This is a genomic window from Spirochaetae bacterium HGW-Spirochaetae-1 (assembly GCA_002839375.1).
Lineage (GTDB): Bacteria > Spirochaetota > UBA4802 > UBA4802 > UBA5550 > PGXY01.
In genome coordinates this window covers 149,206-206,876 of sequence record PGXY01000003.1, presented here as the reverse complement: position 1 = coordinate 206,876, position 57,671 = coordinate 149,206, and the positions used below count along the sequence as shown (strand labels likewise).

Here is a 57,671-nt window from a genome sequence, read left to right as displayed (position 1 = left end):
ATGGCCTGTATCCAGCCTTCCATCCTGTTTTTATAGATAACGACTTTTTCTGAATTTCCTCTTATAGTAGTTGCATCATAATTAACTAAAATATTTGGACCAAAAGTATTGTTTGCAATAAAATAACGGCTGCCGCCCTGTAAACGGAAGACATGTTCTTCGTCATCTCCTGTTTTGTCATACACCCAATTCCCGATAATTGCATTGCCATCATTGACATCACCGTCCGAAGTGGTTGTATACCCGGTTCCATTGACATTATAAAACTCACATTCGGCGATTGTATTATAATTGCCTGAAGGAGACATGGGTAAGTTGCCAAGAGAATACTCTTCTGTTCTATATTTGAGATTGTGGCTTGAATTAATTCCAAAGTTAATTCCGGTTGGATAACGGGTGCCACTATTATAAGTTGATCCCCCGGATTGTACGGCTAGATTCATTACACGCCAGTCATCGGTATATAGAGAGAAAGTAGCGTAAGCACCGTTTGCCTCAGTTGAGTAGATAAGAGGTTTATCGTCAGCAGGATTGCCATAGCAATCAATAATAACAGGTCCGTTATAATCCCAGACCCAGAAATGGGGCGTATAGAATGTATCACCTCTTCTGAATAGTATCATTGTATTGGGTTGCATGTGAGGGCCGGTGAGTGCATGTTCAGGTGTTAAAAATGGTTCAGCTATGGTCCCGGGATTTGAATCAGACCCACCATTCGCTGCGCTAGCTACATAATACGTAGTACCGATGAAAGCAGAAACAGTAATAGTAATATCTTCCGATGCTGTTTCTCCCGTGGAATCATAGACATCCAGGTGTACCCGGTAAGTGCCGGGTTGCTCAAAGATATGAGCGGCCACAAATCCGCTGGCTTTTTCATAATTTCCAGACGGATCATTATTATCTGCATCAAAATCCCAGGCAAAGGTGGCATCCATGTAATTTGCCCCGCCAGAGAAAAATCCTTCATTAGTATATCCAAGCCCCTCAGTGCCCGTAGCATCAAAAAAAACGGACAGGGGGGCAACGCCACTTATCCTTGAAGTGCTTACCGATATGTCAATCGGACCATTTTCCCCTATCCTTGAAACCTGCCAATCCCGCAAGTAGTAACAGCTATTATTGGCAAATACTATTATGGGTAGGTAGATTATAATAAAAAGAAGCATTCTATTTATTCTATTTTTGGCTCGTTTCATAATATTTCTTCCTTAAATTGCAGCAAACCATATTAATGTTTTTAAGATTTATCCTTTTTGGAAAACCTCAATCTTTGAATGAAAGCTAAAACTGGTTGCTTCTAATTTTATTATACATTTCAATTAAAATAGTAATTAGCTGATAAAATCAGCTAACCATTAAAAAATTAAATCAGATGAATATACGTAATATTTTGCTCTTCGTCAAGTGACGAACAAATTTTTTCTATAAAAGAAAAATAATTAGAAAATACTCAATTTCAAATCTATCATCTATAACAGAAGACTAATTGAATATACTTTTTTTCGAAGAGAAAATTGCAAAATATAGTACATTTAAACATTGGCCAATTGTTTTTAACTTGCAAAAATTGCTGGATTTTTAAAGATACTTTATGACTGTCACATGAGTAATTTAGGAAATATGAGAATATAATGAATAACCACTCCAGCCATAAGAAAAATATTGCCTACCTGGGGCCGGAGATACCGGCTATTTCCATGACCTTTGTATACAATGAAATATTAGGGCTTGAAGAAAAAGATTTAAATGTCTTTATTTATTCAGTTCATTATCCTGTCGTTATGGCTGAAGAACCCAATGCTAGAAGTATTTTGAGCAGGACGCAATATCTATATAATCTGCCAAAATATAAATTTATTCTTTTTCCTGTAATACACCTGATAACTAATTTTAGGAATTTTATAATAACAGCTGCCAAGCTTTTACATGACATATTTTCATTAAAAAAATTTTCATTGGATTGGATAAAGCTTGTCTATCATTTTTTTATTGGTAGCTATCTGGCTTATCAATTAAAAAAAAATAAAATCTTTCACCTTCAGATTCACTTTGCTAACGTTCCTGCCCAGATTGGCATGTATGCTGCCGGATTGGCGGGAATTCCCTTTACCTTCACGGCACATGCCAATGATATTTTTGAAAGGGGCTTGCTTCTAAAAGAAAAGGCCGACAGGGCCAAAAGATTGATAACTATATCCGAGTACAACAAGCGCTTCCTCATATCAAAGGGGATCAATCCGGGAAAAATCAGTATTGTGCGTTGCGGGGTTAAACCGGTTCATGGAATTGATAATAAACAGCGAAATGTTGTTCCTGTCATCGGCAGTCTTGGACGATTGGTCGAGAAAAAGGGTATGGATATTCTGATCAGCGCATGTGCCCTTCTGAAAAAGGAAGGCATAAAATTCAGGTTGGAAATTGCCGGAGACGGTCCGCTGCTGAACAATCTTAAACTTCTTGCTGAAAGCATGAAAATTAGTAATATGGTCGAGTTCAAAGGCGCATTGCGCCATGATCTTGTTTTTGAATGGTTAGAAAGCATTGATGTATTTGCGCTGGCATGTAAACAGGATAAAAACGGGGATGCCGACGGCATACCCGTTGTATTGATGGAAGCTATGGCGCATCATGTGCCCGTTGTTTCTACGTTCATAACAGGAGTTCCTGAACTGATACAGCATGAAAAGACAGGACTGCTCTCTCCACCGGAAAATGTTGAATCACTGTATATGAATCTTAAAAAAATCCTGACAGAAAATGACCTTAGAAAAAGGTTAGTCAATGAGGCAGGAAAGTGGATCGAGAAAGAATTCGGCCAAGATGTTAATATTGAAAGAATTTATAAAATTATTATGGGGAAAGGGAACCTTGAAAAATAGAATTTCATGCACAGGATCGAGTCTTTGCATTGAGAATACAGGCGGAATAGTTGAATGGTTTTACAACAATGAGAATAAATATAAGTAGAATTAATTGCAAATTTGTATTTAGCGTTATACGCCATAAGTTTTTCTTTTTTGTTGCCTTCTATTCAATATTAATAGTTGCTATCTTTAATGGGTTTCAATTGGGAAACCTGTATTTAAAGGCAGCTACTGAATATAATTCAACTTCCACAACTGAGCATGAAAATGGCTTCACACCATTAATTCCTGGCAGGGACAGCATTATCGTCTATGTTAGTTCATCATCGGGTAATGATGCCAGCGATGGCAGTTCACCTCAAAATGCGGTTAAAACGCTAAATTGTGCATCAAGGCTGGTCCGTGACGGACACAATGATTTCATGCTGTTGCAGCGGGGCGATACCTGGCGCGGAGAAAGTCTGGGTCAGTTTAAATCAGGTCTGGATGCAGTGCACCCCCTGGTAATTGGGTCTTATGGAGAATCTTCCAGACGGCCCCGTATCGAAGTCAAAGGACATTTCATTGACCATGATGGCCAGTCCCGCAGCTTTGTTGCTGTTACTGGTCTGCAAATCGTATCGTTTACAAAAATACCCGGCGATCCCGCCTTTGACGGGGCTACCGGGGGGGGATTCCGCTATGTAGGCGGCGGAACAGGGCTTTTAATAGAAGACTGTCATATCCTGTATGGTGAACTGATTATACAATCCTATGGTCAATACCATTATGAAAATGTGAAGATACGACGCAACATTATTGAATACAACTATCATGTAAATACCTGTGGCCAGAACGCAGCCTATCGTCCTTCAGGCATGTATGCATCGCACGTTACAGACCTCACCATAGAAGGCAATATCTTTGATCACAACGGCTGGAATAATAAAATAGTTACTGCATGTGCCACCATGTATAACCACAATATGTATCTCAATGCTAACAGGCTGATTGTGCGTGAGAATATCATTACACGAGCCTCGAGCATGGGCATTAAAATTCGGTCAGACGAGATCGGTGATACGAATCACCTGGTGTTTGAAAATAACCTGCTGGCTGGCGGCGAAATTGGTTTAAGTATTGGAGGCAACACTAAAGAAAAACATCGGTTTTCAAGCGTGACAATCAGGGATAATGTTTTTACTCAGATTGGAAAATGTAATTCGACAAAACGAAATTTTTCCTGGATGCTGGATGTACAGGATAACAATAACACTATTATCGAAAAGAATTACTTTCTTCACCAACCCTGGTACACCAACGCCTATGGTATTCGGCTTGGAGGTAATTCAGAATCATATATCGCCATAAGAGGGAATGTATTTTACAATCTAAAACAACGTTCACTTTACGTCATTCCCAAAGATGAATGGAAGCACATCGTAATATCAAATAACACCATTGTTGATCCTTCCCATGATTCATGTCTTATCGATCATCAGGGTAATTTTATTAATGTTGTGTATCAAAATAATCGTTATTTCAGTGGCAAGGGGGATAAATGGTTCTGCGTTAGCGGGGTGCGGCAAACACTTGCTCAATGGGCAACCATTTCAGGTGAAGCCAGTGCTGTTTTCTGGAAACGAAAATTCATCGATCCGGAACGAACCATTGGCAGTTATGCAACAACACTTGGATTGCATAATACAATTGAAGGTTTTATTACTGCTGTAAAAAAACAAAACCGATTGAACTGGCGGGAGGAACTTACTGCGGGAGTCATCAATGATTATATTCGAGTTGGATTTAAGATGCATTAACGTTTCAGTTTTTTATTTTACTGTTTATTAGTTTTTCAATACTGCTTTCATTTTAAAATACAAATCGCGCACTGCCGGTTCAAGGACAAAACCATCATGGTCTCCCGGTTCCGCGGCTATTTCCTGAATGTCAAAATGCCTTATATGAGGTGACCATCCGCCATCGGGTCTCACGAATTCCCTCTTCCTGTTTATCACTCGACCGCCGTCAAGGTGGATGTATTGATCCAGTTTCGGTCTGAAAAGGGTCACTTTACCGTCATATGGTTTCGGTTTATACCGGTCCTCTGCTCTAAGTGTGGCATCAAAAATTGCCCTCCCCTGGAAAACAGCCGGACCTGTTTTCTCTTTATTCAAGCCAAGCTTTTCCTCAACTTTCTTCCACTCCCATTTAACACGACTGATAAACCAGGTAAATGGGTATTTAATTCCGATACATCTGAGATTCATTAAATGAAAGGTAATCTTGTCCTTTCTTGTAAGAGTCTCCCTCCAGTCCGGGGAGATAGTATCCAGCATGATGACATGAGAAACGGTTTCACCATCACCTGTGAGCTGTTGCGCCATCTCATATGCGATTGTTCCGCCTGAGCAGAATCCGGCCAGTAAATACGAGCCCTTTGGCTGAACCTGCCGCACTTCTTTAAGGTAATCGGCTGCTGTTGTCTCGTAGGTTTCATGAGGGAGCTCGCAGCCCAGTAATCCTTTCGCCTGTATTCCGTAAACAGGTCGATCATTACCAATTAGTTGCGCAAGATGCCTGAGGTTCAGTACATTGCCAAAGGCACCGGCTGCAATGTATATGGGAACTTCATTGTTTCCCGGGCCATCGTGCATCTTTACAAGGAACTTAAATTCCTGGCCTGCTTCTCCTTCGCTTTTCCCCTGGATTTCATCACGAATCAGTTTTGCACAGGCCTCTATGGTTGGAGCCTTGAATAATACGGCCAAGGGGAATTGAACAGAATATTTCTGTTTTATTTTTGCAAAAAGACGGACAGCTGTCAATGAGTGCCCGCCAACGTCAAAGAAATTCTGCCGTATGCCTAAGTGCCTGATGCCAATGATTTCTTTCCAGTATTCAACCAGGGTTCGTTCAATATCATCCCGAGGTTCGACCAATTCATCTCTATCGATACCCGAGTACCTTTGCTCAATTTCCGATATGTAGTCAGGCAGGCTGACCGGAGAAACGACCAGCACACCGGATTGTTTTCCCAGGGCCTTTTCGAAAACCAGTTGGCCTTCATGGGGTTCTATCCCCTGCCTGCGTATGTAATCCTGGAATTTTTTATTATCAGTCATCATGGTTCCTGATGGAGTCAGTTGAGTTTCAAAATACCGCCATTCTCCCCAATCCAGACAGATCGTTTTCCTTTTTTTGTTCACGGAACAATTTTCTGTATATGCATTCATGAAAGCGCCTGCTCCCACAGCAGCAACCTTTCCTGATATTGCTGTTACGGTATCATTTGTTGAGAATAAAACGAATATATCCAGGGGAGATTCCCGGAAAAGCTGATCCAGCACCAGCGTTCCCGTTATCCGGGCAGAAAGGGAATGTTCCAGCTTGTTGCTGTTCTGTGTAAATATCGGTCCTGTCGTATTTATGGATGCTGCATGGATAACGCCATGGACAGCGCCAAGTCTCATTTTAATAGCATCAAGCAGGTTTTGCATCTGGCCGGCGTCTGCAACATCGGCAGAATAAAATAAAACCTCCTGACCATAAGATTCAAGTTCACGAAGCGTATTTATATTATCGACAATAGACTGATCTTTCCCATCCCCGGTTAGGAAATTATTCCATGCTTCTTTGTTGGGAAGCTTCTTTTTATCGACAATGACGAGATGTGCATGAATATGTTCGGCGAGATATCGCGCTATTGCTTTTCCCTTTTTTCCCAGACCTCCGGCAATTAGGTATACTCTCTTTTCACGAAGCACGGCCGGTGAAGAAGACGGCAGGGCGACTCTCTCGTATTGCTTTATGAATCGCCGTCCTTTACGATATGCGATAACCTCGTTTTCCGCTGGAAACAGCAACTCATTTTCAAGTCTCTTGACGCAACGTTTTTTGAGCAGCCTGTTGGCATGAGTTTTAGGATTCAGAAAAATTTTAGATCTTTTAACAGGATAATCAAAATCGACCATACTTGTTTTAATTTGAGGAAACTCCCGGGTTATAACCATACACGGTCCCAGTACGCATGCTTTTTCCGGGTAAGGTGTATTTTCATTATATACTTTTTGAGAACCATTCAGGGCGACAAGCAATTGACTCCTACCAGTCAATCCCTGCCTGTTGAATGCCTGCAGCATGTACAATATACTGTAAAATCCATGCTCCAGGTTTCTGTGGAAGAAACTCGATCCGGGTCTGTATATTTCCTCTCCTGTCAACATCCATAGATGGGCAATTCGATTGGGGAACCGCCCGCTTGCCGCAATATCAGCTGCCAGGGATGCATAATCGGTAAGCCCCTGTTCGGGGTTGATACAATATTCCTCTTCATTGAACTTGTAGTAGGTATCGGAAGAACGAACGGTAATGACATCATATTCTTTTTCCCTTAGGCTGGATGCCAGTTTTTCTCCGATTCCGTCCTCATCGAGAAAAATCAGGCATGTGGCGGCCTGCGGCATCTCGGCATGGGAATGCAAAGGGGTTGGCTTCCATACAGGTTTATAAAACCAATCTTCCAGCGGCAGTTTAATCAAATCGGCCGGGTCCTTGTAGGGCGCCTTGTCGTCTGTCGCGGTCTGCTGGGGAACCGGCAGCGCCTTGCGGTCTACCTTACCGTTGGGGGTTCTGGGCAGTTCATCAAGCTGGACAAGATTATGAGGGACCATATATGAAGCCAGTGTTTTTTTTAAATGTTCACGGAGTTCTTTCTCACTAATTTTTTTACTATCACCGGAGACAAAATAGCCGACTAAGCGTTTGTCATCTTTATTGTCTTCCCTTACAACAACAACACCCTGCTTTACATTGGGAAACTTGAGAAGCACCGATTCTATTTCCCCCAGTTCGATTCGCAGTCCGCGGATTTTTACCTGGTTGTCGAGCCGGTTCAGGTATTCAAGGTTTCCATCATGTCTGCAGCGGACGGAATCACCTGTTTTATAAATTCTTGGATGGCCTTCGATGTTGAAGGGATTTGTGATAAAACTGGCTTCATTGAGATCAGGACGGCCAAGGTAGCCCAACGAAACGCCGTGGCCGCCGATATAAAGTTCTCCGGGAACTCCTATGGGAACCAGCTGCTTGTTTTGATCAAGAATATACACAGATGTGTTATCCATGGGGCTACCGATCAGGACTGGTGTATCGGGAGTTGCGATATGATGACAGGTTGACCAGACCGTCGTTTCAGTCGGTCCGTACATGTTCCACAGAGCCTTGACTTTGGGAACCAGGCTTTTTGCAAGCTTGCCCGGCCATGCTTCTCCGCCGCACAGAGCCGTCAGCTCTTTTGAACCCTCCCATCCGGAATCCAGAAGAAGTGACCACGTGGAAGGGGTTGCCTGCATGAAGGTTGCCCTTGTTTCTTTCAGTATTTTCGAGAGCTGTTCACCATCTGCGGCGATTTCCCGTTTAACGAATATTGTGTGGGCACCAGTATAAAGCGGCAGGTACAGGTCCGGGACGGACAGGTCAAAGGAATAGGTGGTAACACAGACGAGAATGTCATCGGCGCTCATTCCCGGTTTCCGTGCCATGCTGGCCATCAAGTTCGCGACAGCACCATGGGGTATCTGGACCCCCTTGGGCCTGCCTGTCGAGCCCGAGGTGTAGATAACGTAAGCAACATCTTCGGGTCCTGTATTGTCGGGGAACTTGTCTGTTGGACATGCTTCAATCTCACCCCAGTCCCTGTCCAGGCAGATAATAGATGCCTTTGTTTCAGGTAGAAGTGATAACAGGGATTTCTGGGTTATCACTACCGGCGCATTAGAATTTTCGGCAATATACGCGATGCGGTCCCTCGGATACTCTGGGTCCATGGGAATATAGCCGCTGCCCGCTTTCAGAACACCCAGCAATGCGACCATCATTTCACATGACCGCTCCAGGTATATGCCTACCAGTATGCCGGGACCGACGTTGAATTTCTGTAAAAAGTGCGCCAGCTGGTTCGCCCGCTTGTTCAATTCACTGTAGGTAAGGGTATTTTTTTCAAAAGCTACGGCGAGACTGTCGGGATTCAGTGATACCTGGTATTCAAAAAACTCATGTATTTTTCTATGTTTCGGATAAGGCTTCCCGGTATTGTTCCATTCGATCAATTGTTTATTTTTTTCAGTTTCAGGAAGCAGGTTGATCAGTGATATGGAAATATCTTTCGATGCCGAAGCCCCGCGAAGCAGAGTCTCATATTGTTCAGCAAAGGCATTAATTGCTGCAAGATCAAACAGCGTGGGATTAAAGATGATCTGTAATGTAAATTTTCCTCCATCTTCAATAACGTTAAAGACCAGATCTATGCCGGGAGCCTGATTAACACAGTCATATATAATTGTTTCCAGTCCATCCAGCTTCAGGCGGGGGGAGGTAAAGAATCGGAATCCAACCTGGAATATGGGATTATAGCTGGGGTCAGGCTGTGGCTTGATGTTCTCTACAACCGAATCGAAGGTAACGTCCTGATGCTTTGATGCTTCGTGCAACGCTTCTTGAGTTCTGATCAGCGCCTCTCTTACTGCCGGTGAATCGGATATGTCGCAGGTGAAAGGCAGGATATTTTCGAGGGGGCCAACAAAATCTTTAAATCTTTCCATGTCCCTGTTCAAGAAAGGAAAGCCGATGGAAAAACTTCCATTCCCTGTATAACGGAACAGAAGGATTTTAAATATTCCAAGAAAAACAGATTGAGATGAAATATTCATTTCTAATGACAGCTTGCTGATATCAGTTGCCAGATGACCGGGAAGGTTGTAGTCAAATTTTTCTAAATCCCAGGACTGAGTCGAGGGACGTGTATGTGCAACAGGTATATCAATAAAACCGTCAGGACTCAATACGGCATTTTTCCAGTATCCGAGTTTTTCGGTACAAGAAGTATCTTCAATCTGCTGCAGTTGATATTTGACATAATCGGAATACTGAACCGGTTCTGACAGTTCTACGGAAGAAGATCCCTTGTAAAAATGGGAGTATTGCTTTGACATATACCGGAGCAGTGAATCGATGCTGGCATGGTCCATCACTGCCTGATGGGCAACAAGTAAAAACAGGTGATCATTGTGCGTTATGTGCAACAAAAAGGCCTTGACAAGTGGTGCCTTCCCGGGATCAAAAGGTACCGATATCCTTTCCTGGATATATCGTTTAACAGATTCATTTACATCCGGATCATTCCCGGTCTCAAGTGTCTCTTGTATCATTGAGATGTTTCCGCCTGGTGCGATGACCTGCTGGAGTTCTCCCTGGTGCATGTGGATATATGTGCGGAGGATATCATGAGAGCATACTGATTTGATATACACCTGATTCAGGGCATCAACATTCAGTTTCCCTGTTATCCTGAAAGCGGTTGAGATATTATAGGCTGGACTGTCTGGATACAACTGCTGCAGCATCCAGATCTGCTGCTGTTGTCGGGATGCCTGTATCCGGGTAACGCTGTTCTCTTCTGCCGAACCTGCAATGGTAGCTGATGTTGTAGTCATATCATTATTATTGCTTGTTGTATTAACTGATTTTAACTATCCAGTCTCACTGGACATCTTCCGGGAGCTTATAAAGGGTTCCCGATAGACGTTCTCTTAATTTATACTTAAATGAACGATTTGTCAACCTGCCAGCAAGAGAATATATGAATAATAAAATCAGCTCCACAGTTTCCGTCAGCCATGCGTGCAGCTTTCCATAGTGTTTTTGAAGATAGTAGTAACGACTCCGGAAAAAATGCTCGGAAATACAGCCAGCGAACATGGGTTTATTATGTGTTTTTGCACTGACTGCATTGGTGTGTCGCGCAACCGCCTCGCCAATGGTCCATATTTCCCAGCCGTTTTGAGTTGCTCTCAGGCAGAGGTCCGTCTCTTCCCAGTATAAAAAAAATTTTGGATCAAAACCGCTCAATTCTTCAAATACATCTCTCCGAACCGTAAAAACAGCGCCTCCAACACATTCTACCAGTTGGGGTAGAGAACCGGGATTTATATAAAACATCTGTTTGAACAATCGGTCAAGACCGATCGCTCTGATGAATATTCTCAGCGGTGTTGGAAATAAAAACCAGGGTTGAAGCGTTCCTTCCGGTTCAATAATCGCCGGGGCTGTAATACCTGCTTTGGGATTTTCTTTCATGAAAGTGAGCATACATTCAATAGTAGGCATATCAATAACAGCATCGGGATTTAAAAACAGAATATATGGTGCCTGAGAATGTCGGACTCCAAGATTGTTCCCCCGCCCGAATCCCAGGTTCTCTTCACTTTTTATTACTTCAATCCAGGGGAATTCCTTGCTGATAAAGTCTGCAGTGTCATCCTGGCTGGCATTATCAACAACAATCCATTCCACAATTCCATCTTTACAGGGTGCTTCCAGGGCGCGAAATGCCTCCCCGATATAATCTTTGGAATTGTATGTTACCGTGATGATGCTGATTTCTTTCATTGGCTTCTGGTTATTGTTATTTATATTCTATGATTTCAGCTTTTTTGTTTGTCATTCTTTTAAATAAATTCTGAAGCATTCCTTGGAGTTCGGCAAATTTTGCTACAGTATAAAAAGCTGCATATCGCGATGCATGGGCAGGGCTGTTTTTCATTTTCAGCCGCCATTTCCTCAGGCGATACCAGAGCAAAAGATAACTGAATAATAAAAGTAAACTCAATCCTTTTGAAACCGGGATCAGCCCAATTGATATCAGGGGGATGACCAGAGCCCAGAAAAGGACTGAAACCACCTCATGAGTTCTATAGCGATCTTTGGATTTTCCATACATCAGGAAGCCGTCAAAATAGGCATGTCCGCAGCGTACACTTCGTTTCCACATTTGTTCGAACCGGGTGATATTCGCATCATGGATGGTCATTTCATGCCCGATGTTTACAATTTTCCATCCTTTTCTCCGCATGCGAAGACACATCTCCGGCTCTTCACCTGCAATAAGAGAATTATTATAGCCATCTACTTCTTCCAGGGCTTTCATCCGCATGAGTGCATCGCCGCCGCAGGAATCGGATTCCCCAACAAGCCTTTGCCACTCCATGTCTACAATCCTGTTGTAGGGTGTTTTATCAGGAAATTCTTCTCGTCTTCTGCCGAATACTGCTGCAACATCCTGATGATTATTGATGCCTGCCAGGGCTGCTTCGAACCATCCATCGGCTATTTTACAGTCCCCATCGATAAACTGGACAAATTCCGGAACGGGTTTTGATTCTTTCAGTTTTGCAAGTCCCGCATTCCGTCCCCTGGCTGCAGTGAAAGGTATTGCCATATCCAGTTCAACTACTTCAATGCCTATCTGGCGTGCATTCTCTACACTGCCGTCCGTGGAACCGGAATCCACATATATGATACGATTGACTTGCCCGATAATTGAATTGAAGCAGGCAATGAGTCGTTTTCCTTCATTGCGTCCTATAATGACAACATCGATATTATCTGCAGACATAGACGGTAGTTATTTCCTGAGTATTTTTCTTATTTGAATTAATTATGATCTGGAATAAAACATTCATTGATTTACGGAAAGAAAGCCTCATGTCAATTAGTATTTACACGGTCCATCATTTTTTCTTTTAGCCAACTCCTTCAAAAGGGCCTTCTCCAGGATTTCTGCCGACAAATCCCAGTCAAATTCAAGTGATTTCTTATAGCTTGCTTCACTCATTTTTTGCCAATTTTTATCGTCAAGTTCTAAAATCTTTTTAATATATTCTGCCATTCTATCTGAATCGCCAATATCTACAAGATAGCCGGATTTTCCATGTTCAATATAATCCTCGGGACCACCACAGCGGGTGGAAACGAGAGGACAACGGCATGCAGCGGCTTCGATCCCGGGCATGTAAAAGCCTTCTGACTTTGAAGAAATGATCCAGCAATCAGCAGAACGATATAATTCCGGTATCAGTGTTTGTGGTGGAGATAAATGAAATTCGAAATTTGATGGGAAATACTGATTGCTGTCAAGGTCTTTTCCGCCGAAAGAAACTACTTTGAGTTGAGGGAAATATTTTTGAACCTTTACTATAGCAGCTAAAGTAGTTTCGATGTCTTTAAGTACATGGCGGCTATACATAAAACCAACTGTTAGTATCTTTGTCTTTGAACGAGGTGTTGAATGAAACTGATCGCGGTCTACGCCATTGGGCGCCAGCAGGGTATTTTTATACCCATACTCATCTTCCATTATATTTTGAAGCCATTTGGAGATAACAATTTTAAATAAAGGTAGTCGATAAACCGCTTTGATCTCTTCAAGGTTTCCAGCAAATATTTCATAGCCTCGTATAAAATGAGCTTTCAATCCCTTTGTTTCAGGCCACGTGCTTAACCATTTTGCGGTCTCCCACCAGGTTGCGATGGTTACATCAGCATCGGGTACATCGTGATGTTTTATTATATTGGAATTTACAGGAATAAGCCTGGTGATTGATTCTTCAAGATGATGACCGATCTTGTTTCTATATTTAATATCATTCCATATTCGTTTTATATAAGTGCGTATACGCCATATCTTGGGTCTCTGTGCAGGAGCTGAAATGTAGATGATCCGCACATCGTGTCCCCGACGGACAAGGGCTTCGGCTATCAATTTATTGGATTTAATACCCCCGGCAAGAGATGATCGCGGTAATATGAAATTAATTTTTAAGGATTCTCTGCCCGGGGAATTATTGTCATTACCAGGATTGCACATTATTAATCCTCTCTAAAAAAATGAAGAAATATATTGATTATAAAATGACAGGAAAAACTATGGAAGAATATACTAGAAAAAAAGCAAGGATTTTTCTATCAAAGAACGGTTTCAGGGAATAATCAAATCATGCTATCAATTAAGCCACTTATAAAATTATCCATTCTGTATTTTTCAACAGCAATTAATGGTGAGATTTCAAAAATTTATTCCTTATATAGTCTCGGAACTCTCTTGGATATACTGCAGGTTACTTCGTATGAGATGGTACCTGTCCAGTCCGCAATAGTATTGATCGTGACAATCTCCCTTCCAAAAAGAGTTACTTCTTCACCCAAAGGATAATCATCATTTCCCAGGTTTATCAGAAGCTGGTCCATGGTGACTCTGCCCACCACGGGATAGGTCTTGCCCCTGATGATTACTTTTGCTCTGTTTGATAGAGACCTGCTGTAACCATCTCCATATCCTATTGCGATAGTGGCTATGTTAGAATCTGCGGGTGTGGTATAAGTCAATCCATAGGAAAGGGCTACGCCTTTGGAGACTCTTTTGGAAAAAATGATACAGCTTTTTAATGACATGGCAGGTTCAAGCTTGACGCCATTCAAATCAATGCCTGGTGCAGGAAAGTATCCATAGGACATTATTCCAGGCCTTATCATGTTTACTGTTTCATCTTGAAAGTATACAATTCCGGCGCTGTTTGAGCTATGCCTGAGGGGAATATGGATTCCCTGCTTTTCAACCTGAATCAGGATATTTGCAAATGTCTTGATCTGTCTGGTGGTAAATGCTGTATCTTCTTCGTCTGCCACTGGAAAGTGTGTACATATACCTTCAAGTTGAATTGATTCAAGAGAGGCTACATCCACAGCTATTTCTGCTGCATCCTCGGGCCTGCATCCAATCCTGCCCATACCGGTATCAACCTTTAAATGAACCCTGGCTTTTTTACCTTTCAGTCTAGCCAAGTGTGATATTTTAGTTGGTAATAGTATGTTAGCAACAACCTGTGTAAGGTCATAATCAAGTATAGCTTGTATTGATTCCTCGTTAGGTATAATCAGGCCAAGTACAAGAATGGGCAGGCGGATGCCGGCATTTCTCAGTTCAATACCCTCATCAAGAGTAGCAACACCGAGCATGTCAATGAGACTGTTTTTTTCGACATATCTTGATACTTCAACAATGCCATGCCCATAGGCATCGGCTTTTACGGGCAGAAGAATTTTTTTATCATTGCCCGCTTTTTGTTTTAGTACCTTGATATTATTCCCGATTGCTCTCAGGTCTATTTCAGCGAAGGTTTTTCTAAACATGGATTCTATAATATTTTTAACTATCGTTATTTTAGTGTGTCATTTGGGATCAGAATTATATTAATAACTTTACTGACGTCTGACGAGAAAAATTTTGAAAGTGCGAGACGTATAATCAGTAGTATATCCATAAGATAAATCAAATTTATTGGATGGTTTAATTATCACCAAAAAAATATTCGATTCGTCTCTTTTTTAATTCTGGCTCTAAAGCTGGGTCATAAGCCCCGATACGTTTTTGAATCAAGTCATTCCAGGGTAATTGTTCTGTTTCTTTTTTAAGTTTTACAACAAGGTCGTCAACTTTCCCAATAGGGCGAGCAGGTACACCGCCTACTATAGTTCCTTCTGTTACATCAGATGCTACAACGCTGCCTGCGGCTACAATGGCGTTTGGACCAATGGTTACTCCAGGCTGGACAATGGCTCCATGCCCAATAAATACATTGTCTTTTATATCGATTTTACCTACCTTGTCCAGCTTAACGTTATAGGCTCGATTCAGTATTGCAATCGAGCCATCGTGTGCGAACAGGGAACAACCACTTAGCAGAACATTATTTCCTATTCGAACCAACTCTGGGTCTGGTATGTTAGTAAAAGTATAGATTATACAATTATCTCCAATTGACCTGAATCGACCATGCTTTTTCAAATATTTTGCATATTCATCTCCAGAGGGCTGGCAAAATTTTATATAAAGACCGGACAATCGACCATATTTAAAAGCAATCCAGCGTATCATCTTTTTTAATAAATTCATTTGAAATAACTCTGCTATTCAATGTAATTTAATATTATTTAAAAAATTCCTTCGGAAACAACAATAATGTCTCCAGCCTCTATGACTATATCAGCCCTGGCATCACCGTCCATGACGGCCTTGATATCAACCTTTATTTGCCTATACCCGGGCCTGTCCTGACGAGGCCGCAGAATTTTTACGCGGCTTGATGAACCGAAGCGGGTGAACCCGCCTGCTATAGAAATGGCCTTCAGTACGGTCGTATTTTCTCCCAGGGGGTAATTCCCGGGAGTTACCACTTCACCCGAAATGGTATAATTTTTACTTCGGGATTCTATCAGCGAAACAGTGACAACGGGATATTTGAAGTATCCATTGGCCAGACGCCACTGGATTGTTTGTTGCAGTTGCGTTATGGTCTGGCCTTTCGCTCTTACACTGCCGATGTAGGGGATTGAAATGTCGCCTCCAGGGGAGACTGTTGTGCGCGTTTGTAATTGTTCCGGCTGGATGATGTTTACTTCAAGAATATCACCCACACCTACTATGTATTGTTCGTTCTGGGCCGATTTTATTTCACCAGGACATAGTATGCATAAGGAAGAGAGAGTTAAAATAACAAATTTTTTCAGAATCCTAAATGTCATGAATCTACCTGCTATATGTCGTAATCAATCAAAAATATTCTATATTGTGGCACCCAAGGATATGGTGATTCTGTTCCTAAAATAAGCTGTTTCTTCGGCGTTTTCAAGCCTTGTTCCATTTCTACTCAGGTTATATGAAACTGACCCAAATATATTTTCTTTAATCTCATAGGATAAATTTGTTGTCAACCCTAAAAGGCTGTTTCTTGTTCCCGATTCCCTGTACTCACCCTGTCCATAAAAGGCCGAAAGGGCAAAGTGGAGCCTTTCCAGGACCTGCCGGGTAAAATTGAGAGAAATATTCCAGTTTTCAAATACCTCATCGTCGTAAGGATTCAAGGACTGTCCATAAGCGAAAGTTAGGTTCAACTGGTTGTTTTCATCAATATCATCAATGAGAGAAAGAAGGATGTTGGGGCCATAAGTTGCACCTGCATCTGTAACCGAATAATCAGCCCCGGCATGTACATTGGCGTAGAGCTGCCTGGTAAAATACATGGTATGTCCCAGGAATGCGGAATGCAAAGGTATTTTTTCGTTAGTATCATACAAGGTGTATGTATAACTATAAGACGCATAAGTAAAATGGGCTGAACTCCAGTGGTATCCTAACGTGCCGCTGGCAGTATGATTGCGTGAATCAATGAGCTCGTCGTTCTGGTATTTTGTGAAACCGTATATATACGAGGCTTCCAGGTGAAATACACGGAGAGGCTGGGTCTGGAAAGAACAGGTTGTGGTATTGTTAAAATAGGTATTTCTTCCTCCTGTGAGGCCGAAAGCGTAATTATAGGTACGCGGCTCCGGGTAGTGGTGAAATACGTTATTGATGCTGAATCCTGTCAGTTCGGTGAATTGCTTGTTGATTGTTACTGTTATATCCTGTGAATTGTTTGTCAAAGAGGTGTCACGGGCATATATATCCTGGTAAACATGCGCCAGGAGTGAAAAGGTGTATGTTTTCCCTTCATGCTCAACTCCTATACCTGCCGTGAGGTTTGTGAGAAAATCGTATTCCTGGTCGTCAGCTGAGGCGTTGACATTGTCATCGAAGGTTTCACTCAGAGTGCCCTGAAGGACAAAATCCCATGTGTAGGCAGCTATAGTGCTAATCAACAGTATCGCTGCTGTAAGCATCAATTTATTTCTAATTTTTTTCAGGGTCGATGTCATTCGTTTTTAGTCATGGATTATTGTAAATCGCTGGCATAATTAGTAAGTTTTTTTCTTCTTTTTCTTCTTTTTTGTTTTACTCGGTCTAGCTTTGGGGATTGGTACAGAGTCATTTCCTGAATCTGATAGTGAAAAAACTTTATTAATTGCCAGGTAAATTTTCCATTTCCGGTCAGATGTATTTATTAGATCCCCGTCTTGTTTTGTCCACATTGGAAAAATGATCATCATGGTTCCTTTGATGTTGTTGCTGAAGGAGTATGTTGATGCAGCAATAATATCAGAGGTCACGAGCAGGTCATTGACGTCATTTTTGGAAGAAACGGTGCCGGTTATTTCATTTTTTTCCTTATAAGTTCTTTCAGGAATATAAACAACGTTGCCCTTAAGAGATAATGAGAGATTTTTAAACCGGGTAAATTCAAAACCCAGCATGGAAGATACGGCATAGCTCAGGTCCACCATGTATATATTCGCAATCGAATATGAATACTCGGTCGGAAGATACAGAATGCCGCCGGCGTTGATGAAAAACCTGGTATGTATTTCCGGAGCATTGACTGAAAGTGACTGCAGCAGGGAAAATGTAAAATTGCCGTATCCCAAGGGTGTTAAGAATGAACTATTTACCGCTGCATTGCTGTCTCCTGTGGGAATTGTTGTATTGAGATGAGTTGATAATATGACTGTATCGTATGCAAAGGGGAAGCTGGCTGCCAGGCCTATCTTTATATCACCGAAGGCAAGTTTTGATATGTCATTACTGTTATCGATGAGCATTTTATGCATCAAGGGCAAGGTAATATCCACGGCAAGGTTGTTCGTGATGGACCAGGATACAGGTATGAAAAAGAACTTGAGATTGGGCGAATGGAACTGGTTTAAACCGGTGGTGATGCTGTTGGCAGGCGCAATGCCGCTCCCATCATCGAGTATGGTATTTTCCAGGATTACCGTATCTGTCTTATAGAGGTGGCAGTCGGGACCTCCATCGGCAGCCAGGGGTGAGGGCATGGTCTGGGAGCCAGCTTGCCGTGTGGATAGAAGAGATATCATTATTAAAAGCATAATCGTAAAGAAAGTGCTGGATTTTTGTAAAATATTTTTATTCATTACTAAAATGCACCTGAAAGAATTTATAATGATTTAGTTTGTTCATGATTGCTTTTTTATACTCCAAGCATAAGATATAAAGTGTGTATAATACAATGCGTCAATATGCTGTCAAGTTTAAATATTAGATGCAGTCTCCATAGCTGCATACCCGATGTACAGCATTAATGATTTTCTTTATAAAAATAAATAATTTAAATAATACTAAAATTTGTATATTATTTGGCTGTGGCATATAGTTTTTATATAAAATGCTCGATTTCATGATATAAAAAAGAGGCATAAAATGGCCGTTAAATCAGATAACGCCAGCGAGCTGGCTCTTCTTGCCAGGATTCACTGGGAGATATCGCCTGACATGATCCTCGTTTTCATAGGCGATGATATTCTTTACTGCAATGATGCCGGGGCAGGTATACTGGAGGCTGAATCCACTCATGATGTCCTTCAGCGGAAACTACTTAGAATTATCGATCCTGAATATCGGAATGACTACTCTGATTTGATCAGGGATGGCTATAAACTGGGAGACAATGATTTATTAAAAGAGGAGCTATTTGTTACTCTGAAATTTCACCGGGTCTGGCTTGAGACGAAAAAAGTGTTTCTTGAATTCAATGGTAAAAAGGCTTGGCTTGTATATGGCAGAAAGATCCAGAAGTGGAAAGAGCTGGAAGAGGTCTGCAGGGAACAGAGAGAAGAAATAAATGCCATGTTGCTGGATAAACTGACAAAAAAAGAAAAACAGATATTGGAGCTCTACGGTCTGGGAAAAAACAGGGTGGCCATAGCCCGCGAATTGGAAATAGAAGAAGGTACCGTGGATCGGCATACTACCAACATAAAACGGAAGCTAAAGAAGAAAAGGGGCAGGGATTTGCTCAATTTTGCCATGGATTTGCAAAAACCGGAATAAAAATATTCCGAATAGTAGGCAAAATACTATCTACAATTATGCTGTGCTATTTGTCTTGTATTTTTTCCGCCTGTTTAGCTTATTAATGTTGACATCATTATATCCGGTATATTACATATTAATCGAAGGATTAATATGTCCGATGTAAGAAATATTGAGATAAAAAAAATGTGAGATTGCTAAGTGTGAGGTTTTTATGAAAAGGTATCTATTTTTAATGCTGTTTTGTTTGTTTTTGAGTTCATCACTATTTGCTATGGGACGTATTGGTGATAATAAGCATCATAGAAATAACAATCAGCGTCATGGTGAAACCAATAATCATCCTGGTGGAAGTGGTGTTCCTGAACCTGTTTCAATGTTATTAATACTTGGCGGTGGCGCAGCTGCCTATGGAATAAAAAAGGCAATAAAAAAATAATCAGAAATTAGAATTGATTATTATTCATGAATGCATTTACTCGGGAGAATAGCGCGTATCTCAAATTTGGCGCTTTCATTCTTCTGTGTGGAGTCTTATTTTTTCATGGTTTTCTAATACTCTACGATAAATGGTTTTGGTATGGGTCCTATTACAGTCACGGCCCTCTTGTTGTATTAGCCTTTATATGGCTCTTTTTAAGGAGATTAAAAAAATATAATCCTGCCTCGGAAAATCCTGCTAAAAAACTATATGGTTTTCTTGTCATTACGGTTTCAATAATCATTTACCTTTTTGCAGTATGGAAAAATGTTGATATATTTGCTCCATGGGCTATCTATATCTTTATCGTTGGTAATTCAATATTATTTTTGGGCAGACATTTTGTTATTAAGAATATAGGGATTTATCTATACCTTTTACTGGCAATCCCGGTTCCTCAAATTATAATTGACCGCTTCACCTTTGAACTTAATTTATTTGCATCATATACTTCAGAAATTTTTATTTCCTTCATATACCCTTCCATTCTGCGCAATGGCAACATACTAAATGTAAATGGGCATCATATTGCAATCACCCATGAGTGCAGCGGGCTCAGCAACCTCGTCAGTATGTTCTCTATAGTATGGTTAATGGCGCTGTTTCAATCTAAAAAGATTATATCCGTGATTGATTATTTAATATCAATTCCTGCTGCAATTGTTTCAAATATTCTCAGGATTGTTATCATAACAATCCTGGTTGTAAATGGCTATGGGAAAATTGCTTTAGATGACTTGCATTCCGAGATTGGCATGGCTGTCTTTATTATCATTGTTATACTCATAGCAGTTTTCAATGAGTTGCCTGAAAAAAACCAGGGCCATGATTCCAAGAGTCTTTCCATCCGCCTGAAAGATTATTTGAATAGAAATGAAAAATTATTAAATGCGTATATACTGTTCATGCTGATACTGGTTTTCGCTGGTTTTATCATTTTCGATAAACATAATATCACTGAACCAGTTAATGAAATACTTCTGAAAGATAAGATTCCTGCTTCCATCGGAGGATGGAAATCACAGGATGAGGTACTTGGTGAAAACTACTACAGCGTACTCGGGACAAATGATTTGCTCATGAGAGCATACCGGGAAAAAGGCGGGAATGCAAAAAGTGATACTGTCTATTTGTATATTATTCGATCGAACGATACTCTATCAGCTTTTCATCGGCCGGAAGTGTGTTTGCGTGGGGAAGGCTATGAATTATTGACTCAAGAAGAATTAGATTTATATATAAATAAAAAAAACATGATCCCTGTTAAAAGACTGTTATTCTTAGATAAGAAACAAGGCTTACTGGTTTATTACTGGTACTATCTAAATGGGAAAAACCTAAAAGATGGCATAAGATATCGGCTTTCATTCCTTTTAAACATAAACACAGGTATTAGTGGTAGTTTTATCAGAATATCCAAGCCTGTAGATTTGAATGAGATTTCCAAGGAAGAAGAAAAAATGAAGCAATTTGCCAATGAGGTAATTCCTGAAATATTGAAATATTTATAAATACTATTTCGTATTTTAATTTTTCCTTTCGATGAATCTTGTTACGGCATCTTCCCATGTTGGAATTGATGTGTTAAGAGCTTGAGAAATATTTTCATTAGACATGGCCGTAAAGGGAGCCCGTTTTGCCTTGGTATTAAAGGTGCTCATGGCGACTGGTATTACGAGATTTTTCAGTCCTGCTGTCTTTAAGTAGAACCTGGCCAGTTCATATCTTGATGCATAACCAGTGTTGGTCAGGTGATATAGATCGGATAAGTCTTTTTCAAGACTCATGAGTGTGGCCAAAACCACGTCTTCGGTGTATGTGGGCACTGATACTTCATCAGCGCTGATTTTTAATATAGGATTTGCCTTTGCCCACTGCGAGAGCTTGTAAAGAAAATTCTGTGTCCCAAGACCGAAGACCCAGCTGAGCCGGAAAATCAGGCAGTTGCACCCTGTTTCTAATGCAGCCTTCTCTCCCTCCAGCTTGCTTCGTCCGTAAACACCGAGAGGATTAGGCTCATCTTTCTCTGTATAGAGATTTTCCTTTTTTCCATCGAAAACATAGTCACTGCTGTAGTGGATGAAGAAAATATTTAGATTTTTGCAGATTTCGGCTAGGTAGCCTGGTGCTGAACTGTTTACCTTATAAGCCATGTCGGCATCATCCTCGGCATTGTCCACGGCATTGTAGGCGGCGCAGTTGATGAGTAAGTCAGGTTTGGTAGATTTAATGAGGGCTGACATACGGTCCCTGTCGGTTATATTGCATTCCTTTTCGTCGGGTGCAGTAAAATCGATGCTTTTCTCGGTTAGGATTCGGACAAACTCGCGGCCTAACTGTCCGCCCGAACCGGTTATTAGGAATTTTTTCTTTTTCATGACATCTCTCTTAATAATAATCAAGAATGCCACAGGGGCGCGGAGAAACAGAGGTTGAGAGAGGGAGTTATTTTTAGCGTATCAAAAATTGATTCTATAAAAAAATGAACTCATCAAACTAATTTTCTTGACCAACTTTATCGACTGCTTTAGCCCTCTGTGACTCAGTGTCTCTGTGGCATGTTTTATTTATTTTCTTCATACATAAAATTATTTTCAGCATCCTTGAGCAAAGGCAGTGATGCATCCTTTGCTGACAGAATCGGATTCTCCACAGGCCATTGTATGCCAATCGCCGGATCGTTCCAGAGAATGCCCCGGTCATGCTGTGGGGAATACTCGCCGCCGAAGACAAGGTATTCAATTTCGGCAGTTTCGGAAATAACGCAGAATCCATGGGCGAAACCGGCAGGTATATAAAGCATATTTTTGATGTCGGAATTTATCAGCTCACCTGCCCATTTTCCGTAAGAAGGGGAATCCTTGCGGATATCCACTGCCACATCGAATATTTCCCCCGAGAGAACGCGCACCAACTTTGCCTGGGCCATTGGGCTCAGTTGATAGTGCAGTCCACGAAGCACATTTTTTGAGGACCGCGAATGGTTTATCTGAACGGGTAAACCATCTATATTGTTTTTAATGAAATCTGAGGCCTTGAAGGTTTCGAAAAAAAATCCCCGGTCGTCGGGAAAAATCCGTGGCTCGATGAGACATACGCCCGGAATGGATAATTCTTTGAACGAGAAGGGCATAGTGTCACCTTTCGTTAGCAATGTTTATGAGATATTTCCCATAATCAGTATTATATTCTTCAGCTATTGCAAGAAGCTGTTCCTTTGAGATAAAATGCATGCGAAAAGCCACCTCCTCGATGGCCCCTACTTTCAGACCCTGCCGCGCCTCAATGGTCTTTATAAACATCCCCGCGTCCATGAGTGAATCATAGGTGCCGGTGTCGAGCCATGCGTACCCTCGTCCCAGTTTAAATACCGACAGTTCGCCCAATTCCAGATATGTGTTGTTCACATCGGTTATTTCAATTTCACCACGCGCAGAGGGTTTTATACTTTTAGCAATGTCGATGACGCGATTATCGTAAAAATAGAGACCGGTCACGGCCCAGTTAGAGCGAGGTTTTAGTGGTTTTTCTTCAAGGGAGATTGCTTTGCTCTGCTCATCAAATTCAACAACACCATAGCGTTCCGGGTCTTGTACATAATAGCCAAATACTGATGCCCCTTTCTGCTTTATTGCCGCTTTTTGTAAAATAGAACTGAGGTTCTGGCCATAGAAGAGATTGTCACCCAATATAAGACACACACTGTCGTTGCCGATAAATTTTTCACCAACGATAAAGGCGTCGGCCAATCCCCGGGGTACGGGCTGCTCAGCATAGTTGATGGATAGACCAAGTTTATCTCCATCTTCAAAGAGATTTTTAAATAAAGGAAGGACGTCGGGTGTTGATATTATAAGTATTTCCCGAATGCCCGCCAGCATGAGTATGGACAGGGGATAATAGATCATAGGTTTGTCGTAGACTGGTAATAGCTGTTTGCTCACTGCTTTTGTTATAGGGTAAAGACGGGTAGCTTTGCCGCCAGCCAGGATGATTCCTTTCATGATGATTAACCTCATAATCTGTTAATAATACTGCTTGCAGATTATGAATTACTTATCTTTTATGTAAAGAAATTAATGGATTATGTAATGTAATTAATATTTATGTGACTAATTGCTGTCCCATCCAGCCAGTCGTGCCCAGAGATGCCAGGCAGCCTCGCCTTTAAGGACACAGTTTAAAGTAGCCTCCCTATAAACTTCTGAGTGAGCACATGATGTACATCCATTAAAAGATCCCCCATCACCCATTGTGAGTGTATTTACTAATTCTCCGGGGTGACGATTCAAATATTCTACAGCCCAGTTGTTGGATCCTCCGTTATAGTTCAAATTATCATCAACATAATTATCATCATAGTAATTGCCATCAGGATCATAACATTCCATGGAGTAAAAGTCATAATACCAGCGATTATTTGTTTCACAATGCTCTCGTATCTGGGCAGCAGCCCTCCCAGGGGCACCTGTTGGACCCCAGTTTCGGGTACATCCATTCATAAAAACAAATTGTACGGGATGTTCTATTGCACGTGGGTTGATTCCACCAGGACCATACTCGGAAATAAGACGTTCCATGTTTTCTATATATGTCGTAATATTATCGTCATCTGATATTCTACACCATCCCCACATTACTACGTTGATATGGAAGTTGTTTGGATTGTTAAGATAGTTTCGAGTGGCAGTCGACCAAATGGTGTTTCCTGTTTCATCTATATCCCTGTCGGTAATGAGGTCATGGTATCCTGGTATAATTGGATCATAGCTGTCTAAATGAAGACCGACACTACCATCTTCACTAAACGCATAAAAATTGTTAAATGATGGGAAAGCTTCAAGCGTTCTCATGCCCGATATTAGCTGGCTTCCATGCGAGGTGTGCTGATAGGCAATGTGAAGAGTGTTCTTGGCGGCAGTTATCCATTCTTCGGGTATCTGTGAGATGTCTCTGCAGGTGTGATCTATGATAGTCGTTCCAGTATATCCCGCAGTGTTGATGGAAAATGAAGATGCTGTAACGGAACTTGTATTGCAGTTGGGCTTCATCGCCATGGCCCTCACAGTCATCGTGCTTCCATCGCCGCTAAACGTAATGGCATTTTGATATACTGGTGAACCTGTTGTGGGAGTTGTTCCATCAATAGTATAATATATGGTTGCGCCTTCTTCGGCTGTTATGGTGATCGTAATATCGTAATCATAGGTTCCTGGTGCGGGAGAGATGATAGGCGCTGCCGTACTGAAGGAATAATTTGCTTGGGTTGTATTGGACGCAAGCCAATTATTTCGGTATGCCAGGGCTCTGATGACCGTGTTTTGGGAAACAGGGACCGGCGAGGAGTATAAAAGCGAAGTCGGTCCCGGCTGTGACCCATTCGTGGTAAAACGGATGGAGGTCTCGTTGACAGATGTGGAAAGAACTACATTTCGTTGAGACGAATAAGTACCTCCTGCCGGGCTGAACGTGACATTGGGGACCTGGAAGCTGTATGATGCTTCAGTTATATCGGAATCGTTCATGCTCTCTTTGAAGGCACGGGCTCTAACGATGATTTCTTCAATGATTGCGAGAGAACCTGTGTAGCGCAATCCATTGTCCCGAGAGGGTTCCGTTCCATCCAGGGTGTAGAAAATATCAGCGTCCACCGTGGAGCATGTTATTGTCACCTCAATTTCCGTGTTATATACATCCTCTTCCGGTGTTATTACAGGCGCGGCAACCTTAAGGGGATCATTATCAACCGGATCATTTCCTGTTGACTGGTAGTGTCTGCCTTTAGGGTCCTGGGGATTGAGCCGTTCACCTAAACAGCCCTGAAGAATGCCGAGGAAAAGTAAGAATATCACGCCCATCTTTGCTGTTTTTATCATGACATTGCCTCTAAATAAACCGGATTATTTGTAAGAAAAACAGGTCTGCTTTTTTATCATTGGACATGCTGACAGAGAAATGGATATCTTTATCATTTTGAAAAAACATGTTTGTTGTGTTTCGGTCTGTTGAAGTTTCCAGAGAGTCGTTATAAAGCAGGATATCGACCCAGTTGGCTATATAGATCAGCGATGTAAGGGCTGAAAATCCCCATAAAAAATAGGTGCTGCTCTTATAATCGTTCCATTTTTCATCAAAGCCCGATGTGGCCGTATTATATGTCTTTTTTTTATTGGAACGGTTTACTGCTGACCAGACAAGAGCAGAACTCGAAGCAGTAAAAAGACCCGAGTAGAGGAATCCCCGGAAGATATCATGACGGTAAAACTGTCCCCAGCCGGGGACGATGCCGCGCATGACCATGTCATCCCTGGTTCGCGTGTATTTGCCGGAAACCATGGGACTGGCATCACCCGGACCTGTTGCGGCCCAGGCGGTCACCTTGTAGAGGCAAACCGTGTTCCGATCAATTGACCTGTCGCTGTATAAGCTTTCTTTCGTTGTGGCAATAAGCGCGTATTCGTCCTTTTCATGCGAGTATCGATGAACCTGGTAATTATCAGCACCAGATACAGGGTCCCATGTGAGAACCAGTTTGTCGAGATATTCCTCGCTGGCAACAGGTTTCGGTGCGGATAATTTTCGGTAACCCCGCTTTATTGAGCTGTTATCTACAGGAAGGTCTGCGTTTTCAGTTGAAGGTATTGAATAGAAATATTCCCGGCCCGGGATTGCCGTAGTATCCATAAAGGAATTACTATTTGTTGAGCCAATGCGCTCAAAGGGACCTCTCTCGTTTTCTGCACGGAAGATGTTGTATGTATCTCTGCCGGGAATATGGTGCCATGTCAGTCCAATATTTTCTGTTGACATGCCGCCTTCAGCGGAAAGGCCCTGAACGGGCATGAGGCTGAATTTTTCATTGAGTATGCGAGTAATATCTTTAATGGATTCTCCTGCTAAAGGACCCTTGAAGAGATTGAATGTTTCAACAGATTCATTATTGACAGTGAGAACGTTGATTTCTGCTGTTGCTTTATTGTTTGTCTCATATAGGGAAACATGATATACTTGGTCAATCGATTTCTGCAGGAGTGTATCCCTGTTTTTCTCAAAGAAGGAGGAATAGTTTGAGGATAATATGATTTTATTATTCTGATCGGAAATAGAAAATCTGTCATCTCGTTGAATGATGTCGGTTAGTATTTTAACAGTGTTGTCTATTAGAGAATTAATTTTGCTGCTTGCTGGATCAGAGACAATTACAACGATGGTTTTTGTATCAACGGGCGATGAAGTATCCTTCTGTGCGCCTGCCATTCCAGGAATGAAACACAATATTAAAACTGTAATGATAGTGAGGGATGGAAGGGATGCTTTGGGCATATCAATTGCCGTCCCATCCTGCCAGTCCTGCAAAAAGCCACCATGCGGCTTGACCTTTAAGTACACAATTCAGGGTTGCGGCACGGGGGCTGTCTGAATGAGCACAGGAAGTACAGCCGCTGAAAGAACCGCCATCACCCATGGTTAGAATGTCCATCAGCCCACCGTCGTGACGATTAAGATATTCAACCGCCCAGTTGTTAGCTCCTGAATTGTAATTTAAATTGTCAGCTATATTTAAATTACCAAAATAATTTCCATCGGGATCATAGCATTCCATGTCATAATAGTCGATGAGCCAGCGGTTGTTGGCAATACAATGGGAGCGAATCTGCTCAGCTGCAAGGGCAGCAGCACCTGTCTCTCCAGTGCCCTCGCTGTGACCGGTCATAAAGACAAATTCTACGGGATGCTCTACGGCACGGCTATTCGACCCGCCAGGTCCATACTCTTCAAGAAGCCTCTCCATATTTGTTATATACCGGTTAATATTGTGGCCGCTGATTTTGCACCATGACCATATCACCACATTGATATCATAGTTGCTGGGATTATCCAGATATGTCCGGGTAGCATTCGCCCAGGGAGTGTTTCCTGATGCATCCTCTGAATCTTCGGTGCTGAGATCGTGGTATCCGGACATGATGGGATCGTAAGAATCAAGATCCAGGCCCGCACTGCCGTCCTCACTCCACTGGTAGAGATTTCCATAAGAGGGATAATTTTCCAGGGCATCCATTCCCGATGTAATCTGACTCCCGTGCGAGGTATGCTGGTAAGCGATATGAAGTGTATTCTTGGCAGCAATGACCCATTCTTCCGGTACCAGAGAAAAATTAGTACAGGCATGATCTATGATAAAGCCATTTTCCGGATATAGATTCCGATTACCATCTCTTGCTATTGAGTAAAAACATGATGTGGAGAACATTAATAAAAATAAAAAAAGAAGGAACAATGTTGTTTTTATACAATTATTGATTGCTGGCATAGTCTTACTCCCTGTGTGAAAAAAATAGATATTCAATTGAGACTGGAAACCCCTTGCTGGGAAGAAAAATCCTTAGAATATACTAAAGATTTACAGAGAGTCAAATCAAAATGCGCTTTTAATGACATTTTTTTAATTCAGATATATTAATTACTCCGATATCCTCCACTTTTTATCCTGCCAATCCATTCCTGATTGTTTACGTACCACTGAATGGTTTTTTTAATCCCCTCAGGAAACTGAATCGCCGGTTCCCATCCAAACTCATTTTTCATCTTCGTGGCATCAATGGCATAACGACGGTCGTGGCCGGGGCGGTCCTTCACGTAGGTGATGAGGGACTCGGGCTTGCCCAGCTCTTTCAGGATCAGCTTGACGATATCGATATTATACCATTCATTATTGCCGCCGATATTGTAAACTTCACCGGGCTCACCTTTATGAAGGACTGTGTCGATGGCCGAACAATGGTCCTCTACATAGAGCCAGTCTCGAATATTTTTGCCGTCGCCATATACCGGCAGGGGTTTGTTTTCCAGGGCATTGCTGATGATAAGAGGAATGAGTTTTTCCGGGAACTGGTATGGCCCGTAGTTATTGGAGCAGCGTGTGATGATGCCGGGAAACCCGAAGGTATGAAAATAGGCCCGCACAAGGAGATCACTGCCGGTCTTACTGGCCGAGTAGGGGCTGTTAGGGGCCAGGGGCGTTTCCTCGGTAAAGAAACCCGTTTCGCCCAGGCTGCCGTATACCTCGTCGGTGGAGACGTGGAGAAAACGCTTGATATTGTGTTTCCGTGCCTGCTCAAGGAGTATCTGGGTACCCAGAACATTTGTTTTGATGAATACCTCGGGCCCTTCAATGCTTCTGTCTACATGTGATTCGGCTGCAAAATGGACCACATGATCGGCTTTTTGCATAGCTGCTTCCACATCGGAGTTGGAGGTAATATCACCCTGTATGAATGAGTATCTTTTATCTTTTTCAATAGATTTCAGGTTGTCAAGATTGCCCGCATAGGTGAGGGTGTCGAAATTGATGATTTCATAATCGGGATATTTTTTCAACATATAATGGATGAAATTGGATCCAATGAATCCCGCGCCGCCCGTAACCAGTATTTTTTTCATAGTGTTATTCCTCGAATGTGTGATTTGTTTAGTGACTCGATTCTGATAAAAAATGAATTAACAATTCGCGCAGAGACGCTGGCTGATGCGGTTAATCTTTAACCTCGGACCCCGGCGAATCGACTTTCTTGCTACAAGTATTCACGGCCGCCACCCCTGGAAGGGGTTTTAAAATCCACCTTTTTAAGTCCCCCTCTATCTAGACATTAAGGAGGCCGTTTTAACCCCCTATGGGGGTGGCGACATCGATTTTAAAAAAATGCATCGCCTCTATCCGCCGGGGGCACTTCAGACTGTGGCTATATTGTCCTGTTTAATTCATTCTCGATATGCCCATAAAGGTGTCAACGAAAAAAGAGCCTGACCGGGATGAAATTTTCTAAAATAGAGATTGATTTGTTCCGTTGATTATCGATAAATTGTCACAAATTTGTATAATTTCCAAAGAGGAGTGTTTTCCATGTCATTCAATCTCGATATCCTTAAAATTGATCCTGTAAAAGAAGTAAAAAAAATATCCGATTTCCTGATAGATCAGGTCCAAAATGTATATAAAAGAACCGGAATCGTTGTAGGTCTTTCCGGCGGCATCGATTCGGCCGTCATGGCAGCCCTTTCCGTGGAAGCCCTAGGAAAGGATAAGGTCGTGGGGCTTATACTTCCGGAAAAGGAATCGAATCCTATAAGCAGCCAGTTTGCAGAAAAACATGCGAAGCAGCTGGGTATAGAATACCGGATTGTGGACATATCGAAGACCGTGGACAGCGTGGTAGGATACACCTGGCGCGATGAATATATCAAAAAACTGGTGCCGGAATTCCAGCCCGGGTACAAATTCAATATTACCCTTCCTACGGATCTCCTGGAGCGTGACGCCTTTAATTTCTATAAGCTGCAAGTGCAGCTTCCCGATGGGACCCTGAAGACGAAACGGCTCAATGCTGAGGCCTTTCACACCGTAACGGCCTTCGCCAGCATTAAAATCAGGGCCAGGATGATTAATCTATACTGGGAGGCGGAGCGGCGCAGTATGGTGGTAGCCGGGACTACCAATCGTACCGAGATGATCCTGGGTGACTTCTGTAAGTTCGGTGACGGCGGCAATGACATGGAAGCCCTGTCATACCTGTATAAAAACCAGATATATCAAATTTCCCGGTATCTCAATGTGATATCCGAAATCATAGACCGGGCACCCAGTCCCGACACCTTCAGTCTTCCTGTCACCGACCAGGAGTTCTTCTTTAGAATCGATTTTGACAAGCTGGACCATCTTCTCTACGCCTGGGAACACGGCATCGATGCTCACGAGGCGGCGAAGGTGCTGGATCTCTCAAGCGATGCTGTTGAACGGGCCTACCGGGACTTCCGGGCAAAGAACCGCGCTACAGCCCATCTGCGGGAAATGCCTCATGAATTGAAGGTTTGATATCTGAATGAGAATGTTTGTTTTTTAAGTTGATTTTACACAAAGAGCGCGAAGGCCGCGAACAAGGGAAAGGATGAGGTTTTTCTAAGCTATGGAACAACCCCTCGGTTTTTTTTAAATTCAAATGCATATTTCTGAATATATTCTGATTTATCAAACTGTTTAGCCAGCAACTTCGTGTCCTTCCTGTTTTCTTCTTTATAACCGTCATCGCTCACCCCAACATTCTGTGCCCCTGTGTCTCTGTGGCATATTTATTTTATCTAAGTTTAGTCCTACTAAATATTTAACCACCGCCAATTTAACATTCCCGTAATCCTGCCGGTACAAATTTGTATTGAACCGTTTGTTTTTTTACTATTTTATCAGCAACAGCTATGAAAATTCATTTCATGGTTAATCCTGTTTATGAGAGAAAAAGAGAATATGTGCGGTATAGTCGGCATTTACAACAGACGATCCAATACGTCAGCCTCACAAAAAGTGATTGCGGACATGATAAAGACCCTGCATCACCGGGGACCCGATGAAACGGGCTTTTATTGCAACGGTCCCGTGGCTCTGGGACACAGCAGGCTCAGTATTATTGACCTTTCGGGAGGCTCTCAGCCCATCTATAACGAAGACCGGTCAATCGTGGTAGTATTCAATGGTGAAATATTTAATTATATTGAGCTTCGCGAAACACTGGTGAAGCAAGGACACTCCTTTTATACCCACAGTGATACCGAGGTAATAGTTCACCTTTACGAGCAGTATGGCCTGGACTTTGTGCATCACATGAATGGTCAGTTCGCTATCGCCCTGCGGGATGAGAAGAAGAAGAGTCTTGTCCTGGTGCGGGACCGGCTAGGAATTCGTCCCGTCTTCTATACCGTTACAGGTGATGGAAGCCTGATCTTCGGCTCTGAGATGAAGGCCATTTTTCAGCATCCTATGGTGAACCCTGAATTCGATCCGGCCGGTCTGAATGAGGTCTTTTCTCTCTGGGGAAATATCCCACCCCGCACCGTGTTTAAAAATATCAGTGAGCTGGCGCCTGGCTGCATGCTCATGGTATCGGGTGACCGCATGGAAACACGGCAGTATTGGGACCTGGATTATCCGGAAGAAAACGAATACGATGATAAGCCAATTCAGTATTACGTGGATGGCCTGCGGGAACTTATCTATGACGCCACGACTATACGGCTTCGCGCCGATGTTCCGGTGGCGGCCTATCTCAGTGGCGGTCTTGACTCATCGGTGATTGCCGGAATGGTGAAGAAACATCATAATAACGACCTCATAACTTTTTCTGTGGCCTTTGATGAAAAGGACTATGATGAATCGGATTACCAGATGCAGATGGTAGAACACATCGGCACAGACCACCACATAATCAGGGCATGTAACGAGGATATTGGTGAAGTCTTCTCCGATGTAGTGCGTTATTCGGAAAAGCCTCTTATACGTACAGCGCCCGGGCCCCTTTTCCTTCTATCTCGATTGGTGAGAAGCCAGAATATTAAAGTGGTACTCACCGGTGAAGGGGCTGATGAGGTCTTCGGCGGCTACAATATCTTCAAGGAAGACAAAATCCGACGGTTTTGGGCCCGTAATCCTTTGTCGGTTAAGCGGCCAAAACTTTTGCAGTCTCTCTATCCCTATATCAAGAGGGACCCCAGGACCTTCCGTTTCTGGCAGGCTTTTTTCAAAAAGGGACTAACTGATACCGGCAATCCCTGGTATTCCCACATGATTCGCTGGGACAACACTGCCCAGGTTAAGTCATATTTCTCCGATGCCTATCGTGAATACTTTAACGGTGAGGCGGTGCTGCGTGGAGTTGAGCAGTATCTCAATCCAGCCATGATGAAGTGGCATCCGTTGTGCAGGGCACAGTATATTGAGTCCAAACTTTTCCTGCCGGGGTATCTCCTTTCTTCCCAGGGTGATCGCATGATGATGGGTAACAGCGTTGAGGGGCGGTTCCCCTTCCTGGATTACCGTGTTGTGGAGTTTGCTGCCAAAATTCCGCCGAAGTATAAGATATATGGTCTCAATGAGAAATATGTATTGAAAAAAGCATACCAGGATATGCTTCCACCGTCGATTGTGAACCGTCCAAAACAGCCCTACCGTGCACCCATAAGTCATTGTTTCAAAAAAGGGAGTTCTCTTTCAGCACAGATGCTTGAAGATGATTCCATAGATTCATACGGCATATTTGATGCTGCATCGGTGCGTTCTTTGAAGAAAAAGGTTTTTAATGATAATGGCTCCGCAGTCAGCGCCCGGGATGATATGGCCGTGGCCGGGATAATCTCCACGCAATTGCTGCATCATCATTTTGTTGCAAGCCCCCGGCACAAGGGCTGATACAATTTAAGAATCTTCTGGTGCCACCCCCGAAGGGGGTTAATGACTTGTTCTTTTTTTAAATATTGAATTTTTCTCAGCCCCTTAGGAGGCGGTGAAAGTGGATTTGTATGTGCAATTAATATATTCATGGGGGCTGGATTTCAAGGGGTTCCAAATATCCGCCTGATCATATTAATCTTGACATTTTTTTTGACAAACTCTTTATTGTCCTTGCATTAAGGTTATTACTGCTTATTAATAGTGTTTTTTTAATACTATACTCATTGAAAGTAATTCCACATTAGGCTCACTATATTGCCAAATAATTTAAGGAAGGTACATATCATGGTTGCAGTACAGGATCAGATTATAAATTTTATTAAGGAGAACTTTGTCGCTGGCCGGAAGGATGTTTCCCTGGGTCCCGAGGAGTCTCTTATCGAGAGCGGCGTAATCGATTCCACAGGGGTTCTTGAACTGGTCATGTTTCTTGAGGAGACATTCGGCATCGAGATCGATGATGAGGAACTGGTTCCTGAAAACCTCGATAGCATTAATAATCTGGTTAATTTTTTGAAGAAAAAAGGCGTGGCCTAGAGGAGTTGTCATGAAACATTGTTCCAAGTGTGTACTTCCCGATACCTTCCCCGGTATAGAATTTGATAAGGACGGTGTATGCAATTACTGTCATAATGCCCAGGTTACCGACGATGAGAAAAAAGATATATATGTAAAAAAGTTTGAAGAGCTCATTGAAACGGTGCGCGGCAGACATGCCTATGACGTGATAATGGGATTCAGCGGCGGCAAGGACTCGACTTATACTATGCATTATCTTGCCAAAACATATAAAATGAATGTCCTCGCCCTTACCTTCGACAATGGCTTCATCTCGGAAAAGGCCATGGACAACATAACGCGCATGACGGATTACTGCGGTGCAACAAGCATGATAGTTCGTCCGCCGTTTAAAAAGCTGAAGGCGGCCTTTACCATGGCGGCTACTCAGGACCTGTATAATACCAAGACCCTGGACCGTGCCAGTTCAATATGTACCACCTGCATTGGCTTTGTTAAATCACTTGTACTGAAGACAGCTCTGCGCATGGACATACCCCTCGTGGCCTACGGCTGGTCACCGGGACAGGCTCCCATAAACTCGGCTATCATGCAGACCAGTCCGCGGCTCCAAGTTTTTTCGAATAAAACAGTCCGCGATCCTATAATAAAGAATTGTAAAGAAGATGTATCCTCATATTTTCTCACTGATGAGGAAATGCATATTCCGGCTGAAAAGTGGCCAGTTAATATTCACCCCTTGGCCTACATTGAATATCATGAAGCAACCATCCTGAAGGAGATCACTTCCTGGGGGTGGGAAAAGCCTTTGGACACGGACCCCAACTCCAGCAACTGTACGCTGAATGCTCTGGCCAATCACCTGCACAGGGAACGATTCCATTTTCATCCCTACGCCTGGGAGATGGCGGGAATTGTTCGTGCCGGAGGTGTCACGAGGGAAGAGGGAGTCAAAAAAACCACAGAGCCGGAAGAAATAAAAATGGTGAAATACGCTGCCGACCTGCTGGGGATTGATGTGAAGTAGTGTGATTCTGGATCACCACGGCCCTCGGCGGAAGAATCGGTTGTTTTAATAGAGACTGGCCTTCGCCGCCCCCAGTTGGGGCTGGTACGTATTTAATCGTTAAATTGAATGAAAAATTGATATACCCCCTCCGGGGGTGACGACTGGTGGTGCATGGAGGGAATATATTCATCCGTCGGGGGAGGGGCAATATGATCACTGAGAATCCAGACTCCGTTATTCTCGTCGATGAAGATGACAATCCCGCGGGCAGTTGCGAAAAGCTTCGGGCCCATGAGGAAGGGCTGCTCCACCGTGCCTTCTCCATATTTATATTCAACAATAAACAGGAATTGCTGCTTCAAAAACGTCACGCCGACAAGTATCATTCGCCGGGGCTCTGGTCCAACACCTGCTGCTCCCATCCCCGGCCGGGGGAATCAACGGAGACCGCATCGCTGCGCCGTCTGCGTGAAGAGGTGGGAATTGATTGCCCTGTCACTGAAGCCTTTGTCTTTCACTACCGGGCCAGGCTGGAAGGAAGCGATCTTGTCGAGAATGAGATCGATCATGTCTTCACGGGATTTTACGACGGCCCCATATCCTATGATAATGAAGAAATTGAAGAGGTCAAATGGATCGGTAGAGATGACCTCATGGGCGATCTCCGGGAGAATCCCGGGAACTATACGATATGGTTTAAGATTATTATCGATAAGGTCCTGGCATATATGGAAAGTCTGCCAGTCCGGGGGAATAGGTAGCGCTGAAGATACCTGGATCAAACCTGGAATATATGATTACACAGATTCGGCGCCTGTCTTCTGCAGCCGCAGATTTTTGACATAGAGCAGTGTATCAACGGCCACCATGGTGAAGTTGATCATGTACAGGTACACGACCCCGTCGAAATTGTACAGATACTTGTGCAGAATTCCCGACAAATATCCCGCCATGACAATGAGAAGAAAGACCGGGCTTTTACCGTTCACCGAACGTGATGTCCATGATTTATGTATGGAAAAGGGCCAGGCTGCACCGAAGCAGACCAGCATGATGATTTCGAAGACGCTCATTTATTTGCTCCCGCTTTTTGTATCAATCAAAGAATATCATCAAACACGGACAGGAAGATACGGCAATTATCCATTGTCAATCCAAGTTTGAATCTCCCTCTCCGTGTACCCTATTTTTAATGGGCTCACTGTCAGGAATTCTGCCCTGGCTTTAGTAATGAGCCGTACCCCGGAGGGGTAAGCCCCCTAAATCCCCCAGAGGGGGACTTTTAAAAGGTGGTTTTAAACCCCTTTCAGGGGTGGCGAGCGTGGGTACCTGTAGTAAGACAGTTGGTCCGCCGGGGTCAGAGGATCAATTTCATTCGTCGGGAATGAGACTATTTTAAAAATTAGGGTTGCAACAATGATGTAGTCCGTGATACAAATAAATAGTATAAGCATGCCATGATACGAGACCATTCAATAAAACGAGAAACCATTATCGGTGCCTTTATACTGGCGGCCCTGGCCCTGGTGGCAGTGGCTATTCTACTGAAGCAGGCTCACTATAACCTGTCGGAATACGGTCTTGAATACAAGGAAATTAGTACCGGTGGAAAAACCGTCGGTACTGGAAAGAAACACGGTGATACATTTGATACGGCAACTCTTGTACCTGCCGGATTTCGTGTTTATACAGATGCAGAAATATATGATGCCGTTACACTCTATGAAAAGATAGACGGAAAAGCACCTCTTTACCTCTCCTCAGGTTTCAGGGAACTGGTGACGCGGAGATATATGCATACTGTTCAGAAGGGGCTCTGGATTGAGATCTTCCTGTATGATATGGGCTCTTTCAATAACGCTTTTTCCGTGTACAGTCAGCAGAAGCGTGCCGATGGGGTCAGCAGACCCGATGTTCAGTACTGCTATACCACTGAAAATTCCGAGGTAATGGCAGCTGGGGCCTATTATATTGAAATTAATGGTTCCCAGGGCGGTGCCATCATAAAGGACGCGGCAGCAGAGATTTCCCGTAAGATACGAGATACGCTTGGAGCAGCCAGGAGTATCAATGTTCTCGATTATTTAAAATGTGCTGAGCTTGTTCCGCAGAGTGAAATTTATTATTTAAATGACGCTTTCGGCATGGAAGGATTTTCCCGTGTCTACAGCGCGAAATTTCTTGTGGATGGCGTCACGACTACGGTTTTTATATCGGGCCCAAATGATTATAACAAAAGGCAGGCGGTAATAAAAAACTATACGGGCTTTCTTGTGAACGAGGGCGCTGTTGCTGAAAAGAACGGGAGTTCGGTTAAGGATATGACTCTCCTGAATTTTGATGAGTCATATGAGACGATATTTCACGCCGGGGATTTTGTTGCCGGTGTCCATGAAGCTGATACAAAAGATAGGGCGATAAAAGTTTCTGAAATTTTATACAATGCAATCAGGAAAAATTCGGGCGGTGAGTAAATTGTCTGATGATACAATAAACATAACAAGAAGGGAATTCATAAAGCGGTCCGCCGCAGCAGGGAGCGCCGTTGCTGCTACGGGAGGCATTTCCTACCTTCTGTATGATAGAACCGGCCCGGTTACCGGCCCCGATGGTAAAAAGGCGAATTTTCCCGATTTTACCGTTCCCGCCATTTCCGGTAAATCCATGTCAGTGGTCAGGGGGGCGGGCAGGGAAGCATGTCTTAAGAAGGCGATAGAACTCCTGGGCGGCATGGACCGGTTCATCACCCGGGGCGACAGGGTCATCATCAAACCCAACATCGCCTTCGCGTCATCGCCTTCACTCGGTGCAACGAGCCACCCGGAGATTGTGACGGGTATTGCCCGCATGTGCTTTGAGGCGGGAGCTGAATCCGTTTCGATTATGGATAATCCCATCAATGATCCTGCGGGGTGTTATCTTCTCAGCGGGATTGAGGAGGCCGCGGCACAAATAAAGGCGAAACTCATTTATCCCGGGGAAAATCTTTTTGAGAAGCTTACTCTGGAAGGAGGGAGGCTGATACGGAATTGGCCGGTCTTCTCGAAGCCTCTCATGGGTGCGACTAAGCTTATCGGCACTGCTCCGGTAAAGAGCCACCACCGGAGCGGCGCTTCCATGACCATGAAAAACTGGTACGGTCTCCTGGGCGGCAGGAGAAACATTTTTCATCAGGATATTCATGTTATAATAACCGAGCTTACCATGATGTTCAAGCCGACGCTTGTTGTGCTCGACGGCTTTGATGTTATGATGCAGAACGGTCCGACCGGGGGTTCCCTTTCCGATCTCACGAAAAAAAACACGATTATCGCAAGTACCGACCAGGTGGCTGCCGACAGTTTTGGAGCCGGTCTTCTGGGAATGGCGGTTCGGGACCTGCCCTATCTTTCCATGGCTGAAAAAGCCGGGGCCGGCACAACCGATTATGCATCATTGAAACCGGTGAAGATCGAGGTCTGAGAACGATGAAGATTACGTCAGTACGCCGCATCAGCCAGATATTCTTTTTCACTTTGTTCATATGGCTCTGTATCGTCAATACCCTGGGCGAGTCATTCTGGCAGCTCAGGGGATGGCCCGTTAATATTTTTCTCCAGCTTGATGCTCTCTCCGCTATTGGCACGGTTCTGTCGACACACCGCCTTTATCATAATTTCATTTGGGCAGTCCTTGTAATTGCTCTTACGTTTGTCATCGGAAGATTTTTTTGCGGATGGATATGTCCCTTCGGCGCCCTTCATCAATTCGCGGGATATATCGCCCACGGTAAAAAGCCGAAAAGGGAGAAGATACGGCTCAACAGCTACAGAAAAATATATGTCATAAAATATTATATCCTGATTCTTTTTCTTGTCATGGCCGTCTTTCCGGTTGTCGGCGGGAGCCTCATGACGGGCCTTCTTGATCCCCTGCCGCTGTTCACCAGGAGCATGAATCTTATCCTCCTTCCCGTGCTTGACGGCTCATCGCATGTCTCATCCGCTGCGGGGCGGTTGTATGAAGGGGGTCTGGTCATACTCATCGTATTCGCGGCGCTTGTGCTGCTGAACATAGTCATACCGAGATTTTTCTGCAGGGTTCTCTGTCCTCTTGGGGCGCTCATGGGGATATTCAGTCGCCTGGCAATATGGAAAATAGGCCAGAATAAAAATGCATGCACGGAATGCGGCCTTTGCAACAGCTCATGCGAAGGAGGGTGTGAGCCGGCGGGTCAGATACGGCAGGCGGAGTGTGTGCTGTGCTTTAACTGCCTGCACGATTGTCAGCATGGCACGATCAGTTACCAGGCTTCAGCTTCGACGGCCGGCGAGATCAAAGGCCCCGGCGTTTCCAGAAAATCTTTTCTGACAACGCTGGGTAGCGGGATATTTCTCCTCCCGGCAATGAGGCTATCCGGGCAGACCGATAACAACTGGCAGTATGATTGTATCAGGCCGCCGGGATCTATCGGCGAAGAGGAATTTCTCGCCAGGTGCCTGCGGTGCGGGCAGTGCATGAGGATATGCCCGACAAATATCATACAGCCCGCGGGATTAGATCGTGGTATGGAAAGCCTGTGGACGCCGGTGCTGAACTTTCGAATCGGGACGAGCGGATGCCAGCATGCCTGCGTAGCTTGCGGAAAATCGTGTCCCTCCGCTGCCATCAGGCCCATCACGCTTGAAGAAAAGCATGGAAAAGGTGATTACCGCAAGAGCGGACCCGTGCGAATCGGAACTGCCTTCTTTGACCGGTCTCGCTGCCTTCCCTGGGCCATGAATATGCCGTGCATTGTCTGTCAGGAGAACTGTCCCGTGAGCCCCAAGGCGATCTATACCGATGACTTTTATTCGCCCGTAAGAGATGGCGTTTTACAGGTGAAAAAAATTATGGGCAGCCGTATTGAACTTCAGTCTGATAAACTGATAGAAGGCATGTATTCGTCGGGCGACTATTTTCTCCTGCTCGGCGGCAGAAAATACAGGATCAAGGGAAACGGTACAGGGGAAATCGAAACCACGGAAAAAATTTCCCGCAGTAACTATTCCTCGGCCGAGGTACTCGTACATCTGCAGAGGCCGTATATGGACATTGAAAAATGCGTGGGTTGCGGGATATGCGAACACGAGTGCCCCGTGCACGGGCTGAAGGCCGTAAGGATTTCTGCGGAAGGAGAAACCAGGAATCCCGAAAGGAATATGACAATCAGAAAAGGAAAATATGTAACGAGGGAGGTACATAATGGAAAATAACCGTATGAGCAGAAAGGATTTTTTGAAAATCACCGGTACCATAACAGTGGGAACAGCCATGGGTCTTGCCGGAGGTCATAAGGAATTGGACGCTGCCATGGCGAATGCTGGAAATTTACCCAGCATCCCGAGGCGAAAGCTCGGCAAAACGGGAGTCATGGTGTCGGTCATTTCTAACGGCGTCATGTACAATGTTGTCGACAAGCAGATACTGCTTAAAAAGACCCTCGACTGGGGCATAGCCCACTGGGATACATCACATGGTTATGCACAGGGAAACAGTGAGATCGGCATGGGAATTTATTTAAAGAAGCATCCCGAGAAGAGAAAAGATATATTTCTTGTATCGAAGGCTTCCGGGGCAAGAACACCGGATCAAGTGGAGGACTGCCTGCAAACCTCCCTGAAAAGACTGAATACTTCCTACATCGATCTTTTTTATGGCGTACACGGCTGCAGCAGCCCTGATCAGCTCTCTCCGGAGCTCAGGAAATGGGCCGAGGGTGCAAAGAAGCGTAAGCTGATTAAATACTTTGGATTCAGTACTCACAAGAACATGCCCAATTGCCTTATGGCCGCTTCAAAGCTCGACTGGATCGATGCTGTTATGACGTCGTATAACTTCAGACTTATGCAGGAACCGGACATGCAGAAGGCCGTTGACGCCTGCGCAAAAGCCAATATCGGTCTCATTGCCATGAAGGTCATGGGTCTGTCCATCAGCTCCGACGGCGATAAAAAGCTCACAGACCATTTTGTTAAAAAGGGATTTTCCGAGGGACAGGCAAAGCTGAAAGCCGTGCTTGCCGACACCAGGATAGCTGCTGCCTGTATCACCATGGAAAATACCGCGTTGATCGCGACAAACGCCGAGGCGGCCCTGGATAAAGTAAAACTTACCAGGGCCGATATGAAGGTGTTCAGGGAGTATGCCCTCTCGACCTGTTCCGGCTACTGCGCGGGCTGCGCTGATCTCTGTGACGCGGCCATGCCCGAAGCCCCGGTAGTCAGCGATATCATGCGGGGCCTCATGTACTATAACAGCTACGGCAACGAGGAAATGGCCCGGAACCTGTACAGTGGAATATCTCCGGAAATCAGGAATAACCTTCTTGCCCTTGATTACGCAAAGGCAGAATCGGCATGCCCGAGAAATATCCCCATCGGTGCCCTGATCAGGGAAGCCGTGGAGAAGCTGTCCTAGACCTCATCCCCCCTGCCCCCTTCTCCGCACGGAGAAGGGGGAGATCTTGTATGTAAATTGTTTATTGAAAATCTGTGATATCACTCTGGACATTGTATTTTATATGTTATTTCTATAACATCTGTCAAAACATTATCGCTCAATCAAGCCCTCTGTGTCTCCGTGGTGATCTTTGCCTATAACTTAGCGGCCTTTCTGTACAATAGTATTTTATCCATTTATCAGCCCCCTCCGGGGGCGGCGATGGTGAGTTCATGTCGAACCTTACCCTTTATCCGCCGGGGGACCTTCGCGATCTTCCTGTGCAATATTTAAAAATATATTTCAGTACTTATTTGTTGTAATCAGGATTAAGGGGACACCCCGTATTGACACACTTTGAACACCCTGTTATGCGAAGGTGCAGAAACCAGTACAGTATAAAAATGCCAAGATAGACGGCGCCGAAGAAAACCATGGCGTGCACCACCAGGATATATGCTGGAACAATGACGCGCAGCAGATACGATACGGAAGCCCAGAACAGGGCCATGAAGGTGAAAGGTTTACCTGAGGATTTGAAAAAATAATGGACGCACTGTCCTTCCAGGGGAACAGGGCAGTTTTTCCCGTAATAGGCGCAGTGCCGGCATGTTCCGGCGTAGATGACGATGTAGGATAGTACCCAGAGGAGTATATACAGGGCCGCATGATACGGCCCGCCTTTCCAGCTGAGATACAGTCCCATTAAAAAGAGGGACGCCAGCAGAAACGCGGCTCCCGTCGTGTCTCTTGATGAAAATTCAGTGCGATGTGCTTTGCGTTTAACTCTGAACATTTTTGTGCACCCTGACCGTTTCCATGAGGGTCTCCAGGGAATTGTATTTCGGACTGAATCCCAATTCTTTCTTCGCCTTTTCATTGCCTGCCACAAAGGGGAAGCGGATGTATTCCAGGTATCCCCGGTTCACCTCGATGCCGGGAACACGGAGTCGCCACAGGAGTTCCAGGAGCGGCGCCATGATGAAGAAAGGAACCGGTACTGTTTTAGTTCCCATGATCCGGGCGATTTCGCTCGTCGCCAGGGTGCCGTCGCCGGTAATATTGTAGGCGCCGCCTTTCATTTTGTTCATGGCCAGCAGGCATGCATCAACAAAATCGTCTTCATGGACGAACTGGACCGGGGCATCATGATTCATGATGCTCACCGTGACGGGCTTGAAAAGCATGCGCGACACATAATTGTTTACCGAGGGCCCGAAGACCGTGCAGGGCCGGAGTATGGTCACAGTCATTTTTGGGTTCCGTGCGGCAAAGTCCTGTATCAGCATATCGGTCTGTGCCTTGTTGTATCCGTATGGATATGATTTGTTGCCGCGGAGAAGATGGGCCTCGGTGAGCACAGGTGGATTATCACGGTGCGCGCCGTATCCCAGGGTGCTGGTGATGGCGATGATATTCCGGACACCTGCCTCGGCCGATGCGGTAAGGACATTGGCAGTACCGTTCAGATCTACATCGTGCATGAGCGCTTCGTCATGAATGGGAGTAACGACAAAGGCGAGGTGAAAGACCGTATCAACGCCGTGCTTTTTAAAAATGTCAGTCATGGACCGGTCGCGGATATCCATGCGGTAAAAGGAGAGTTTTTTATCGTTCATATCCAGCGGCCTGACGTCGAGGCCTGTGATAAATTCAACATTTTTATCGGCCAGGAGTTTTTCCATGAGGCGCATGCCCAGGTATCCCGACGCGCCGGTGATTGCTATTCGTTTCTTTTTTGTTTTTACTGCCATGGGTTTCCCTTCCTCGATGGTATATAAATTATTATAAATTCAGGAAGATATTTATATAGTTCATATTTTAAAGAAAGGAAAAAATAAATTTTATGATGAACCGTGTTTATTGTGATGAAAGATAATCATGCAATATTCATCATTTTGTATAGAGTCTGCAATAGGTCAGTGTGTGGTATACGCCCCGGCGAATTAATTAAAGATGTATCTAAATCAGAAGTCGCCACCCCTGTAAGGGGTTAATAAACCATCATTCCATTTCGCAAATATGTGTTGCACCAAAGCTTTCGCGGCAGTTTTTAAAAGTTAAAAGCCCCCCGTGGGGGCGGCAACGATTAATTCGTGACGAACATGATGTTCAATTGCCGGGGGCATTATTGTTTTGACGTTTTAAGAGGCATGCATCGAAAAAAATAATGCTTGTCACATCAGGATATACATGTATGGTATTGCAACCTGTTTTGCAAAGGTAAATTTATACAATGGTGTGGTACTGCAATGCACGAAATGGCCGTCATGGAACGGATACTGGACGTTGTTATCAAACATGCCCAGACCAACAATGTGAAAAAGGTTGTGTCGATCTCGCTCAGTGTGGGTGAAATGACAGACCTTATTGATGAATGGATGCAGAAATATTTCGATTACCTGAGTAAGGGCACCGTGGCGGAGAATTCAAAGCTGAAGATCACCCGTGTTCCCGTGGTGCTCCAATGCGGGAAATGCAGCAATAAGTTCGAAGTATCGGTGAAAGACCTGGACAAGGCCCACTGTCCCCAGTGTGATGAAAAGGATAATTTTTCCCTCATCTCGGGCCGTGAGTATTTTATCAACAACATGGAGGCATACTGATGGACCAGATACGGCTGATAGAGGTGAAAGAAGATGTAATGCAGGATAACGTAAAGCTGGCAGACAGTGTTCGGGCGCGGATGAAATCGGAGAAGACCTTCCTGCTGAACCTCATGTCGTCGCCCGGCGCGGGCAAGACCACGCTTCTCGTAAAAACCATTGAAATGATGAAGCAGAAATACCGTATGGCCGTCATCGAGGCCGACATCGATTCCATTGTCGATGCCGAGACCATTCAGTCAAAAGGAGTAACGGCCGTGCAGCTCCGAACAGGGGGCTTCTGCCATCTCGACGCTACCATGACCCTTCAGGGCGTGGACGCCCTTTCCCTGAAGGACCTTGACCTGGTCATCATCGAAAACGTGGGCAATCTGGTCTGTCCTGCCGAGTTTGATACGGGCGCCGTGAAGAACGCCATGATTCTCAGCGTACCCGAGGGTGATGACAAACCGCTGAAATATCCTCTCATGTTTTCAATTTGCGACATTCTTATCATCAGTAAAATCGATTATCTTTCCATTTCCGATTTCAATGTCCAGGCCGTGCACGAGCGTGTCAAAAGGCTTAATCCCGACATCAGGATCGTGGAGGTTTGCGCCAAGACCGGCCAGGGCATGGAGGGGTGGACTGAGTGGCTGGCCGGACAGGTGGATGCGTTTATTAAATAAGTTGAAAGAGGGCTCACTGGAAGTACGCGAAGGCCGCGAAGATGGAAATGAAAAATAATAAAATGCTTGAGAAGATTAAATTGTATTTTTATGCAGTTCTGTTTGGTCTTTGTTTAATTCTACTACTCTGCAATCAAGGCGTGCAGTCCATATAATCAGAAGTCCGAAAAGAGTTGGAATGCCAAAAAGTAATTGTCTTTGCAATGAGCATATAGTACCTTTGTTAGTGCAGTATAAAGAGGTGAAGTGTATGGGTAAAACGATGATCAAAAAGGAGGCAAAATCTTTAATAGATAAATTGCCTGAAGGTGCTACTTGGGATGATTTGATGCGTGAAATTTATATACGTCAGGCCATTGAATCGGGTATGGAAGATAGTCAAGCCGGCAAAATAAAAGATGTGCATGAACTGAGAAAAAAATACGGTTTTGACGATTGAAAGTATACTGGACGGACACTGCGGAAAAACATCTTGATTCGATTTACAACTACATAGTGCAACATTCCGAATTATATGCCAAAAAGACCGTTGACAGGTTAACAAAAAAATCCATACAAATAGCTGACTTCCCATTATCCGGGAGAATTGTACCTGAGTTTGAAATGGATCAGATTCGGGAAGTTTTTGATGGACCGTATCGTATAATCTATCATCTTAAACCTGATCAGATCGATGTAATTGCCGTTCTTCATGGCTATCGGAATGTCAAAAATTAAAAAATTTTAAATTAACACACATAAATATGCTAAACATTAGTTGACATATATCCGTTAAGTAGTATAGTCGTACCCATGGTGTTTCATATGTTGCAGAGGTGAACTATGGCGGATATAAAGAATTTCCTGCAGGCACGTTTTGAAAAGGATACGCGTGCTCATCTGAAGATCAATAAAAGAAAGGGTGAATTCGAACCCTTTCCCGGCGTACTGCATGAAAAACTGAAGTCGGTCCTGGTGAGCCAGGGAATCACCCGGCTCTATTCCCATCAGAAGGATGCCTTTGAATCCATCAGTGCCGGTGAGAACACCCTGCTGGTATCCCATACGGCCAGCGGAAAGACCCTGTCCTTTTTTCTTCCCATACTCAATGAATATATCAGTGCGGAACAGCCCTTTTCGGTTCTGCTCCTGTATCCCACCAAGGCATTGTCGCGGGACCAGGAAAGCACCTTCGGCGCCCTCATGGATGTGGTGCAGAAAAGCGGGCGCCTGGGCACCTTTGACGGTGATACGCCCCAGGATGAACGGTCCCGCATCCAGAACAGCGCTGACTTCATCATTACCAATCCCGATATGCTCCACAACGGTATTCTTCCCAATCATAACCGGAAATGGAAATCCTTCCTGTCGCGCCTGCGGTACATTGTCGTTGACGAGGTGCATATCTATCGCGGTGCTTTCGGTTCCCATGTATCCAATGTGTTTCGCCGGCTCCGGCGGGTCTGTGAAATCCACGGCAGCTCCCCGGTTTTCATCTGCTCGTCGGCCACGGTGGGGAATCCCCATGATCATGTAAAGGCCCTCTTTCACCGCGATTTCAATGTTATAGAAAAAGACGGGGCGCCGAGGCCCGATCGCGAGTTCTTTTTCATCAATCCTTCCCTGGTACAGAGCCAGGGCCATGCCATGTACCGCAAGGGCACGGCCTCGGTTTCCATTCCCCTCATACGCGAGGCGGCAAAGAGGGGAGTGCGGACCATCTGTTTCTGCCGGGCCCGCCAGGAGGTGGAGCGGCTCTACCGGGCCGTCTGTGACGGGAACCCGGAGCTTCGGTCGAAAGTCAAGCCTTACCGCGGTGGGCTTCTTCCCGGAGAGCGGCGGCAGCTGGAGCGGGACCTGGTGAGCGGCAAAATAACCGTGATTATCACCACCAACGCCCTTGAACTGGGCATCGATATCGGCGACCTGGAGCTGTGCATACTCTCGGGACATCCCGGAACCGTGGCCAGCTTCCGGCAGCAGTCGGGCCGCGTTGGCCGTAAGGAAAACGATGCCGTCATCGTGTACATCGCCAAGGACAGTCCCATTGACCAGTACCTGGTTCATCACCCTGAATTCATCACCAGCGCTCCCGTGGAACAGGCCCTGCTGAACGCCGACAATCCCTATATCATGCTCCAGCATCTGCCCTGTGCCGCCCATGAACATCCCCTGCGTGCCAGCGAGCCCGGCTTCGATGCCCTTGTCTATTCCAGCGCCCTGGATATACTGAAAAACGAAAAAACAGTGGTTCCTTATCATGATTCCTTCCGGTATGCGTTGCAGGATTATCCTTCGCGGGGCGTGAATCTCCGGGGCCTCACTGATTACAACATTGAGATAATTCACGGCTCTGAGGTGATCGGCGAGATAGATCCTATCGGCGCCCGGGGGACCCTGTACAAGGACGCCATTTATCAGCACCTGGGACGGAAATACATGTCCCTGGACCTGGATCTCGAAAAGAAGCTCTGCTACGTGGAGCCCGTGGAGGCCGATTATTTTACCGAGGCCGTATGGGAAGGGCGCATTGAAATGATTGAGTCACAGGAAAAGAAATACAGCCGGGGCGCCAGGATGGAATTCGGTTTTATAAATGTGAACAAACAGCCCAAGCTTTACAAAAAGATCCGGGAGCGCAGTTACGAGAATATCGGGTACGGCCCCATCACCCTGGCGGCTTTTGAATACGATACAACGGGCTTTAGCCTCATGGCGCCGAAGAAATGGACCGGGGCACTGGAGGCCGTAGACAAACGAATGGTAGGCGCAGCTTTCCACGGCCTGGCCTATATCCTGCGCCACGCCGCTCCCCTTATATGTATGGCCGATGTTTCCGATATCTCTACGGATGTTTCTCTCGTGGAGGTAGAGGACGATCAGTGGAAGAGCGCCCTTTACCTGTACGACACCATCGAGGGCGGTGTCGGCTATGCCGAAAAAATATTCGAGAAGCATGAGCTTTGCCTGGACCTGTGCAGGACCATCATAGATGAGTGTGACTGCAAGGGTGGATGCCCTTCCTGCGTGCCGCCCCTGCCGCCGGGCGTCGATTCCCGGGAGCTGGAAATATTCCTGGTGGAATCAAACGCCTCGACGAAGTGCACCCTGTCGCTCATACAGGCCCTGCTGTCGGGGGAAACCGTGGTGCCGGAAGTGCAGTATTTTACGACACCTGTTGAATTTCCCATTGAAGCTCCGCCCGTTGATCTGGAAAAAAAGCTCATCAATGAAAAGCTGGACCGGGCGGCCAGAATACTACAGAGAAAGAGGGAGCGTCTCCATTGATATCGGAATGTCTGTTACACTGTCCCGGCATCGGTCCACGGACTGAAACACGCTTCAGGGAACTGGGTCTCTCCAACTGGGACGATTGCCTTGAGGAGACCGGGAGAATTCCCATGAAGGGAGCGCGTCTCCGGAGAGTCATCGATACGCTGGAGCGGAGCAGGGAGGCCCTGGCCACGGGGGATATAGCTTATTTTGTCAATGCCTATCCTGCCAGGGAACACTGGCGTATACTGGCCCAGTATTTTGACCGGGCTACCTGGTTTGATATCGAGACTACGGGATTGTCATGGCACTACAATCACGCATCGGTCATAGCCGCCTGGCATCGGGGGAAGATGTATTCTTTTGTACATGGTGAGAACCTCGACGATTTTCTTATGCTCGTCGATGATTCCGAGCTCCTGGTGACCTTCAACGGCAACTGCTTTGATATTCCCTTCATTGAAAAGACCTTTAATATTCCGGAAATATCGTGTCCCCATGTTGACCTGCGCTGGGTGGCGTATCACGAAGGGTACCGCGGCGGCCTCAAATCGATTGAGAAAGAAATAAATATCAGGCGTCCCGGGGAAATTAAGGACGTGGACGGATTTGAAGCCGTTGATCTTTACTACCGGTGGCAGGCCGGGGACAGGAGCGCCCGGGATAAGCTTGTCGCCTATTGCAGGGCCGACGCCCTGTCGGTGTACATGGTGGCGGCACGGATCCTGGCGCGTCGCGGTGTGAAGTTCGATATACCCGGCGATGCGGAGCTTTTTGATGCTATTAGAGAATAATCTTTCATGGATGAGAGTTCTACAGGAGGTTACAGGTGAAAAAAATTGACACGATAAACAGAATTAGTGAGGCCTTCTACCGGGTGTATAATACTTTGGGATACGGCTTTGCACGGGATATCTATCTTCGGGCCTTCATGGTGGAGCTGGACTGTATGCATATTGAATACAGAATCGATCATGCCCTGAACGTTTACTATGAAGGGATTATAGTCGGAACCTATGATACGGACCTGGTGATAAATAACAGGATCATTGTATCAATAAAAGCCGATCCCTTTTTGGCCGATGCCGATGAATATGGAATAGAAAATGCTGTTCTGGCCACGTGCTGCGAGGCGGGGATACTGCTTAATTTCGGCACAGCGCCGGAGATGTGCCGAAAGATGGGTGAGGGGAGAGATATGCGGCACGGTGAGGAAGTACCGTATTCGGTTTGTGCATAGCCCCCTAAATCCCCCAGAGGGGGACTTGCCCCCCTAAATCCCCCAGAGGGGGACTTACCCCCCTAAATCCCCCAGAGGGGGACTTAAATAAGGATAGGATATAAAGATTGCTGATGACTCAAAAGTTAAAAACACCAGGATATGTGATTCAACTTGCCAGGGGAATGAGGATCAGTTTAACCTATGCTGAGAATTTATTATGGGAACAAATAAGAAAAAGAAAACTTGGTGGATATCGGTTTAGGTGTCAGCATCCTGTCTATCGCTATATTTTGGATTTTTATTGTCATGAGAAAAAACTGGCTGTGGAAGTTGATGGGGAAATCCACAACAGAAGGAAGGACTATGATGAATATAGAGATATGTTTCTCCAGGGTGTCGATATAAAAACTCTTCGTATTAGCAATAGAGAAATAGAAAATTCTATTGATAATGTATTAAAGAAAATATATCACGAACTTGAAACCAGATAGTGTTAAACCCCTCTCAGGGGTGGCGACACCTGATTCTTAAAAAGGGAATGTGAATTCGCCGGGGTTGTTGGATTAAATTATGAAAAAAATTATCCACATCGACATGGATGCCTTCTTCGCTGCCGTCGAGCAGCGTGATAACCGGGCGTTGCGGGGAAGGCCTGTCATTGTAGGAGGACCGCCTGACAGCAGGGGAGTAGTTGCCGCCTGTTCCTATGAAGCCCGGAGATTCGGCATTCATTCGGCCATGCCGTCCAGTATGGCGTACCGGCTCTGTCCGCAGGCTGTTTTTGTGCGCGGAAGATTTGATGCATATCATGAAGTTTCGGAACAGATACAGGAGATATTTCATGAGTATACCGATCTGGTGGAGCCCCTTTCTCTCGATGAAGCATACCTCGATGTGACGGAGAACAGGCCCAACATACCTTCCGCGACATGGATAGCCGACGAAATCAGGAAGAAGATTTATAATGTAACGCATCTTACGGCTTCAGCCGGTGTCTCGTATAATAAGTTCCTGGCAAAGGTGGCATCGGATTTCAACAAACCCAATGGCATCACCGTGGTGACTCCCGATCGTGCCGATGATTTTATCAGCTCTCTTCCCATCGGTAAATTTCACGGCATCGGCAAGGCAACGGAAAAACGGATGAAGGATATGGGAGTCCATACCGGTGCTGACCTGAGGAGAATGGACCGCCATACGCTTGTACGGTTTTTCGGCAAGTCCGGTGAATGGTATTACGAAATAGCCCATGGCCGGGATTGTCGTGATGTTGAACCATGCCATGAGAGAAAATCTATCGGGAAAGAAACGACTTTTCAGAAGGATATGAGCGACCGGGAAGCCATGCTGGGTATAGTCGAAGATCTTGCCCGCCAGGTCGGCGGCATGATGGAGGAGATGCAAATCCGGGGAAGAACCGTTACACTTAAAGTTAAATACCATGATTTTGTATCCTGCACGAGAAGCCTGACCCTTGCTGAAAGCATCACAACGGCGGAAGACATTATACGACATATACCACTTCTCCTCGACAGAACAGAGGCCGGGGACAGGCTTGTAAGGCTTCTGGGAATTTCCGTTTCCGGTTTCGACAGGGAGATTGAAAAGGGCTCCGTCGATATCCAGCTCCTTTTGCCCTTCAGGGAAAACCTGAGTTTTGCCCGCATGTACGCACAGTAGATAAAGCAGCCACGACGGAGACACAGAGAGCGTGGCCTGACGATAAAGGTACAAAATTGAAATATAAAGTGTCATTTATTAATATTTCCCAATATATTCTTAATTGTATACGATTGTAAATTATTTCTTGACAGACATTTCCATACGGGCAATGAATCATACATTTAATTAATTTTCCTCATTCTCCGTGGCTCTGTGTCTCTGCGGCAGCCTTTTCCTTGGTAATAAGAACCGTCTGAAGTGACTTGATGAGGAGAATATATATATTGCCATAAAAAACTAACAAATGGATAAAATCCTATGAAACGTCTCGTTGCCTATTTTGCTGAAAGATCACTGCTGGTTAATATCTTTACTGTAGGACTCCTCATCGCGGGCCTCGTTTTTATTTTTTCCGCCAAAAGGGAGGCCTTTCCCAATGTTGATTTTGACTGGGTCCTTATCACAACGGTCTATCCCGGAGCAACACCTGCGGATGTGGAGAAGCACATCACCAAGCCTGTAGAGGATGAATTGCGCGAAGTGGATGGTATCAAGCAGATTCATGCCAGTTCTCTGGAGTCACGGTCCGTTATCGCTATCCAGCTGGACCCCGACCTGGACAACAAGGATAAGACGATCAATGATATAAAGAATGCCGTAGACAAGGTTGATGATATGCCCGATGATGCCGAGGACCCCGATGTACGGGAACTCAATACGAAGCAGCAGCCTATCATTGAAATTTCTATTTTCAGCAAAAACGGTGTAAACAATGATGCGCAGGAATTTGAGCTGCGCCGGTACGCCAAAATGCTGGAGGATAAAATTGTCGATGTAAGCGGCGTGGCCAAGGTGGACAAAAAAGGATACCGCGACAGGGAGATGATTATAGATGTAAAACCCGGATTGCTTGATTCATATCACGTAGCCATCAATGAGGTTATACTTGCCCTGTCCAGGAAGAGCCTGGATTTTCCCGGAGGTGTTATTAAGGAGGATGGCCGGGAGGTTCTGATCCGCACTGTGGGTGAGGTTAAGAACGTTGATGAAATAAGGAAAGTCCTCATCAGGGCTAACGATATGGGAAACTGGGTCACCATAGGTGATGTTGCCCAGGTTCGTGACTCCTTCGAAGAGGAAACCGTTATCAATAAGACCCGGGGGGAAAAATCCATCGCTCTTACCGTGGTGAAAAAAGAATCGGCCGACATTATAACGCTGGTGGACAGTGTCATGGTGGAGGTTGATAAATTCAAGAAGATACTGCCTAAAGAGTATAACATCTCAATATACAGGGACTTCTCATATTATGTAAAGCGCAGGCTGAATGTTCTGGTGACCAACGGAATTATCGGTTTCACCCTGGTAGTCCTTTCGCTTCTTATCACACTGGGATGGCGTATATCAATTGTTACGGCCCTTGGCATACCAACGGCCTTTTTTGCCACCTTTATCTGGATGGCCTGGTATGGTATCAGTATCAATCTTATGTCCATGTTCGGTCTCATCATGGTGCTGGGTATGCTCGTCGATGATGCTATTGTCGTGGCGGAAAATATCTACCGGCACATGGAGGAAGGAGAGTCCGTGAAACAGGCCGTGGTTAACGGTACCAGTGAGGTTATTATTCCCGTCATGGGTACAATTCTCACCACTGTCGTGGCCTTTTCGCCTCTTATTCTAATGAAGGGTATCATGGGCAAGTTCATGTGGACTCTGCCTGCCGTGGTTATTGTAGCTCTATTGGCCTCATGGATCGAGTGCATGTTCATTTTGCCCTCCCATATCAAGGACATCGAAAAGGACAGGAGTAATCACAAGGCCCTGAAGGACGAGGAAGGAGGTCTTCATGTTTTTTTCATGAACAAATACAAGGCCTTTATCTCAGTTATTCTTACGAACCGGTATAAGTCACTGTTTCTGATCAGCGTGTTTTTTATCGCGTCCATTATTTTTGCCGTGACGCATATAAAGTTTATACTGTTTCCCCAGGGCGGTGTCGAAATAGCCGTGGTAAAGGCCGAAGCAACCTCGGGGACGCTTGTTCAGGATATGAGCCGAAAACTGGGCCTTGTGGAGAAGGTCGTGGGAGAGTTGCCTGCAATCGATCTTGATACCTATACGGCCAGCGCCGGGATTCTTCAGGAGCAGCCTAATGATCCCAACACAAAGCGCGGTTCCAACTATGGTATCGTTATGATTTATTTAACGCCTGAACAAAACCGAAAACGTAAGGCCGATGAAATAATCGACGAGGTGCGGAAAAAATGTGCTCCTTTTAAAAAAGAGTTTACCAAGCTGGAATTTGCTTATATAGCCAATGGTCCTCCCGTGGGGAAGCCCGTGCAGGTCACCATCAAAGGTGATGATTTTGATGTACTCAGGAAAATATCCGGTGATTTTAAAACCTACCTGCATACGATAAAAGGTTTGAAGGATATCAAGGACGACTTTGAAGACAAGAAGGACGAAATACGCGTAGTGGTTGATGAGAGAACAGCGGCCATCGCCGGTATCACGGTGTACGATGTGGCCTCAACCGTCCGCTCCTGTTACGAGGGTACCGTTGCCACAAGTATCAGAAAGACCGACGAGGTTATCGATGTGAGGGTCAATTTTCCCGAAGGCATTAAAAACAGGGTGGCAAGTCTCCAGAATATCAAGATCGCGAACCGCATGGGGAACCTCATACCCCTGTCGCGGATTGCCCATTTTGAAACAACCCAGGGCATGTCCCTTATTACCCGTAAGGATTACCGGCGTGTCGTCAATGTCACGGCTGACATCGACGAGCATGCCAAGGGTGTAACATCGGTTACGGTGAACCGTATGTTAACGAAAAAATTTGAAGGAATTGAACAACGTTATCCCGGATATGCCGTGAGCTATGAAGGTGAATTCAAGGACACACAGGAATCCGTTGAGGACCTTATGAAGTCCTTTGTCATTGCCTTTGTGGCTATATATATCATTCTCGTTGCCCTTTTCAGGTCGCTGGTGCATCCCCTCATTATCGTCATGGTTATTCCCATGACACTGATAGGTGTTATCTGGACTTTCTTTTTTCATGGTCTCCCCATTTCCTTTCTCGCCCTTATGGGAGTGGTAGGACTGGCCGGTGTCGTTGTCAATGATTCCATCGTGCTAGTTGATTTTATACAGAAGAAACGTGTTGAAGGCCTGCATCCCGTAGAGGCCTGTGTTGAGGCGGGGGCCACGAGGCTGCGTCCCATATTTCTTACCACCATTACCACGGTACTGGGGCTCATGCCAACGGCTTATGGTATTGGCGGATATGACCCTTTCCTGAAGCCCATGGCTCTTTCCCTCTCCTATGGTCTTGTCTTCGGGACCCTGATTACGCTTATAGGCACGCCCATACTCTATGTCATGTTGTCGGATATTCGCCAGCTTATATTTAAGGAAGAATATCAGGAGAAACCCCGCGAGGAGCTTTCCGAAACGGCCAAACTGGAACTGGAGAAAGAAATTGAGAGTAAGGTTGAAGCGGACCTGGTGGCCCGGCTGAAAAATGAAATTACTCACGATTTGGTCGACGCAATCCAGCGTGGTAAGCCGTCAAAGAAGGGGAAGCCCCCGGTTAAAAAGAAGTAAAAAAGAAGATATTTTCTGACCTCTCACTGTTTCCCCGGCATTACACGCCATGTATTCCCCATGGAGAGCACATGGCGTGTAATGAACATATACCATTCTGCATGTACCGCAAAAATATAATCCAAACAGGCCGCTTCAGGTTATTCTTCACGCCCTTTTATACGATAATTAAAACAGATTGAGGATCAGGAGGCGCGGTCATGAAACAGAGTCAGCAGTCCCTGTTCGGAAATGATACTATAGCTGGTCTTGATGCACTGACCGGGTGTAATGCCGATTCAGGAAAGGTCCCGGCTGGGGAAATGGGGAAGCACGATATTGAGGTCAATGGAAGACTCACGGAATATCTGGAAAAGTATATTCGCAGCTATAAAAATATTAATGATCAGATTGAGCTCAAAGGTAAACTGATTGATCTTATAAGAAAGCTGTAGCCCGTAAGTATCCAGGCATGGCGAAATAACTAAAGGCGAATAATTACCTGCCGGAAATATCCTGCACAGCTCTTAAAATAAAAGTTGAAATAATTCTTGCTATTTCAGCCTTAACAAGCTATGAGAAAATGCTGCTGCCCATTTGTCGCGGTTAATGTAATCTGAAAGTTCAACGGGGTTGCCATAATGGATAGTACCTTGCTATTTATCGTTTTTGTCTGCATTTTTTTCCTCTGGCTTCGGAGCCGGAACCTGGATAAAAGAATAGGTGGTCTTGAAGATAAGATCAGGATTCTGGAGAAGGGAGGCAGTAAGACTGCCGAAATGGAACAAGGTGTTGTGGTGCATAAACCTGAAGCAGCGGCTGCTGAAACCGGGAAAGCGCCGGAAAAATTGACAGAGAAGAAAACGCCTATTCCACCCGCACCGGAAGTGCTGCCCCTTCCCGAGGCTGCTTTCAGGGCGGTGAGTCAGGGTGGCGAAGCACTGAAAGATTCTGATTCAGTGAGCAAAAAGAAAACGCAATCCGTAAGTGTGCCGCCTGTTGAGCACATGAAGGTTAAGACTTCCCCGTCGGCAGCAGGAACACGGGCCGGTTTTATCCCGCGGCGTTTAAAAGAAGCATATCCGGAGCTGTGGAGCAAATTTGAAAAACAACTGGTGGAAAACTGGACGGGTATCCTGGGCGCCGCCATCCTTGTGATGGGTGTTGGCTTTCTCGGCATATACGCTTTGCTGACACTGTCGGCCCTTTTCCGTTTTGGTATGATAATACTCGTGGCACTGGCGCTATTTGCCTCATATGTACTTCTAAGGAAAAAGGATTCATGGATGAAACTGGCCCGGTGGTTGAGAAGCGCCGGCAGCGCCGTGCTCCTCTTCGCCGTTATCGGCGCTGGAGGAATTCCCGGCCTGAAGTTCATTGATAATGAGGGTGTGGCCCTGGTCCTTGTCATTATGGGTATCGCGGTGAATCTCTATTCCGGTTATGCCGGTGGCACGCAGTACTTTGCCTCCCTTCATGCCCTTATCAGCCTGGCCGGTATGGCAGTTGTTCCCCAGAGCAGTCTTACTTTTATAATCGCCGGCATAATCGTGTTTTTCAGTATTGCCATCGCCTTTCGGTCCCGATGGGAGTACCATCTCCTGGTGACCATTACGGCATTTTTTGCCTATCATCTCTACTGGCATTATATCAGCGGTTATACGGCGGAACTAATGCCCGTGAATATGAGAATTGCCGGTATAGCCACAACACTGGCTGTGGGTATCATCGCCGTTTTTTCGCACTATCGGCAGATATATAAAACGGAGCGTTTCGAAACTCTGCCCTTTGTCGTGCATATCCTGAACTGGACCTTTCTCGGGGTAGGGCTGCTCTTTTATTCAACGGGAGCAAAATGGAATTCCCTTGTATTGGCCTTTGCAACGGTGATTATATTTTTTCTGGCTAAACATGCGCGGACTCTGGGCATTCGCTGGCTGTATGTGACGGATATTCTCATATCCCAGTCGCTGGCGCTTTTCACGGTTATATCTCTGTCCCGGTGGGGTTTTGACACGCTCATGATTTCGGCAACGGCCTATATTGAGATTATCATATTCCTGCTCATAGTCGACAGGGAGGGTGACTGGATTCTGCAAAAAATCGGGATGGCGCTGCATCACCTGTCCCTGCTGTTTCTCATGGGATGGTCGGCGTCTATATTTGATCCTGCCGATGCTCCCATGGCGGTTAAAAATTCAGCGGTGATCCTGGCGGCTTTGCTGGTAGAAACGGCCTTTCATCTCTACGCCGTGGGAAAAAACGGAGAGTCCTTTGACTCGCCCCGGGCTTACCTGTCCAGGGAGCCCGTCGGCAGGTTCTCCATAAGCGGCTTTATTATTCCTGTCATGGCGCTTCTTTTCTGGCGTTACACTTTTACCTATACATGGGCCGCCGCCGTCATATCGGCAATATGCATATTCCTGCTTGTTGTGCGGCAGTTGCGGCAGTCAAATGGAATCGGTATGGGGCTTATTCTCCTTGTTCCCCTGATATTTATCATGGCATGGCGGCATATCCTGGGAACCGAAGATATATCAAAGAGTGCTGTCATGCTCTATGCTGCACCTGTTTTCCTTCTTGCCGCAGTTGTTATACGGGCTTCATTTGTTAAAACGCTGGACAGATATGTCAAATGGCCCGGGGTCTACCTCTTCTCCATAAGTCTTGCCGTTGTACTGTATGCAGTCCTTGAACCGGTTTCACCAATGATCCCGGGGCCGGTCTGGCTCACTGTGTCGGTCATATATCTTGAAGTTGCACGCTTCCTGCGCCGGAAATACGCTCTTGTCCTGACAGGAAAAGGGGAGACGGACAGGTACATACTCCATGCAGCCTATGCCTTTATCGGCCTTTTTGTCGCACGATATTTCATGGTCGATATGCAGTCGGAACTGACCATAGCGGGACTGCAGGTGCGACTCATGGTGGAAATTTTCTCCGTGGCGGTTTTTTTATACTGGGCCACGGTCAAGCCTTCCGCCGTTGATTTGCTGAGTTGGAAATATCTTCACCCTCTCATGTGGGAAATGGTGCTGATATTTTCGGTGATAACACTGACCATTGAAACTCCCGATGTGTATCACTCGCTTATCTGGGTTTCCATGGCGGTTTTTCTCCTTGTCATTGGAAACAGGTTCGGGGCCATATCGAGAATGAGACTCTATTCGGTGTTCCTTTTCTGGGCCTCCATGTTCAATGTGACATTCCTTCTCAGTGTTCAATCGGTTCCATCGGAAAACTGGTTTGATCAGGCATGGCTTTTCGGCATGATCACCCTTGTCATGCAGTTCATATTTGCCGCTGCTCTGTACAAATACAGCAGGTTGAAGGATATTACACTGCCGGCTCCTGTCAAATTTATGGAAAGTGCGGCAGTTTTTATTGTGAAACAAAGAAATATCGTTATTTATTATACATTCAGCGCATCCATACTGTACGCGATCTATAAGTTTTTCAATCCCGTATCCCCTT

The 57,671-nt window shown here is 45.0% G+C and carries 45 protein-coding genes (2 of these 45 only partly in view); 25 read left to right on the top strand and 20 right to left on the bottom strand.

Annotation, left to right across the window (positions count from 1 at the left end; all coding sequences use genetic code 11):
• On the bottom strand, positions 1-1,199 hold the 5' portion of the coding sequence (locus CVV44_05525; GenBank protein PKL39682.1) for a hypothetical protein. Its footprint begins 673 nt before the window's first position; the window shows 1,199 of its 1,872 coding nt (coding positions 1-1,199); its start codon is at positions 1,197-1,199; its stop codon lies off the left edge, out of view.
• A 435-nt stretch (positions 1,200-1,634) separates the two neighbouring features.
• Here CVV44_05525 and CVV44_05520 point away from each other — a divergent pair, with 435 nt between their 5' ends.
• Both CVV44_05520 and CVV44_05515 read left to right on the top strand, forming a co-directional pair.
• The gene (locus CVV44_05520) at positions 1,635-2,882 is read left to right on the top strand and encodes a colanic acid biosynthesis glycosyltransferase WcaL (GenBank protein PKL39681.1); all 1,248 of its coding nucleotides are present in this window, start codon (positions 1,635-1,637) and stop codon (positions 2,880-2,882) included.
• A gap of 407 nt (positions 2,883-3,289) precedes the next feature.
• Positions 3,290-4,666, top strand: coding sequence for a hypothetical protein (locus CVV44_05515; protein ID PKL39680.1), 1,377 nt, complete (start codon positions 3,290-3,292; stop codon positions 4,664-4,666).
• 27 nt (positions 4,667-4,693) lie between these two features.
• Here the strand turns inward: CVV44_05515 and CVV44_05510 are convergent, their stop codons facing one another.
• The 9 genes from CVV44_05510 to CVV44_05470 all read right to left on the bottom strand — a co-directional run bounded on the left by CVV44_05510 (position 4,694) and on the right by CVV44_05470 (position 18,452).
• A complete protein-coding gene (locus CVV44_05510) occupies positions 4,694-10,339 on the bottom strand; it encodes a hypothetical protein (protein PKL39679.1) in 5,646 nt (1,881 codons plus the stop codon).
• Positions 10,340-10,385: 46 nt separating this feature from the next.
• Positions 10,386-11,294 (bottom strand): hypothetical protein, encoded by a 909-nt coding sequence (locus CVV44_05505; protein PKL39678.1) that lies wholly within the window; start codon positions 11,292-11,294, stop codon positions 10,386-10,388.
• A 16-nt stretch (positions 11,295-11,310) separates the two neighbouring features.
• Positions 11,311-12,300 carry a glycosyl transferase gene (locus CVV44_05500; protein PKL39677.1) on the bottom strand — a complete coding sequence of 330 codons (990 nt, stop codon included), beginning with the start codon at positions 12,298-12,300 and terminating at the stop codon, positions 11,311-11,313.
• Between the two features lie 96 nt (positions 12,301-12,396).
• Positions 12,397-13,551 (bottom strand): glycosyl transferase family 4, encoded by a 1,155-nt coding sequence (locus CVV44_05495; GenBank protein ID PKL39676.1) that lies wholly within the window; start codon positions 13,549-13,551, stop codon positions 12,397-12,399.
• Between the two features lie 206 nt (positions 13,552-13,757).
• Positions 13,758-14,873 (bottom strand): alanine racemase, encoded by a 1,116-nt coding sequence (gene alr, locus CVV44_05490; GenBank protein PKL39675.1) that lies wholly within the window; start codon positions 14,871-14,873, stop codon positions 13,758-13,760.
• Positions 14,874-15,030: 157 nt separating this feature from the next.
• On the bottom strand, positions 15,031-15,636 hold the full coding sequence (locus CVV44_05485) for an acyltransferase (protein ID PKL39674.1): 606 nt from the start codon (positions 15,634-15,636) through the stop codon (positions 15,031-15,033).
• Between the two features lie 38 nt (positions 15,637-15,674).
• Positions 15,675-16,265: a polysaccharide export protein, outer membrane gene (locus CVV44_05480; GenBank protein PKL39673.1), complete on the bottom strand. Its 591-nt coding sequence runs from the start codon at positions 16,263-16,265 to the stop codon at positions 15,675-15,677.
• A gap of 39 nt (positions 16,266-16,304) precedes the next feature.
• Entirely contained in the window at positions 16,305-17,438 is a 1,134-nt protein-coding gene (locus CVV44_05475; protein ID PKL39672.1) for a hypothetical protein, read from the bottom strand.
• Between the two features lie 39 nt (positions 17,439-17,477).
• Positions 17,478-18,452: a hypothetical protein gene (locus CVV44_05470; GenBank protein PKL39671.1), complete on the bottom strand. Its 975-nt coding sequence runs from the start codon at positions 18,450-18,452 to the stop codon at positions 17,478-17,480.
• 385 nt (positions 18,453-18,837) lie between these two features.
• Here CVV44_05470 and CVV44_05465 point away from each other — a divergent pair, with 385 nt between their 5' ends.
• Both CVV44_05465 and epsI read left to right on the top strand, forming a co-directional pair.
• Positions 18,838-19,467: a hypothetical protein gene (locus CVV44_05465; GenBank protein ID PKL39670.1), complete on the top strand. Its 630-nt coding sequence runs from the start codon at positions 18,838-18,840 to the stop codon at positions 19,465-19,467.
• 447 nt (positions 19,468-19,914) lie between these two features.
• A complete protein-coding gene (epsI, locus tag CVV44_05460) occupies positions 19,915-21,441 on the top strand; it encodes an EpsI family protein (GenBank protein ID PKL39669.1) in 1,527 nt (508 codons plus the stop codon).
• 15 nt (positions 21,442-21,456) lie between these two features.
• On the opposite strand, the gene rfbD is transcribed toward epsI, so the two are convergent.
• From rfbD to rfbB, 7 genes are all read right to left on the bottom strand, one after another.
• Positions 21,457-22,308, bottom strand: coding sequence for a dTDP-4-dehydrorhamnose reductase (gene rfbD / locus CVV44_05455; protein ID PKL40124.1), 852 nt, complete (start codon positions 22,306-22,308; stop codon positions 21,457-21,459).
• Between the two features lie 185 nt (positions 22,309-22,493).
• Entirely contained in the window at positions 22,494-23,063 is a 570-nt protein-coding gene (rfbC, locus tag CVV44_05450; GenBank protein ID PKL39668.1) for a dTDP-4-dehydrorhamnose 3,5-epimerase, read from the bottom strand.
• Between the two features lie 4 nt (positions 23,064-23,067).
• Complete coding sequence (gene rfbA / locus CVV44_05445; GenBank protein ID PKL39667.1) at positions 23,068-23,934, bottom strand: glucose-1-phosphate thymidylyltransferase; 867 nt, start codon at positions 23,932-23,934, stop codon at positions 23,068-23,070.
• 108 nt (positions 23,935-24,042) lie between these two features.
• Positions 24,043-25,806 (bottom strand): hypothetical protein, encoded by a 1,764-nt coding sequence (locus CVV44_05440; protein PKL39666.1) that lies wholly within the window; start codon positions 25,804-25,806, stop codon positions 24,043-24,045.
• A 10-nt stretch (positions 25,807-25,816) separates the two neighbouring features.
• Positions 25,817-27,253: a hypothetical protein gene (locus CVV44_05435; protein PKL39665.1), complete on the bottom strand. Its 1,437-nt coding sequence runs from the start codon at positions 27,251-27,253 to the stop codon at positions 25,817-25,819.
• Between the two features lies 1 nt (position 27,254).
• Positions 27,255-27,992 (bottom strand): hypothetical protein, encoded by a 738-nt coding sequence (locus tag CVV44_05430; protein PKL39664.1) that lies wholly within the window; start codon positions 27,990-27,992, stop codon positions 27,255-27,257.
• A 398-nt stretch (positions 27,993-28,390) separates the two neighbouring features.
• Positions 28,391-29,374 carry a dTDP-glucose 4,6-dehydratase gene (gene rfbB, locus CVV44_05425; GenBank protein ID PKL39663.1) on the bottom strand — a complete coding sequence of 328 codons (984 nt, stop codon included), beginning with the start codon at positions 29,372-29,374 and terminating at the stop codon, positions 28,391-28,393.
• Positions 29,375-29,834: 460 nt separating this feature from the next.
• Between rfbB and nadE the strand changes: the two genes are divergently transcribed.
• The 5 genes from nadE (at position 29,835) to CVV44_05400 (ending at position 35,495) form a co-directional block, all read left to right on the top strand.
• On the top strand, positions 29,835-30,803 hold the full coding sequence (gene nadE, locus CVV44_05420; GenBank protein ID PKL39662.1) for an NAD(+) synthase: 969 nt from the start codon (positions 29,835-29,837) through the stop codon (positions 30,801-30,803).
• A gap of 408 nt (positions 30,804-31,211) precedes the next feature.
• Positions 31,212-33,164 (top strand): asparagine synthase (glutamine-hydrolyzing), encoded by a 1,953-nt coding sequence (asnB, locus tag CVV44_05415; protein ID PKL39661.1) that lies wholly within the window; start codon positions 31,212-31,214, stop codon positions 33,162-33,164.
• A 327-nt stretch (positions 33,165-33,491) separates the two neighbouring features.
• Positions 33,492-33,743, top strand: coding sequence for an acyl carrier protein (locus tag CVV44_05410; protein ID PKL39660.1), 252 nt, complete (start codon positions 33,492-33,494; stop codon positions 33,741-33,743).
• Between the two features lie 10 nt (positions 33,744-33,753).
• Positions 33,754-34,752 carry a hypothetical protein gene (locus CVV44_05405; protein ID PKL39659.1) on the top strand — a complete coding sequence of 333 codons (999 nt, stop codon included), beginning with the start codon at positions 33,754-33,756 and terminating at the stop codon, positions 34,750-34,752.
• A gap of 191 nt (positions 34,753-34,943) precedes the next feature.
• Complete coding sequence (locus tag CVV44_05400; GenBank protein ID PKL39658.1) at positions 34,944-35,495, top strand: isopentenyl-diphosphate delta-isomerase; 552 nt, start codon at positions 34,944-34,946, stop codon at positions 35,493-35,495.
• Between the two features lie 36 nt (positions 35,496-35,531).
• Here the strand turns inward: CVV44_05400 and CVV44_05395 are convergent, their stop codons facing one another.
• On the bottom strand, positions 35,532-35,807 hold the full coding sequence (locus tag CVV44_05395) for a hypothetical protein (GenBank protein PKL39657.1): 276 nt from the start codon (positions 35,805-35,807) through the stop codon (positions 35,532-35,534).
• Positions 35,808-36,191: 384 nt separating this feature from the next.
• Between CVV44_05395 and CVV44_05390 the strand changes: the two genes are divergently transcribed.
• From CVV44_05390 to CVV44_05375, 4 genes are read left to right on the top strand one after another with little or no spacing between them, the layout of a single operon-like run.
• Positions 36,192-37,208 carry a hypothetical protein gene (locus tag CVV44_05390; GenBank protein ID PKL39656.1) on the top strand — a complete coding sequence of 339 codons (1,017 nt, stop codon included), beginning with the start codon at positions 36,192-36,194 and terminating at the stop codon, positions 37,206-37,208.
• Entirely contained in the window at positions 37,177-38,196 is a 1,020-nt protein-coding gene (locus CVV44_05385) for a Tat pathway signal protein (GenBank protein PKL39655.1), read from the top strand. The genes CVV44_05390 and CVV44_05385 overlap by 32 nt, the downstream gene beginning before the upstream one ends.
• Before the next feature lie 5 nt (positions 38,197-38,201).
• Positions 38,202-39,968 carry a [Fe-S]-binding protein gene (locus CVV44_05380; protein PKL39654.1) on the top strand — a complete coding sequence of 589 codons (1,767 nt, stop codon included), beginning with the start codon at positions 38,202-38,204 and terminating at the stop codon, positions 39,966-39,968.
• Positions 39,958-41,172 (top strand): aldo/keto reductase, encoded by a 1,215-nt coding sequence (locus tag CVV44_05375; protein PKL39653.1) that lies wholly within the window; start codon positions 39,958-39,960, stop codon positions 41,170-41,172. Before CVV44_05380 ends, CVV44_05375 begins: the two co-directional genes overlap by 11 nt.
• Positions 41,173-41,503: 331 nt before the next feature.
• Here CVV44_05375 and CVV44_05370 read toward each other — a convergent pair whose 3' ends face one another.
• Positions 41,504-41,989 carry a hypothetical protein gene (locus CVV44_05370; GenBank protein PKL39652.1) on the bottom strand — a complete coding sequence of 162 codons (486 nt, stop codon included), beginning with the start codon at positions 41,987-41,989 and terminating at the stop codon, positions 41,504-41,506.
• On the bottom strand, positions 41,976-42,947 hold the full coding sequence (locus CVV44_05365; GenBank protein ID PKL39651.1) for a hypothetical protein: 972 nt from the start codon (positions 42,945-42,947) through the stop codon (positions 41,976-41,978). Before CVV44_05365 ends, CVV44_05370 begins: the two co-directional genes overlap by 14 nt.
• Positions 42,948-43,445: 498 nt before the next feature.
• Between CVV44_05365 and CVV44_05360 the strand changes: the two genes are divergently transcribed.
• The 12 genes from CVV44_05360 to CVV44_05305 all read left to right on the top strand — a co-directional run.
• Positions 43,446-43,799, top strand: a complete 354-nt coding sequence (locus tag CVV44_05360) for a hydrogenase maturation nickel metallochaperone HypA (GenBank protein PKL39650.1) — start codon at positions 43,446-43,448, stop codon at positions 43,797-43,799.
• Positions 43,799-44,467, top strand: a complete 669-nt coding sequence (gene hypB / locus CVV44_05355; protein PKL39649.1) for a hydrogenase accessory protein HypB — start codon at positions 43,799-43,801, stop codon at positions 44,465-44,467. The genes CVV44_05360 and hypB overlap by 1 nt, the downstream gene beginning before the upstream one ends.
• Positions 44,468-44,717: 250 nt before the next feature.
• Positions 44,718-44,906, top strand: coding sequence for a hypothetical protein (locus CVV44_05350; protein PKL39648.1), 189 nt, complete (start codon positions 44,718-44,720; stop codon positions 44,904-44,906).
• Positions 44,903-45,184, top strand: coding sequence for a type II toxin-antitoxin system RelE/ParE family toxin (locus CVV44_05345; protein ID PKL39647.1), 282 nt, complete (start codon positions 44,903-44,905; stop codon positions 45,182-45,184). The genes CVV44_05350 and CVV44_05345 overlap by 4 nt, the downstream gene beginning before the upstream one ends.
• A gap of 105 nt (positions 45,185-45,289) precedes the next feature.
• On the top strand, positions 45,290-47,734 hold the full coding sequence (locus tag CVV44_05340) for a hypothetical protein (protein PKL39646.1): 2,445 nt from the start codon (positions 45,290-45,292) through the stop codon (positions 47,732-47,734).
• A complete protein-coding gene (locus CVV44_05335) occupies positions 47,731-48,513 on the top strand; it encodes a hypothetical protein (protein ID PKL39645.1) in 783 nt (260 codons plus the stop codon). Before CVV44_05340 ends, CVV44_05335 begins: the two co-directional genes overlap by 4 nt.
• Before the next feature lie 35 nt (positions 48,514-48,548).
• Positions 48,549-48,959, top strand: a complete 411-nt coding sequence (locus CVV44_05330) for a GxxExxY protein (GenBank protein ID PKL39644.1) — start codon at positions 48,549-48,551, stop codon at positions 48,957-48,959.
• A 113-nt stretch (positions 48,960-49,072) separates the two neighbouring features.
• Positions 49,073-49,432, top strand: a complete 360-nt coding sequence (locus CVV44_05325) for a hypothetical protein (protein PKL39643.1) — start codon at positions 49,073-49,075, stop codon at positions 49,430-49,432.
• 79 nt (positions 49,433-49,511) lie between these two features.
• Positions 49,512-50,621: a DNA polymerase IV gene (locus CVV44_05320; protein PKL39642.1), complete on the top strand. Its 1,110-nt coding sequence runs from the start codon at positions 49,512-49,514 to the stop codon at positions 50,619-50,621.
• 300 nt (positions 50,622-50,921) lie between these two features.
• Positions 50,922-54,218 (top strand): AcrB/AcrD/AcrF family protein, encoded by a 3,297-nt coding sequence (locus CVV44_05315; protein PKL39641.1) that lies wholly within the window; start codon positions 50,922-50,924, stop codon positions 54,216-54,218.
• Positions 54,219-54,418: 200 nt separating this feature from the next.
• Positions 54,419-54,652, top strand: a complete 234-nt coding sequence (locus CVV44_05310) for a hypothetical protein (GenBank protein PKL39640.1) — start codon at positions 54,419-54,421, stop codon at positions 54,650-54,652.
• A gap of 186 nt (positions 54,653-54,838) precedes the next feature.
• Positions 54,839-57,671 carry the 5' portion of a hypothetical protein gene (locus tag CVV44_05305; protein ID PKL39639.1) on the top strand. The gene runs 1,004 nt beyond the window's last position, so the window shows 2,833 of its 3,837 coding nt (coding positions 1-2,833); the start codon lies at positions 54,839-54,841; its stop codon lies beyond the right edge, outside the window.

Bases quoted from the DNA above. Each gene is read 5' to 3' on its own strand.
- CVV44_05520 (PKL39681.1), top strand. From the start codon at position 1,635: ATGAATAACCACTCCAGCCATAAGAAAAATATTGCCTACCTGGGGCCG.
- CVV44_05515 (PKL39680.1), top strand. From the start codon at position 3,290: ATGCTGTTGCAGCGGGGCGATACCTGGCGCGGAGAAAGTCTGGGTCAG.
- CVV44_05510 (PKL39679.1), bottom strand. From the start codon at position 10,339: ATGACTACAACATCAGCTACCATTGCAGGTTCGGCAGAAGAGAACAGC.
- CVV44_05505 (PKL39678.1), bottom strand. From the start codon at position 11,294: ATGAAAGAAATCAGCATCATCACGGTAACATACAATTCCAAAGATTAT.
- CVV44_05500 (PKL39677.1), bottom strand. From the start codon at position 12,300: ATGTCTGCAGATAATATCGATGTTGTCATTATAGGACGCAATGAAGGA.
- CVV44_05495 (PKL39676.1), bottom strand. From the start codon at position 13,551: ATGTGCAATCCTGGTAATGACAATAATTCCCCGGGCAGAGAATCCTTA.
- alr (PKL39675.1), bottom strand. From the start codon at position 14,873: ATGTTTAGAAAAACCTTCGCTGAAATAGACCTGAGAGCAATCGGGAAT.
- CVV44_05485 (PKL39674.1), bottom strand. From the start codon at position 15,636: ATGAATTTATTAAAAAAGATGATACGCTGGATTGCTTTTAAATATGGT.
- CVV44_05480 (PKL39673.1), bottom strand. From the start codon at position 16,265: ATGACATTTAGGATTCTGAAAAAATTTGTTATTTTAACTCTCTCTTCC.
- CVV44_05475 (PKL39672.1), bottom strand. From the start codon at position 17,438: ATGACATCGACCCTGAAAAAAATTAGAAATAAATTGATGCTTACAGCA.
- CVV44_05470 (PKL39671.1), bottom strand. From the start codon at position 18,452: ATGCCCTCACCCCTGGCTGCCGATGGAGGTCCCGACTGCCACCTCTAT.
- CVV44_05465 (PKL39670.1), top strand. From the start codon at position 18,838: ATGGCCGTTAAATCAGATAACGCCAGCGAGCTGGCTCTTCTTGCCAGG.
- epsI (PKL39669.1), top strand. From the start codon at position 19,915: ATGAATGCATTTACTCGGGAGAATAGCGCGTATCTCAAATTTGGCGCT.
- rfbD (PKL40124.1), bottom strand. From the start codon at position 22,308: ATGAAAAAGAAAAAATTCCTAATAACCGGTTCGGGCGGACAGTTAGGC.
- rfbC (PKL39668.1), bottom strand. From the start codon at position 23,063: ATGCCCTTCTCGTTCAAAGAATTATCCATTCCGGGCGTATGTCTCATC.
- rfbA (PKL39667.1), bottom strand. From the start codon at position 23,934: ATGAAAGGAATCATCCTGGCTGGCGGCAAAGCTACCCGTCTTTACCCT.
- CVV44_05440 (PKL39666.1), bottom strand. From the start codon at position 25,806: ATGATAAAAACAGCAAAGATGGGCGTGATATTCTTACTTTTCCTCGGC.
- CVV44_05435 (PKL39665.1), bottom strand. From the start codon at position 27,253: ATGCCCAAAGCATCCCTTCCATCCCTCACTATCATTACAGTTTTAATA.
- CVV44_05430 (PKL39664.1), bottom strand. From the start codon at position 27,992: ATGGATGCCCTGGAAAATTATCCCTCTTATGGAAATCTCTACCAGTGG.
- rfbB (PKL39663.1), bottom strand. From the start codon at position 29,374: ATGAAAAAAATACTGGTTACGGGCGGCGCGGGATTCATTGGATCCAAT.
- nadE (PKL39662.1), top strand. From the start codon at position 29,835: ATGTCATTCAATCTCGATATCCTTAAAATTGATCCTGTAAAAGAAGTA.
- asnB (PKL39661.1), top strand. From the start codon at position 31,212: ATGAGAGAAAAAGAGAATATGTGCGGTATAGTCGGCATTTACAACAGA.
- CVV44_05410 (PKL39660.1), top strand. From the start codon at position 33,492: ATGGTTGCAGTACAGGATCAGATTATAAATTTTATTAAGGAGAACTTT.
- CVV44_05405 (PKL39659.1), top strand. From the start codon at position 33,754: ATGAAACATTGTTCCAAGTGTGTACTTCCCGATACCTTCCCCGGTATA.
- CVV44_05400 (PKL39658.1), top strand. From the start codon at position 34,944: ATGATCACTGAGAATCCAGACTCCGTTATTCTCGTCGATGAAGATGAC.
- CVV44_05395 (PKL39657.1), bottom strand. From the start codon at position 35,807: ATGAGCGTCTTCGAAATCATCATGCTGGTCTGCTTCGGTGCAGCCTGG.
- CVV44_05390 (PKL39656.1), top strand. From the start codon at position 36,192: ATGATACGAGACCATTCAATAAAACGAGAAACCATTATCGGTGCCTTT.
- CVV44_05385 (PKL39655.1), top strand. From the start codon at position 37,177: ATGCAATCAGGAAAAATTCGGGCGGTGAGTAAATTGTCTGATGATACA.
- CVV44_05380 (PKL39654.1), top strand. From the start codon at position 38,202: ATGAAGATTACGTCAGTACGCCGCATCAGCCAGATATTCTTTTTCACT.
- CVV44_05375 (PKL39653.1), top strand. From the start codon at position 39,958: ATGGAAAATAACCGTATGAGCAGAAAGGATTTTTTGAAAATCACCGGT.
- CVV44_05370 (PKL39652.1), bottom strand. From the start codon at position 41,989: ATGTTCAGAGTTAAACGCAAAGCACATCGCACTGAATTTTCATCAAGA.
- CVV44_05365 (PKL39651.1), bottom strand. From the start codon at position 42,947: ATGGCAGTAAAAACAAAAAAGAAACGAATAGCAATCACCGGCGCGTCG.
- CVV44_05360 (PKL39650.1), top strand. From the start codon at position 43,446: ATGCACGAAATGGCCGTCATGGAACGGATACTGGACGTTGTTATCAAA.
- hypB (PKL39649.1), top strand. From the start codon at position 43,799: ATGGACCAGATACGGCTGATAGAGGTGAAAGAAGATGTAATGCAGGAT.
- CVV44_05350 (PKL39648.1), top strand. From the start codon at position 44,718: ATGGGTAAAACGATGATCAAAAAGGAGGCAAAATCTTTAATAGATAAA.
- CVV44_05340 (PKL39646.1), top strand. From the start codon at position 45,290: ATGGCGGATATAAAGAATTTCCTGCAGGCACGTTTTGAAAAGGATACG.
- CVV44_05325 (PKL39643.1), top strand. From the start codon at position 49,073: ATGACTCAAAAGTTAAAAACACCAGGATATGTGATTCAACTTGCCAGG.
- CVV44_05320 (PKL39642.1), top strand. From the start codon at position 49,512: ATGAAAAAAATTATCCACATCGACATGGATGCCTTCTTCGCTGCCGTC.
- CVV44_05315 (PKL39641.1), top strand. From the start codon at position 50,922: ATGAAACGTCTCGTTGCCTATTTTGCTGAAAGATCACTGCTGGTTAAT.
- CVV44_05310 (PKL39640.1), top strand. From the start codon at position 54,419: ATGAAACAGAGTCAGCAGTCCCTGTTCGGAAATGATACTATAGCTGGT.